Source organism: Leucobacter sp. BZR 635 (genome assembly GCF_048061935.2).
In the GTDB taxonomy this organism is placed as follows: domain Bacteria; phylum Actinomycetota; class Actinomycetes; order Actinomycetales; family Microbacteriaceae; genus Leucobacter.
The window spans coordinates 1-40686 of the sequence record NZ_JBLUNZ020000023.1 but is presented as its reverse complement, the minus strand read 5'-3'; the positions used below and the strand labels follow the sequence as shown (position 1 = coordinate 40686).

General features: G+C 65.8%; 39 protein-coding genes, 1 tRNA gene and 1 pseudogene. 24 read left to right on the top strand and 17 right to left on the bottom strand.

The genetic code is table 11. From position 1 onward, the window contains the following. From ACI1US_RS04175 to ACI1US_RS04150, 6 genes are all read right to left on the bottom strand, one after another. A partial coding sequence (locus tag ACI1US_RS04175) for a MarR family winged helix-turn-helix transcriptional regulator (RefSeq protein WP_461638383.1) occupies window positions 1-505 on the bottom strand: 505 nt, incomplete at its 3' end. An 8-nt stretch (window positions 506-513) separates the two neighbouring features. Next, the gene (locus ACI1US_RS04170) at window positions 514-2241 is read right to left on the bottom strand and encodes a DHA2 family efflux MFS transporter permease subunit (protein ID WP_461638381.1); all 1728 of its coding nucleotides are present in this window, start codon (window positions 2239-2241) and stop codon (window positions 514-516) included. 132 nt (window positions 2242-2373) lie between these two features. Continuing rightward, window positions 2374-3177 carry an ABC transporter permease gene (locus ACI1US_RS04165; protein ID WP_416549945.1) on the bottom strand — a complete coding sequence of 268 codons (804 nt, stop codon included), beginning with the start codon at window positions 3175-3177 and terminating at the stop codon, window positions 2374-2376. A gap of 15 nt (window positions 3178-3192) precedes the next feature. Continuing rightward, window positions 3193-4077, bottom strand: a complete 885-nt coding sequence (locus ACI1US_RS04160) for an ABC transporter permease (RefSeq protein ID WP_416549944.1) — start codon at window positions 4075-4077, stop codon at window positions 3193-3195. 75 nt (window positions 4078-4152) lie between these two features. Further along, a complete protein-coding gene (locus tag ACI1US_RS04155) occupies window positions 4153-5334 on the bottom strand; it encodes an extracellular solute-binding protein (protein WP_416549943.1) in 1182 nt (393 codons plus the stop codon). A 77-nt stretch (window positions 5335-5411) separates the two neighbouring features. Further along, window positions 5412-6488 carry an ABC transporter ATP-binding protein gene (locus tag ACI1US_RS04150; protein WP_416549942.1) on the bottom strand — a complete coding sequence of 359 codons (1077 nt, stop codon included), beginning with the start codon at window positions 6486-6488 and terminating at the stop codon, window positions 5412-5414. Window positions 6489-6643: 155 nt separating this feature from the next. On the opposite strand from ACI1US_RS04150, the gene ACI1US_RS04145 reads away from it, so the two are divergent. The 3 genes from ACI1US_RS04145 (at window position 6644) to ACI1US_RS04135 (ending at window position 8687) form a co-directional block, all read left to right on the top strand. Continuing rightward, window positions 6644-7474 (top strand): FadR/GntR family transcriptional regulator, encoded by an 831-nt coding sequence (locus ACI1US_RS04145; protein ID WP_416549941.1) that lies wholly within the window; start codon window positions 6644-6646, stop codon window positions 7472-7474. Beyond that, window positions 7464-8174 carry a cache domain-containing protein gene (locus ACI1US_RS04140; protein WP_461638377.1) on the top strand — a complete coding sequence of 237 codons (711 nt, stop codon included), beginning with the start codon at window positions 7464-7466 and terminating at the stop codon, window positions 8172-8174. The genes ACI1US_RS04145 and ACI1US_RS04140 overlap by 11 nt, the downstream gene beginning before the upstream one ends. A gap of 120 nt (window positions 8175-8294) precedes the next feature. After that, window positions 8295-8687 (top strand): TIGR02611 family protein, encoded by a 393-nt coding sequence (locus ACI1US_RS04135; RefSeq protein ID WP_461638375.1) that lies wholly within the window; start codon window positions 8295-8297, stop codon window positions 8685-8687. Here the strand turns inward: ACI1US_RS04135 and ACI1US_RS04130 are convergent. Together ACI1US_RS04130 and ACI1US_RS04125 are read right to left on the bottom strand one after the other, a co-directional pair. Next, window positions 8665-9393, bottom strand: coding sequence for a DUF4870 domain-containing protein (locus ACI1US_RS04130; protein WP_461638373.1), 729 nt, complete (start codon window positions 9391-9393; stop codon window positions 8665-8667). The two genes, ACI1US_RS04135 and ACI1US_RS04130, sit on opposite strands and share 23 nt — an antisense overlap. A gap of 106 nt (window positions 9394-9499) precedes the next feature. After that, window positions 9500-10132: a winged helix-turn-helix domain-containing protein gene (locus ACI1US_RS04125; RefSeq protein ID WP_461638371.1), complete on the bottom strand. Its 633-nt coding sequence runs from the start codon at window positions 10130-10132 to the stop codon at window positions 9500-9502. A gap of 392 nt (window positions 10133-10524) precedes the next feature. On the opposite strand from ACI1US_RS04125, the gene ACI1US_RS04120 reads away from it, so the two are divergent. The 3 genes from ACI1US_RS04120 to ACI1US_RS04110 all read left to right on the top strand — a co-directional run bounded on the left by ACI1US_RS04120 (window position 10525) and on the right by ACI1US_RS04110 (window position 13102). After that, window positions 10525-11694, top strand: coding sequence for a MalY/PatB family protein (locus tag ACI1US_RS04120; RefSeq protein ID WP_461638369.1), 1170 nt, complete (start codon window positions 10525-10527; stop codon window positions 11692-11694). A gap of 85 nt (window positions 11695-11779) precedes the next feature. Continuing rightward, the gene (locus tag ACI1US_RS04115) at window positions 11780-12406 is read left to right on the top strand and encodes an excalibur calcium-binding domain-containing protein (protein ID WP_461638367.1); all 627 of its coding nucleotides are present in this window, start codon (window positions 11780-11782) and stop codon (window positions 12404-12406) included. Between the two features lie 27 nt (window positions 12407-12433). After that, complete coding sequence (locus ACI1US_RS04110; protein WP_461638365.1) at window positions 12434-13102, top strand: TrmH family RNA methyltransferase; 669 nt, start codon at window positions 12434-12436, stop codon at window positions 13100-13102. 15 nt (window positions 13103-13117) lie between these two features. Here the strand turns inward: ACI1US_RS04110 and ACI1US_RS04105 are convergent, their stop codons facing one another. The 3 genes from ACI1US_RS04105 to ACI1US_RS04095 form a co-directional block, all read right to left on the bottom strand. Beyond that, on the bottom strand, window positions 13118-13633 hold the full coding sequence (locus ACI1US_RS04105; RefSeq protein WP_461638363.1) for a methylated-DNA--[protein]-cysteine S-methyltransferase: 516 nt from the start codon (window positions 13631-13633) through the stop codon (window positions 13118-13120). Between the two features lie 236 nt (window positions 13634-13869). Next, a tRNA-Gly gene (locus ACI1US_RS04100) sits at window positions 13870-13943 on the bottom strand. Window positions 13944-14030: 87 nt separating this feature from the next. Then, on the bottom strand, window positions 14031-15239 hold the full coding sequence (locus ACI1US_RS04095) for a serine hydrolase domain-containing protein (protein WP_461638361.1): 1209 nt from the start codon (window positions 15237-15239) through the stop codon (window positions 14031-14033). A gap of 155 nt (window positions 15240-15394) precedes the next feature. On the opposite strand from ACI1US_RS04095, the gene ACI1US_RS04090 reads away from it, so the two are divergent. Continuing rightward, window positions 15395-16480, top strand: coding sequence for a biliverdin-producing heme oxygenase (locus ACI1US_RS04090; protein WP_461638385.1), 1086 nt, complete (start codon window positions 15395-15397; stop codon window positions 16478-16480). Between the two features lie 240 nt (window positions 16481-16720). Here the strand turns inward: ACI1US_RS04090 and ACI1US_RS04085 are convergent, their stop codons facing one another. Both ACI1US_RS04085 and ACI1US_RS04080 read right to left on the bottom strand, forming a co-directional pair. Then, window positions 16721-17518 carry a response regulator gene (locus tag ACI1US_RS04085; protein WP_461638359.1) on the bottom strand — a complete coding sequence of 266 codons (798 nt, stop codon included), beginning with the start codon at window positions 17516-17518 and terminating at the stop codon, window positions 16721-16723. Then, window positions 17515-18858, bottom strand: coding sequence for a sensor histidine kinase (locus ACI1US_RS04080; RefSeq protein ID WP_461638357.1), 1344 nt, complete (start codon window positions 18856-18858; stop codon window positions 17515-17517). The genes ACI1US_RS04085 and ACI1US_RS04080 overlap by 4 nt, the downstream gene beginning before the upstream one ends. Window positions 18859-19004: 146 nt before the next feature. Here ACI1US_RS04080 and ACI1US_RS04075 point away from each other — a divergent pair, with 146 nt between their 5' ends. The 6 genes from ACI1US_RS04075 to ACI1US_RS04050 all read left to right on the top strand — a co-directional run bounded on the left by ACI1US_RS04075 (window position 19005) and on the right by ACI1US_RS04050 (window position 23909). Next, complete coding sequence (locus ACI1US_RS04075; protein ID WP_461638355.1) at window positions 19005-19904, top strand: ABC transporter ATP-binding protein; 900 nt, start codon at window positions 19005-19007, stop codon at window positions 19902-19904. After that, on the top strand, window positions 19901-21028 hold the full coding sequence (locus ACI1US_RS04070; RefSeq protein ID WP_461638354.1) for an ABC transporter permease: 1128 nt from the start codon (window positions 19901-19903) through the stop codon (window positions 21026-21028). The genes ACI1US_RS04075 and ACI1US_RS04070 overlap by 4 nt, the downstream gene beginning before the upstream one ends. A gap of 198 nt (window positions 21029-21226) precedes the next feature. Continuing rightward, window positions 21227-21619, top strand: a complete 393-nt coding sequence (locus ACI1US_RS04065; protein WP_461638352.1) for a GntR family transcriptional regulator — start codon at window positions 21227-21229, stop codon at window positions 21617-21619. An 8-nt stretch (window positions 21620-21627) separates the two neighbouring features. After that, window positions 21628-22554, top strand: a complete 927-nt coding sequence (locus ACI1US_RS04060) for an ABC transporter ATP-binding protein (RefSeq protein ID WP_461638350.1) — start codon at window positions 21628-21630, stop codon at window positions 22552-22554. Continuing rightward, complete coding sequence (locus ACI1US_RS04055; RefSeq protein WP_461638348.1) at window positions 22551-23261, top strand: hypothetical protein; 711 nt, start codon at window positions 22551-22553, stop codon at window positions 23259-23261. Before ACI1US_RS04060 ends, ACI1US_RS04055 begins: the two co-directional genes overlap by 4 nt. A gap of 150 nt (window positions 23262-23411) precedes the next feature. Beyond that, window positions 23412-23909 carry a glutathione peroxidase gene (locus ACI1US_RS04050; RefSeq protein WP_416550031.1) on the top strand — a complete coding sequence of 166 codons (498 nt, stop codon included), beginning with the start codon at window positions 23412-23414 and terminating at the stop codon, window positions 23907-23909. A 4-nt stretch (window positions 23910-23913) separates the two neighbouring features. Here the strand turns inward: ACI1US_RS04050 and ACI1US_RS04045 are convergent, their stop codons facing one another. Then, complete coding sequence (locus tag ACI1US_RS04045; protein ID WP_416550032.1) at window positions 23914-25212, bottom strand: ATP-dependent DNA helicase; 1299 nt, start codon at window positions 25210-25212, stop codon at window positions 23914-23916. 95 nt (window positions 25213-25307) lie between these two features. Between ACI1US_RS04045 and ACI1US_RS04040 the strand changes: the two genes are divergently transcribed. Next, window positions 25308-26540 (top strand): MFS transporter, encoded by a 1233-nt coding sequence (locus tag ACI1US_RS04040; protein ID WP_416550033.1) that lies wholly within the window; start codon window positions 25308-25310, stop codon window positions 26538-26540. A gap of 561 nt (window positions 26541-27101) precedes the next feature. Here the strand turns inward: ACI1US_RS04040 and ACI1US_RS04035 are convergent. Further along, window positions 27102-28487, bottom strand: coding sequence for an MFS transporter (locus ACI1US_RS04035; RefSeq protein WP_461638345.1), 1386 nt, complete (start codon window positions 28485-28487; stop codon window positions 27102-27104). A 370-nt stretch (window positions 28488-28857) separates the two neighbouring features. On the opposite strand from ACI1US_RS04035, the gene dnaK reads away from it, so the two are divergent. Genes dnaK through resB form a run of 9 tightly spaced genes read left to right on the top strand, consistent with a single transcriptional unit; the run spans window position 28858 to window position 37643 of the window. Then, window positions 28858-30705, top strand: a complete 1848-nt coding sequence (gene dnaK, locus ACI1US_RS04030; protein ID WP_416550034.1) for a molecular chaperone DnaK — start codon at window positions 28858-28860, stop codon at window positions 30703-30705. 2 nt (window positions 30706-30707) lie between these two features. Beyond that, the gene (locus ACI1US_RS04025) at window positions 30708-31334 is read left to right on the top strand and encodes a nucleotide exchange factor GrpE (RefSeq protein WP_416550035.1); all 627 of its coding nucleotides are present in this window, start codon (window positions 30708-30710) and stop codon (window positions 31332-31334) included. Then, entirely contained in the window at window positions 31327-32280 is a 954-nt protein-coding gene (locus tag ACI1US_RS04020) for a DnaJ C-terminal domain-containing protein (protein ID WP_416550036.1), read from the top strand. The genes ACI1US_RS04025 and ACI1US_RS04020 overlap by 8 nt, the downstream gene beginning before the upstream one ends. Window positions 32281-32309: 29 nt before the next feature. Next, window positions 32310-32729 carry a heat shock protein transcriptional repressor HspR gene (locus ACI1US_RS04015; protein ID WP_461638342.1) on the top strand — a complete coding sequence of 140 codons (420 nt, stop codon included), beginning with the start codon at window positions 32310-32312 and terminating at the stop codon, window positions 32727-32729. Continuing rightward, window positions 32717-33910, top strand: a complete 1194-nt coding sequence (locus tag ACI1US_RS04010) for a class I SAM-dependent methyltransferase (protein WP_461638340.1) — start codon at window positions 32717-32719, stop codon at window positions 33908-33910. The genes ACI1US_RS04015 and ACI1US_RS04010 overlap by 13 nt, the downstream gene beginning before the upstream one ends. 41 nt (window positions 33911-33951) lie before the next feature. After that, window positions 33952-34596, top strand: a complete 645-nt coding sequence (locus ACI1US_RS04005; RefSeq protein WP_416550038.1) for a histidine phosphatase family protein — start codon at window positions 33952-33954, stop codon at window positions 34594-34596. Continuing rightward, window positions 34593-35219 carry a TlpA family protein disulfide reductase gene (locus tag ACI1US_RS04000; RefSeq protein WP_416550039.1) on the top strand — a complete coding sequence of 209 codons (627 nt, stop codon included), beginning with the start codon at window positions 34593-34595 and terminating at the stop codon, window positions 35217-35219. The genes ACI1US_RS04005 and ACI1US_RS04000 overlap by 4 nt, the downstream gene beginning before the upstream one ends. After that, window positions 35219-35992 carry a cytochrome c biogenesis CcdA family protein gene (locus ACI1US_RS03995; protein ID WP_416550040.1) on the top strand — a complete coding sequence of 258 codons (774 nt, stop codon included), beginning with the start codon at window positions 35219-35221 and terminating at the stop codon, window positions 35990-35992. The genes ACI1US_RS04000 and ACI1US_RS03995 overlap by 1 nt, the downstream gene beginning before the upstream one ends. Beyond that, complete coding sequence (resB, locus tag ACI1US_RS03990) at window positions 35976-37643, top strand: cytochrome c biogenesis protein ResB (protein WP_416550041.1); 1668 nt, start codon at window positions 35976-35978, stop codon at window positions 37641-37643. The genes ACI1US_RS03995 and resB overlap by 17 nt, the downstream gene beginning before the upstream one ends. Before the next feature lie 172 nt (window positions 37644-37815). Here resB and ACI1US_RS03985 read toward each other — a convergent pair whose 3' ends face one another. Together ACI1US_RS03985 and ACI1US_RS03980 are read right to left on the bottom strand one after the other, a co-directional pair. Further along, window positions 37816-39579, bottom strand: a complete 1764-nt coding sequence (locus tag ACI1US_RS03985; protein ID WP_461638337.1) for a phospho-sugar mutase — start codon at window positions 39577-39579, stop codon at window positions 37816-37818. Between the two features lie 162 nt (window positions 39580-39741). After that, window positions 39742-40341 (bottom strand): Lrp/AsnC family transcriptional regulator, encoded by a 600-nt coding sequence (locus ACI1US_RS03980; RefSeq protein ID WP_461638335.1) that lies wholly within the window; start codon window positions 40339-40341, stop codon window positions 39742-39744. Window positions 40342-40490: 149 nt separating this feature from the next. Here ACI1US_RS03980 and ACI1US_RS03975 point away from each other — a divergent pair. Continuing rightward, a pseudogene (locus ACI1US_RS03975) lies at window positions 40491-40686 on the top strand (ABC transporter permease); the annotation flags it as partial.

Genomic DNA, 40686 nt, shown 5'->3' with positions numbered 1-40686 from the left:
CCTGCGCGTCCTCGCTCGCGTTGCGCGAGCAGCGCGCCGCGGGGCCATCGGCCGGGGTGTTCTCGGCCGAGGCGTTAAAGCGATGCAGCCCGGCTCGGAGCGATTCAAGCTCCGCGTCGCTCCAGTCGGCGAGGCGCTCCCGGTAGGCGTTCGACCAGCGCTCGCGCACCCCGCTGAGGAGCTCACTTGCGTGGGCGCTCGTGGTGAGCAGCTGCACCCGGCGGTCCTCCGGCGACTCGGTCGCCTCGATGAGTTCGAGTTCCCGCAGCTTCGCGACGTGGCGGCTCACGAGCGACTTGTCCATCTCCAGCCAGTGCCCGATGCCGGTCGCCGTGATGGGGCCGCGGCGGAACACAATCTGCAGCACGATCATGCTCATGCCGCTGAGCTCATGGCTCACCTCGTTGGCGTAGCGGGTCCAGCGGGTCCGCGAGAACGCGAAGGCTTCGGAGAACTCCGAGATGATCCCAGAAATAATGTCATCGTCGGATGGTGAGGAGGCCATCGTTCGTCCTATCGGTTGGTTTCGCGGTCGGTGCCGGGGCGGTGGCTCGGCAGCAGGATCGGCCCCGTGGTGTCGACGAGTACGCGGTCGACGGGCCTGGTGCGCTCCGGGCCAGAGGCTGCCTCGGCAGAAGCGGCCTCTTCTACTGTAGCTAAGCCAGCCTCTGCATCTTGCAGCTCGGCGATCCGCTCGGCGTTACTCTTCGTGTCGAGCGGAATGTTCGGGAGGAAGATGATCGCGATGAGAGCGATGACCGCGACCGGTGACGCGGCGAGGAAGATGTTGCCGATCGCGTGGCCGTAGGCCGACTCAACGACGTCGCGGATCGGTTCGGTGAGGTCCGCGATCTTCGGCAGCGTACCGCCAACGAGTGCTTCGGCCCCCGCGAGATCCTTCGGCGGGAGCTTCGCGAGGCCCTCCTTCATGTACTCGGTGACCTGGTAGGAGAGCAGCGCGCCCATTCCTGAGATACCTGCCGTGCCGCCGACGGTGCGGAAGAACGTGACGGCGGAGCTCGCGGCACCCATCTGGGTGGGCGACGAGGTGTTCTGCACGACGAGCACGAGGTTCTGCATGGTCATGCCGACGCCCGCGCCGAGCATCGCCATCGAGATGCCGACGTACCAGTAGTTGGTGTCGTGGCGGAGCTGCCCCATGAGCAGCAGCCCGGCGAGCAGCGCGACCGCGCCGACGACCATGTAGCGCTTCCACTTGCCCGTGCGGGTGATGATCTGCCCGACGATGGTGGACGAGATGAGCACGCCGGCCATCATCGGGAGCGTGAGCAAGCTTGACTCGATGACCGAGCGGCCGCGCGCGAGCTGCATGTACTGGCCGAGGAAGACGGCCGTGCCCATCATGGCGAGCCCGACCGCGATCGACGCGATTGCCGCCATCGTGAAGGTGCGGTTCTGGAAGAGCGTCATCGGGATGAGGGGTTCTTCGACCTTGAGTTCGACGAACACCGCGATGACGAGTGCGACGATGCCACCGCCGACCATGACGGCCGTCTGCCAGGACCACCAGGGGAAGTTCTGGCCGCCGAGCGTCACCCAGATGAGGATGCTTGAGAACCCGAGCGAGATGAGGGCCGCGCCCCAGTAGTCGATCTGGATCTTGCGCTTGATCGTCGGCAGGTGCAGGGTGCGCTGCAGCATGACGATGGCGACGATCGCGATGGGGGCTGCGACGTAGAAGTTCCAGCGCCAGCCGATCGTGTCGGTGAGGAGCCCGCCGAGCAGCGGACCGCCGACCGTGGCGACCGCCATGATGGCGCCGAGAATGCCCATGTACTTGCCGCGCTCGCGCGGACTGACGATTTCGGCGAGCACGATCTGGCCGAGCGCGCCGAGGCCGCCGACGCCGATGCCCTGGAGCACGCGGAAGGTGATGAGCCAGGTCGGATCCTGAGCAAAGCCCGCCATCGCTGAGGCGACGATGAAGATCACGAGCGAGAGCTGCAGCAGCACCTTCTTGCTCGTCAGGTCGGCGAGTTTGCCCCAGATGGGGGTGGCGATCGCGCTCGCGAGCATCGTGGCGGTGACGACCCAGGTGAAGGAGGCCTGTGTGCCGCCGATGTCGGCGATGATGATCGGCATTGAGGTGCCAACGACGTTCATCGCGAGCATTGATACGAAGTTCGCGAGGAAGATGCCTGCTAAGGCGAGGTTCTTTGCCCGACCGGCGAGTGGCTCTGTCGGGTCTGCTGCTGTGGCGGCGGGGGTGGTGCGGCTCATTGAGTGACGGGGTCCTTACGAAAGTTGATGACGGTCAACTATATAAGGGATGGTTGATTCAAGTCAACTAACGACGGGAGCGGGCGGCGTGAGTCCGAAAACTCCCACCGCCCGCTCCCGCGCCCCGCGATCCTATGTGTCCGCGCGCTGCGCCCGCTGCGAGAAATAGACGGGAATGAGCGAGAGGAGGATCATGAGCGTCGCGACGACGTTCACCTGGTTGACCTCGTTGGGCCTGCCCATCTGGTTCATGATCCAGAGTGGCAGCGTCTCCGTGCCAGGTGGCGCCGTAAAGATCGTCACGACGATCTCATCAAACGACAGCGCGAAGGCGAGTAAGCCACCCGCGATGAACGCGGGGCGGAACTGCGGAAAGGTGACGAGCCGGAACGTCTGCCAGATGCCTGCACCCAGGTCTGCCGAGGCCTCCTCGAGGTTCGGGTTCATGCGGCGCAGGCGTGCGATGACGTTGTTGAACACCATCACGACACAGAACGTCGCGTGCGCGATGATCATGCCCCAGTACCCGACGTGGATCCCCATCGGCTTGAGCACCTGGTGGTAGGTGTTCGAGAGCGCGACACCGGTGACGATGCCGGGGAGGGTGATCGGGAGCACGATGAGCAGGTTCACGGTGTGCTGCCCGAAGAACTTGAAGCGCTGCAGGGCGAAGGCCGCGAGCGTGCCGAGCACGAGGGCGAACGCGGTCGCGATCGAGGCGACAATCACCGAGTTGATGAAGGCGGCGTGCATCGCCGGGTTCGTGAGGGCCTTGCCCCACCACTCGAGCGAGAAGCCGGGGATCGGCCAGCCGGAGACTCGGCCCGAGTTGAAGGAGTTCATGATGATCACGAACATCGGGATGTAGAGGAACCCGAGCACGACGACGGCGACGCCGCCGAGCGCGATCTTGGTTCCGCGATTCAGTCGTAGCATTGGTTGCTCCTGCGCTCAGAGGTTGTTCAGGGCGCCGGTGCGACGGACGGCCCCCAGGTAGACGATGACCAGCACGATCGGCACGAACGAGAACGCGGCTGCGAGCGGCGGGTTGAGGTTGATGTTCTGCGCGATGATGCTGCCGATCATCTGCGTGGATCCACCGACGTACATCGCGGAGAGGTAGTCGCCGAGGCTGAGGGAGAACGTGAAGATGGATCCCGCGATGAGCGAAGGCAGCAGGAGCGGTGCGACAACGGTGCGGATCGTGCGGAAGCCGCGGGCGCCCAGATCGGAAGCCGCGTCGAAGAGGTTCGGCGGAATCTGGGCGACGGCCGTGTAGACCGGGATCGCCATGTACGGGAACCAGAGGTAGACGAGGGTGAGCGTCACGGTGACCACGCCGAGGCCGGGGCCGGAGATGCCGAGTGGCTCAAGCGCCCAGTTGAAGAAGCCGTTCTCTGTCCAGACGAGGCGCATGCCGATGACCTTCACGAGGTACCCGGCCCAGAGGGGGAGCGTGACGAGGACAGCGAGCACCGCGCGGAGCTTCGGGCCAGCGACCTGCGACATGAACACCGCGAGCGGCACCGAGAACAGTGCGCAGATGAGGGTGACCGCGAGCGCGATGCCGAGCGTGCGCAGTGCGGTCATGCCGTAGGCGGGCACGGTCGCGAGCTGCGTGAAGTTCTCGAGCGTGAAGCCGGGCTTCACGCGGGAAGTGAAGGGATCGGTCGTCCAGAACGCCGTCACGAGCATGATCGCGAGCGACAGAATGTAGACGCCGACGAGCCACACCATCGGGAGCGTGAGGAGCGACGCGAGTCGACCCTTCGGGTGTCGGTGGAGCGCGGTCGAGATGGGCCGCGGCTTGCGTTGAAGAGCTGACTGAATGCTCACGGGTGTCCTCGCTGACAGAGTGTGGGGAGAAAGTAGGGGGTGTGGGGTGCCCGAGGGCACCCCACAGTCGGGTGGTTAGCCCTTAACGGTGGCCCAGGCGTTGGTCCAGTCCTGGTAGTTCGTGCACTTCACATCGGTGCGGCCGTCGAGGCACTGGTCGATGGGGGTCGTCCAGAACCACACCTGCTTGTAGTACTCCTCGTCGGTGGCGTTGAAGTAGTCGCAGTGCGCCTTCGCCTCGTCGCCCAGCTCACAGAACGCGCCGTTAGCGGGACCCATGCCGAAGTTCATGGCGATCGCGCCGTTCACATCGGGTGCCGAGGTGTAGTCCATCCACGCGTATGCGCAGTTCGGGCTCTTCGAGTCGGTTGCGAGCATCCACGCGTCAGACCAGCCGGTTGCGCCCTCCTTGGGAAGCACGCTCTTGAACTTCTCGTCCTGCGTCGCCTTGCGCAGCACCTCCCACGAGGTGCCGACGACCGAGTTGCCGCCGGTGAAGGAGGTCACGTTCGTTGCGGGTGACCAGTACTCGGAGACCATCTTGTTCTGCTGCTTGAGGAGCTCGGTTGCGGCCTCGAGCTGCTCCTGGTCGAGCGCGTACGGGTTTGTGATGCCGAGGTCGGGCTCGTGCTCCATGAGGTAGATCGCTGCATCCGCGATGTAGATCGGGCTGTCGTATGCCGCAATCTTGCCGGCGTACGGGCTGTCCTTCTCCCACACGACGTCCCAGCTGTCGGGAGCCTCAGTGACGACCTCGCTGTTGTATTCGAGGACGTTTGCGCCGCGGCCGATCGGGATGCCGTAGACGTTGCCGTTCAGGGTGTCGTAGAGCTGGCCCTTCATGCCCTCAACGATGTCGTCAGAGAAGTTCGGGATGAGCTCGGTGGTGAGCGGCTGCACATTGCCGTCGACGATGAGCCGGAGGCTCGCGTCGCCTGAGGCGGAGACGAGGTCGTACTCGCCGGTGCGCATGAGCTGCACCATCTCGTCGGAGGTCGCTGCCACCTTACGGTTGACGACGCACCCGGTGTCGGCGGTGAACTTGTCGGCCCAGGCGGGCTCGACGAAGCCCGACCAGGCGACGATGTTCAGTTCTTTTTCGTTCTCGCCGAGCTTTTCGATGGCCGGGATCTCGGGGACATCGATCTGCAGTCCGCCGTCACCGGCGGGTGCGCCGCTGTCGGACGAGCAGCCAGTGAGGGCGAGGCCGAGCACCGCCGCCATGGCGATTGGTGCTGCGAGCAGTTTCTTGTTCATCGGTACTCCTTTGTAGGGGGATGAGTGGTGAGGTGAAGCGGTGTTGGACGTGAAGCGGGAGGCAGCGCGGAGCTGAGCTACGCGTGCTGCGGAGCCTTCGCGGCTGCCGTGGGAATCGCGGTTGCGTGGCTCGCCTCGAAGCGCACGCTCACGGCGTCGCCGCGGCGAATGCTCGCCTCGGTGCGCGGGGTGTGCGAGTTCTGCTTCTCCGAGATGATGCGCGTGCCGTCTGCGGTGTCGAGCAGGTAGCGGGTGTGCGCGCCGGCGTAGACGGTCTCTGCGACGGTGGCGGGCAGCGCGATGACGCCGGGCTCGACGGGCGCGGTTGCATCGGCGATGTGGACGCGCTCGGGGCGGAGGCTGTGCGTCGCCGACGTACCGAGGAGGCGAGCGGAGAGCTCTGCGGGCAGCAGGTTGGTGACGCCGAGGAAGCCGGCAACGAACTCGGTCTGGGGGAATTCGTAGACCTCGCGGGGCGAACCGACCTGCTCGATCTTGCCGTTGTTGAACACCGCGACGCGGTCGGAGAGCGTGAGCGCCTCCTCCTGATCGTGGGTGACGAAGATGAAGGTGATCCCGACGTCGCGCTGGATCTGCTTGAGTTCGACCTGCATGTGCTCGCGCAGCTGCTTGTCGAGCGCGCCGAGCGGCTCGTCGAGCAGCAGCACCTTCGGGCGGAGGATCAGGGCGCGGGCGAGCGCGATGCGCTGGCGCTGGCCACCGGAGAGCTGCGAGGGGAGACGGCCGGCAACGTGGCCGAGCTGCACCTGCTCGAGGGCTTCGGTGACGAGCTTCTCGCGCTCAGACTTTGCGAGGCCGCGGACCTTGAGGCCGTAGGCGACGTTCTCGGCGATCGTGTAGTGCGGGAAGAGCGCGTAGTCCTGGAAGACCGTGTTCACCTCGCGGTCGAAGGGGGCCGAGCGGGTGACGTCGCTGCCGTGGAGGAGGATCTCGCCCGCGGTGGGCTCTTCGAAGCCCGCGATCATGCGGAGCACGGTGGTCTTGCCGGAGCCGGAGGGGCCGAGCATGGAGAAGAACTCGCCGGCGCGAATCTCGATGTCGAGATCTTTCACCGCGGTGACTTCGCCGAATGATTTTTCTACGCCGCGCAGGGAAACTGCGCTCGTGTGCTCGGTGCTTGGGGTGTGGGCCATGTCGCCACTGCTCCTCAACGTCGTTGTCGATCAGGTCGGTTAGAACTTTAACATAGGGGATTAGATGTTTTAAGCACAAACCCATCTTCGGCGTCACGTTTTGATTACGCTTAGGGGTGCGGGCCCACTCTCGGCCCCTGAACGGAGGCGCGCCCTTGAACACAGCAGTGCCCGGCGCGACCCCGAGTCGGCTCCGCACGGCGGCCTTCGCGCCCATCGGCGAGGAGGGGCGCGCCGACATGGTTGTGTCGCGACTCGTCCAGGCCATTTCGGTGGGTGCCTTTACCGAGGGCGAGCGGTTGCCGAGCGAGAACGAACTCTCCACCTTGCTCGGCGTCGCCGTCGTCACGGTGCGCGAGGCGCTCAGCGAGCTCCGCCACCGCGAGCTCATCGAGACGCGACGCGGCCGCAACGGTGGCAGCTTCGTGCGCCCCAGCCAGGCCGCCGTCGAAGAGGTGAATGCCCGCGCGCTGCTCGACGAGCCGCGCGTCGCGATCGCCGACCTAGGCGTGCACTACGAGGTTATCTCGGCCGCGTGCGCCGAGTACGCGTGCCTGCGTGCGACCGAGGAGGAGCTGCAGATCGTCGCCGACGTGCTCGCCGAATCGCGCGACGCGCCCGTGTTCCAGTGGCGCAGGCGCGTGACCGAGGTGCAGCTCGAGCTTGCAGCACTCAGCCAGTCGGTGCGGCTCACGAACGAGCACGTCAGGCTCCAAACCGAGTTCACTCCGCTGCTCGCCCTGCAAGACTTCGACGACGAAGCCCGCGAGCTCACCCATGCGGCGGTGGTCGCGCAGGTGGAGGCGACGAAATCCGGAGATGTGCAGTTGGCGCGTGCCGCGGTGCGCGAAAGCGTGCGGGGTTCGGTACGCTGGCTCATCGCCTTCCGCGCGGAACTACTCGCGGGCTCCCAAGACTCCGATCTTCGTGGCACACTTGAGGCGCGACGCAGACGACGCGAACGGGAGACACGAGATGAGCAATGAGGCGACTCAGCTGGCGGAGGGCATCGCCGGCATCGACACTTTTTTCGATGGCGTATTTGCACCGCTCGCGACATGGATCCCGAACCTCGTCGAGGAGCTGCGCGGCGGAAACCTCCCGATGACCGGGACTGCTCTCGCCACGCTGATGCGCGAGGGAGCCTTCGGCGTGCTCGACACCGCCGACCGTCCGCTCTACGGAGCAGGCTTCTGCGGCAGCGCCGCCGTAGTGAGCGAAGGTAACCCGCTTGCGTGGTGGCAGGGAGCCGACCGGCACCTGCTTGCCTCGTCGACCTTCGGGCCCGGCCAGGCCGCGATCGACCTCGAGCGGCTTGAGTGGTTCAGGGTGCCGAAGCAGACGGGAAAGCAGCACGTCGCCGGCCCCTTCGTGGACTACCTGTGCTCCAACGAGATCACCCTCACCTCGTCGATGCCCGTCGTGGTCGACGGCGAGTTCTGGGGTGTGGCCTGCGCAGACGTGCTCATTGCCCGCATTGAAGAGTGTCTTCTGCCGGGCATCAGCGAGGTCGCGGGAGCCGCGCTCGTCAACGCTCACGGCAGGGTCGTGGTTTCGACCGATCCTGACCGCGAGACCGGCGACCGCTTCCCCGGCTTCGACGCAACGCCAGCGCCCGACGGCGCAGACCCGGTACTCGTGGTGCGCTCGGAGCGCTACCCGTTTGCGCTCGTCGCCCCGAAGTAGCACGCGCGACCAGACGGCCCGCGTGGCCCAGGATTTCACCCTGCCTCAACCCTGAGGCAACCCTGGTTGAGCCCTGAAACACAGGGACTTTCGCAGAGACCCCGTTATACGATTTCCCACGTGACGAGACCAGAGGACGACGCCGATAAGGCGAGGCGGTTGGGGCAGCCCATCGCGCGATTTATGGCGCGCTGGCGCGGCTGGATTCGCAAGTACCCCTGGCTCGATCTCATCTACCGCATCATCATCACCGTGCTCGGCGCGCTGATCTCGATCGTCGGGCTGATCCTCGTGCCGCTGCCCGGCCCCGGCTGGCTCGTCGTGTTTATCGGGCTCACCGTGCTGGGCTCCGAGTACCACTGGGCGCGGCGGATTCTGGGGTGGCTGCGACGCACGCTCGCCCGCTTCTGGGAGCGGTGGAATGCGTGGCGCGCCAACCGCGCAGCGAAGAAACGCGCTGCGGCGGCTGGCGCGGAGGGAACTGGGCCCGCTACTTCACCATCGGAGCGTTAAACAGGAACGGATCCGTTCCACCGCGCTGGTAGGTCTCGGTGACCTTTGTCGCGGCGATGATGTGTAACACGAACCCAGCAATGTGGGCGAGGGTCAGCACCAATGAGCCGATGCCAGGAATGATGAAGAGTACCCAGCCGAAGAGCAACAGCGCGGTGCGCAGGAGCGAGAAGTTCAGGTTTGCCGCGTGCAGCGCGCGCACCTGCGGGCTCGCCCGAGGGCTTTCGACGAGGAAGAAGATCAGCGCCGGGATCCAGAAGAAGAACACCGAGAGCCAGTAGTTAGCCGTGAGGTTCTGGAGCGGATTCTGCGGCTGCTGCCCCTGTGGGTACTGCTGTTGGTACTGCTGCTGCCCCTGAAAATATGGGGGCTGCTGGGGCTGCTGGGGCTGTTGCGGCTGGTAGTAGCCGGGCGGCGGAGCCGAGTAGCCTGGTGGCGGCGCGGAGTAACCCGGCTGCGGCGGTGCGGAGTAACCGGGCTGCGGCGGTGCGGAGTAACCGGGCTGCTGCGGGGCCCCGTAACCGGGGGAAGCGGGCGGCGCGGGCGGCGGCGGGATGCTCCCCGCGCTCTCGCCAGCGGCTGGGGACTCGCCGAGTGGTGTCTCGGGCGCGCCAAAGGTCTGGTCCGGGGTGTCCGTCGGGGTCTGTGGAACCTCGTTCGGTGTCCCGTCGGATTGCTCGTTGCCCTCTGGAGGAAGCGTCGTCATCGGAAGTCCGTTCGTTGCTCGTACCTGTGTGCGCTCGACGCGGACAGCCAGTAGGTGGTGGATCCGCGCCGGGTGCTTCGAGACTACCGCCTAGCGGCTATGCCGCCTAGATGAAATCTGGGCTGGGCGAAGAAGCCGGAAGAATCGCGACGTCTGCGTGGCGGTCGAAGCGGTAGCCGGTTCCGCGAACGGTACGCACGATGTCTTGGTAGTGGGCGAGCTTGACCCGCAGCCGGCGGATGTGCACGTCGATCGTGCGTGCGCTCGGGATCTCTTCGTCTTCCGCGCCAGCCCACAGGGTTTCGATGATCTCCTCGCGGCCGACAGTGCGACCCTCACGGAGCACGAGAAACTGCAGCAGCTCAAACTCGCGGAAGGTGAGGTTTGCCGGGACGTTGTCGAGCAGCACGCGCTTGCGTGACAGGTCGAGTACGACGCCGCTGCTTGCGCGATCCTCGTCAGCCTGCGGCTTCCGGTGGGCGTGTGCGGCGGCGGGGTCTCCGAGGGCGAGCCGCACGACATCGACGTCACGGCCGCCCGTGCCCTCTGGGGCGAGGGCGACTGCGGCATAGGTTTCGGCGTTCGGTGCGAGCTGGGCGACCAGGCGCTTGATCTCGTTAACGACGGCGCCGATGCTCGGGTCTGCGGAGTTCAGCTTCTCCTCGGAGAGACCAACGTAAAGGGCGAAGCCGCGAACCTCAGTCTCGGAGGGGCGCTGGGTGGTGGTGATGGTAGCCATGATGAAGTCCTTTTGGTGCTCCCATGCGGAGCCTTGCTGCGAATGTATGCGGCTGTTCCAGGCGGAGGGCAAGAAACGCGATCAGAGGATCGCTGAAGCCCTGCAGAGCCGGAAGCCAGAAACGGTGGAACGTGTGTGGCAGTTAGTTGCACATTCGGCAGCACATACCTTCGCGACCGGACATCATCATGCCGGTAATCCCAAAGTTCACCTCGGAGGCGGACTGGGTGCGAACGAAAGTATGCATAACGATAAGTTACGGCTGCCACGCGTTCGTGTCAAGCGGCAACTGCGGCACACCTGTCTCAATCTGGCGTAATACAAGCGTGCCTTCGCGGCCGAGATCAACGAGAATGGCAAGAACGCAGTATCCCTTGGAAGGACATCCCCGCATGAGTACCGAGTCATTCGCAGCCAGAGTCGATGCGATTACCGCTGAGGATCTTCGAATCGTTGGCGGTACGAAGTGGGATGATCCCGACGTGATGGGCGCATTCATCGCAGAGATGGACTTCGGTGTGGCCCCGGCGATCACCGAGGCGCTCCACGTCGCCGTAGACGAGGGCGCCTTCGGGTACACGCCCCCGCGATATACGTCAGCGCTGAAAGAGGCGACCTCGAGCAGGCTGAACAGCCATCACGGCTGGGCAACAACGCCCGCGGACGTCTTTCCTGTCCCCGACGTGATCACCGCCCTCGAGGTCGCGATCGCCCACTTTTCCCGGCCCGGGTCGAAGGTGATCGTCCCGACGCCCTCGTACATGCCGTTTCTCACCGTTCCCGGCATGATCGGCCGCGAGGTCATCGAAGTGCCGATGCTCGAGGTCGACGGTGTGTGGTCGTTTGATCTCGACGGGCTGCAGGCAGCGTTCGATGCGGGCGGCAACTGTCTCCTGCTCTGTAACCCCTTTAACCCGCTCGGTCGGGTGTTCACGCGCGACGAACTGCTCGCGGTGAGCGAGGTAGTCGAGCGCAACGATGGCCGAGTGTTCTCCGACGAGATCTGGGCACCCCTCGTGTACTCGGGGGCCGAGCTCGTGCCCTACGCGACGATCAACCCGACGACCGCCGGTCACACCATCACCGGCACAGCCGCCTCAAAGGCCTGGAACATTCCCGGCCTGAAGTGCGCCCAGATCGTCGTGTCGAACACTGCCGACCAGGGGCGCATGACCGAGCTTGCCCACTGGGCGGGCCGCGGCACAGCGACCCCCGGGATTATCGCAAGTACCGCCGCCTACACCGAGGGCGACGAGTGGCTCGCGGAGACCGTGGCCTACCTCGAGGGTAACCGTGACGAACTCGTCGAGCTTGTCGCAGAGCACCTCCCCGGCGTGAAGCTCACGGTGCCCGAAGCTACCTACGTCGGCTGGCTCGACTTCCGGGGCGTGGGCCTCGCGAACCCGGCAGCGTTCTTCCGCGAGCACGCGGGCGTCGGGCTCACTGATGGCGGTGCCTGTGGTGAGGCCGGCGTCGGAAGCGGCCGCTTCATCTTTGCGATGCCGCGCCCGCTCATGCGTGAGGCAATCGAACGGATGGGCAGGGCCCTCCGCGCCAACTAGCTATTTGTATCCAATGCCTCTACTGTGAGCTGAAGATTGTCGGGTCCGGGCGCAGCCCGGTCAGCTCACGAAGGGGCGCACCAGCATGGATTTTCAGCCACAGACACAGCAGATGCCGCAGGCACCAGACCCCGTGGAGAAGAAGTCCGCGAAAAAGGCCAAGCTGAAATCCATTGGCATCCCTGTACTCGCAGGGCTCATCGGGTTGTCGCTGGGCAGCGCAACCGCAGCGACAGATACCAAGTCAGAGCTCGAGGAGCTCAGGACCGTTGAGCAGACTCTCTCTGACAGTGTTCAACACCTGCGGGGAGAGAACTCCGCGGCGATTGAGGACCTCGGAGAGGCCGAGGCGGAGCGCGACAGCAGCGTGGCGCTCGTGAAGAAACGTGACGGCGAGATCAGTGAGCTGCAGGCGCAGATTGAGCAGCTGCAGGCACAGGTGAAGGAGGTCGAAGCGCAGGCTGTCGAAGCGCAGGCCGCCACCGAGGCCGCTGCTGCGCTGAACGCCGTGGCACCCGCTCCTGTGGACTCCGGCCCCGCGCCCGAGCCGATCCCGTTTGCGGCGCCTCCCGCGCCTGAACCAGTCCCGGCGGCCTACTACGCGAACTGCACGGCCGCCAGAAACGCGGGCGCTGCCCCGGTGTACGCGGGCGACCCCGGGTATGGGAGGCACCTCGACCGCGATGGCGACGGAGTGGGGTGTGAGTCCTAGAGCTCCGCTGCCTGCGAGAATAGCTGGGTGAGCGAGAACCCGAACCCCGAGACCGACACCCACCCCGAGCGCACGACCGCCGGGGTCGGGCCGTGGCCAGGCGGGCGGGAATCGTGGCCGGCCGAAGCGCACTACGACGCGGAGCTGCTGGAGCACGGCGACAGTCGCAACGTCGTCGACCGCTACCGCTATTGGAGCATGGACGCAATCGTCGCCGACCTCGACGAGCAGCGCCACCCCTTCCACGTCGCCATCGAGAACTGGCAGCACGACATGAACATCGGCTCGATCGTGCGCAGCGCGAACGCCTTCGCCGCCGAAACCGTACAGATTGTTGGCCGCCGCCGCTGGAACAAGCGGGGGGCCATGGTCACCGACCGGTACCAGCACGTCGAACACCGCGAAGACATCGCCTCACTCGTCGCCTGGGCTGCCGCCGAGGGGATCCCCGTCATCGCGATCGACAACGTTCCCGGCTGCGTGCCGATGGAGACCTTCGACTGGCCCGAGCGCTGCGTCATGCTGTTCGGGCAGGAGGGCCCGGGCCTCTCGGAGGAGGCGCTCGCCGCAGCCGAAGCGGTCGTCGAGATTAGCCAGTACGGATCCACCCGCTCGATCAACGCGTCCGCCGCCGCGGCCGTCACGATGTACTCCTGGGTGACCCAGCACTCGCCCCTCGCGCCGCGTCGCGGCTAGCTGCGCGAGGCCCGGTTAGAAGAGCCTGCCTGCGGATTCGGGGGCGGGCTCCTCGAGTGTAAGCAGTACCCGCTTGCGGTCGAGCCCGCCCGCGTAGCCGGTGAGCGAGCCGTCGGCTCCGAGCACCCGGTGGCAGGGGATCAACACGCACAGCGGGTTGTGGCCGACGGCCTGCCCCACGCGCTGCGCGAGCGCGCGATTACCGAGCGCTACGGCGAGTTCGCCGTAGGTGGTGGTCGTGCCGAAGGGGAGGTTACCGAGCAGCGCCCAGACCTGCTGCGAGAACTCGTCGCCGCGGGGCGCGAGGGCGAGGGCAAACTCGGTGCGCTCCCCGCTGAGGTACTCCCGAAGCTGCCTCGCGGCCTCTCCGAGGGGGGCGTCGTCGGGCTCCGAGCCAAGATCCTCCCCGATCTCCTCGGGGTGTGGCGGGTAGCGATGATCGGCAAAATAGAGGCCGACGATTGCGGGGCCCTCTGCCACGAGCAGCAGCTCGCCGAGGGAGGTCGCGAACAATCCGTGCCTGGTGCCCATGGCGACAAGTGTAATGCGGTTCCTCGCATGTGAAGGTGTGCGCCCAGTGCCCCGCGGGGATCCGCCCCGGCATCCTCCCTGCCCCGATTAATTCAGACCGACCCTTGCGAGGGCTGAAAACGGGTCGGAATGAATTAAACGGGGCTTGCGGGATTCATGCGGGGCTTCAGGAAACGAGCGCGGCGGCATGCCTGATGGCCGCACCGAGAAGCGGAGCGCCGTGTGTTGGGCGTATGTGGAGGGGCCGACGGGAATCGAACCCGCGTTCTTAGCTTGGGAAGCTAATGTCTTACCATTAGACGACGGCCCCGAGGGGCGACCGGGATGAACTCCCGACCGTTAGAGCGTAGCAGAATCGGGCGTGCCGCTCGGAACACGAACGGCACGCCCCAACAATTTATCCCTCGGTCTGGCAGACGGCGCGCTCAGTGAGCAGCGCGCCCTGATCCTCCGCCGACCACGGCAGCTCAGCGCCGGTGAGCGCCGCGAGCTGGAACGCGAGCGCCTGCGCGAAGCTGGGGCCAGCCGACGAGTTGTTCAGCGCAACAACAACCGAGAGCCCGGTTGTGGGGTCAGAGTACGCCGCGGTGATCGAGCCGGTCATGACGCCTGCGCGCCCCATGAGCGGACCGATCTTCTCGACGGCGAAACCAATCTGCCGCCCCTCGGTGTCGGGCTCGGAGGTCGGCTCGCCGTTCTCGTCACGCTCCGGGTTCTCTGCCGGCAGAAACTCCGTCACTTCCTTCGAAGCCTTCTCGCCACCGAAGCCGCCCGAGAGGTACTTCGAGTAGAAATCCTTGATGTCGGTCACCGTAGTGAGGCTTGCGCCCGCGCCGCGAACCATCGATGGTGACAGCTCGGTGATCTCGGTGACGCCCGCCTCGCAGAGTGGGGTGCCGCCCGCTACGGGGTAGGCGGTGGGGGTCATGCTGCCCGAAGGGATCTCGGTCTCCGCAAAGTTCTCGGGGTACGACGTGGCACCCATTCCGGCGGGATCGAAGACGCGGCGGGTCAGGAGCTCCGCGGTGTCTTGACGCGAGTTCAGGCGGATCGCCCGGTCAAGCAGCAGCGCATTCGTGTCCGACAGGTTGACGTTCTTACCTGGCCACGCGAGCGGTGAGCGCGCGAGTCCGTTCGCGATGAGCTCCTGCTCAGGCCACGAGCGCGCCGGAACGTTGGTGAACCGATCCGTGAGGCCGCGGTTGTAGTCGGCGAGCCCCGAGGTCTGGTCGCACAGCTGCCCGTAGGTCACGCCGGCGATCCCTGGCTGGCGCGGAAGATCCTTGGCGACCTCGCGATCCAACTCCAACTGGCCTGAGCCGACGAGATCGAGCAGCAGCGCGCAGACGACGGGCTGGGTGGTCTGTGCGCCACGGAACGTGGTCTTGGCCGAGACTCCCTCACCGTATCCGCGAACGTAGGCGGCGTCGTCGTTCTGCCACACGCCAATAACCGCCTCAGTGGATCCGCTGAGCGCGAGCGCGTTCTCGACGGCACCGTCGACCGCGGCAGCGAGCTCAGGGCTGACTGAGTTTTGGTCTGAGTTCCCTGAACCCGCGGAACTGCTCGTGCACGCAGTGAGGGTGAGGCCCACGACAGCGAGCATGCTGAGAGCCGCAATAGGGCCAACTCGTTTGACTCTGGAAAACACGAAACCGCCAATCTCGACCCGCAGGCGCGCGGGAGCACGAATCCCTCGATGATACTCTGTGCGACTCTCAGTGTCGCTGAGCGCAACGGGTGCGTAGAATGAAAGATGTGATGAATTTTGATGCCGCAGTGATCTCTGCCGTTACGGGCCACATGAATGATGACCATCTCGATGACAGTCTGCTCATCGCGAAGGCATTTGGCTACCCGGAGGCGACTGCGAGTGCGATGGTCGGCCTCGACGCCAACGCTGGGGTCTGGAAGGTCACCGACGCCGCTGGCGAGCACGAGCTTCGTGTCGACTGGCCGATGGCACCGATCTCCGATCGACCGCAGATTCGCCGCCAGGTCGTCGAGCTCTACAAGGCAGCCTGCGCGAAGCTGGGCGTGCCCGCGCGCGACGAGCATCAGAGCCCTGAGGCCGCAGGCCACGGGGAGCACGCACACGGCGGCCACGGCCACGGGAATCCTCACGGTGGGGCACACCCGCACGGATCCAACCCGCACGGCGGCAACCCGCACGCCGCTGACGACGCAGCAGACGGCCCGAAGCCGTTCTCGCGCGTGGTTCGCGAGAGCTCGTGGTCTGATCACTCGAGCAGTGAGGGCGCGAACTTCATGGAAGACATCATGCGCGGTGTCGCCTCGAAGCAGGACTACATCGACCTCGTTGCGCAGCACTTCTTCATGTACGAAGCGCTCGAGGAGGCTGCCCAGCAGCTCTCCGCAGACCCCGCCTACGCGGCGCTGCACCCTGAGGCGCTCGTGCGCATGGCCACGCTCGAGATCGACCTCGAGCACCTGCTCGGGGCGAACTGGCGTGAAGAGATCAGCCCGGTTGCGGCGACCGCGGCGTACGCGGCACGCATGCGCGAGGTCGCAGCGGAGGGCTGGATCGCTGGCATCATCGCGCACCACTACACGCGCTACCTCGGCGACCTCTCGGGCGGTCAGATCATCGCCAAGCGCGTTGCTCGCCAGCACGGCTTTGACGGCGCGGGCATCGCGTTCTACGACTTCGAGTCGCTCGGCGACCTCAAGGCGTTCAAGGAGACCTACCGCGACGGCCTCGACGCGCTCGGCGAAACGCTCAGCGAGGAAGAGCAGCAGCGCATGGTCGAAGAGGTGCGCGCGGCGTACGCCTTCAACACCGCGATCTTCGTTGACCTCACCGCGCTGAAGCAGGCCGCGGCCTAACTGCTCTTTCTCCGCCGCCGTGGTGCGGCGAGCCGTCTCGGGCATCCTCACTGCCGCCATTCATTTGGACCGACTCTTGTGCGGGCCAAACACGGGGCGGAATAGATAACTCGGGGCCGTGTAGCTCTCGATCAAGGTCGTGCTGGCTGCCCGATCCGCGCGGGAGAGCGGCGGGACGCTTTCGCGCCTCAATCGTGCGCGCGGCCGAGGGAGCCCCTCGACGTGCCAAGAGCGGAGGTGCTACTCGCGGGTGTGCGCCCAGACGACGGCCTGCAGCCGGTCGCGCACCCCGAGTTTCTGCAGCACGTTTGAGAGGTGCGTCTTCACGGTCGCCTCGCCGAGGAATAGCTTGCTCGCGATCTCCGCGTTCGTCTGGCCCTCTGCGAGGAGCAGCAGCACTGAGCGTTCGCGGGCGGTGAGGCCCGCCGCATCCATCGCGCTCACGAGTGCCGAATCGGCAGCGGCGTCGGGCGAGGCACCGGGAGAGGCGTCGGGCGAGGCACCGGGAGAGACGTCGGGCGAGGCGACACTGGCGGCGCCAGCTCCAGCGCCCGCGGACGCCCCCGGTCCAGTCGGGGCGAGGGCCGCTTCCGCTGCCTCGGCCCCGCGCACCCGCGCGAGCACTGCACCGGTGACCTCGGGGCCGAGGAGCGACCCACCGCCCGCGATCACGCGGACCGCATCGATGAGCTGCTCGGCGCGCGACGTCTTCAGCAGGAAGCCGCTCACCCCTGCCGCGAGCGCGTCGAAGAGGTACGCGTCGTGGCCGAAGGTGGTGAGCACGAGCACGGCGGGGGTGTCAGCGGGGGATCCAGAAGCCGCTCCAAGGATTCGCCGTGAGGCCTCGATGCCGTTCATCTCAGGCATTTCGACGTCCATGCAGATGACGTCGGGGCTGAGCTGCGCGGCAAGCTCGACGGCCTGCGCCCCGTTCTCGGCCTCCCCAACCACCTCGATGTCGGGCTCGGACTCGAGGATGATGCGAAACCCTGAGCGCACGAGCGCCTGGTCGTCTGCGAGGAGCACGCGAATTGTCACGGCTGAGTCCGTCCTGTTTGTGGGGGTGTTGGGGTTTCCGCGCGCTCGGCGAGTGGCACCCGCGCGCGCACCATGAATCCTTCGCGTTCGCGCCGTCCGGCTGACACGCTGCCGCCGACCGCGCCGATCCTCTCGCGCATGCCGCGCAGCCCCAGCCCGGCTCTGCCAGACGGGACGCCCGACGTGAGTTCACCGGCGCCGGTGAGTCGGCGGGCGATGCCGTCGTCGCTCACCTCAATCTCGATGGCGTCACTCGCGAACCGCAGCCGCACCACGGCCTCCGCTCCGCGCCCCGCGTGCTTGCGCACGTTCGTGAGGGCCTCCTGGACGATGCGGTAGAGCGCGACGTCGACGAGCAGCGGCACGGGCCGTGCCTCGCCCGCGACGATGAAGGTCGTCGGGGTGCCCGCTCGCTGTGACTCCGCGACGAGCAGCGGGATCTGCGCGATGCCGATGGTGCTCGAGCTCCCCTCATTCTCGGGGGTGCGGAGGGTGTGTACGAGCCCGCGCAGCTCCGCGACGGTTGTGTGTGCGCTCTCCTCGACAATCTCCAGGGCAGCGGCCGCTGTGGCGGGATCGCGTTCGAGGGTGCGCCGAGCTGCGGCCGCCTGGATCCCCATCACCGAGACGTGATGCGCGACGACGTCGTGGAGTTCGCGGGCGACGGCGATGCGGTCGAGCGCGACAGCCTGCGCCGCGCTCGTTTGGCGCTCAAGCTCGAGCTCCTTGCCCTGTGCCTCGAGCTTCGCCTGCGTGCGCGCGGCGAGCCAGGCGCGCTGACCGAAGGCGATCGCGCCGCCGAAGTACAAGAGGTTGGTGATGATCTGGATCACGGCGAATGTCGCGTACGCCGAGAAGATTCCCGAGCGTGCCCCGGGGAAGATTTCACCGACGTCATCTGCGGACGACGCGAGGATGAGTGAGATGACGAGCCAGACGAGCATCGCGCAGGTGACGCCGAGCACCATCCAGGTGGCGAGCGCGCGGCGCGGCTCCCACGCGGTCACCGTGTAGATCGCGATGAACAGGCAAATGTTCACGATGAGCACCTCGGGTACGCCGAACTGCCCGCACACGAAGAACCCGACTGCGACAACCAGCATGGCGGGGATCGGTGCTACCCGGCGCAGCGCGAGCGGCAGCGTGGCGAGTGCGAGGCCGAGGATCCACACCCACAATTCCGGCGTGCTGCCGTAGATGCCCGTGCGGGCGTACAGCAGTGAGGTGGTCGTCGCGCCGACCGCGAGCACGACCGCGAGGAGGACATCGAACCGGAGGCCGTCCGCACCGGGCCGGGGTCTCGCCCATGCGGGGGCCGCAGTCAGTGATGGCTCTCTCATATCTGTAAGCGTAGGCGCTCGCCCGGCCGTGGCGCTTCCACCGCGGGGCGGAGCGAAACGGGCCGAGTGGCGGAGGCGGTTCCGCCGTGCGGGGGAGGTGCGCGGCACGACGCGACTCCTAACCTGGGAGTAACGAAAGGAGCAACATGATCGACATTGCAGGAGTTTCCCGCAGCTTCGGCGACCGCCAGGTGCTCGACGACGTGAACTTCCGCGTCGAGAGCGGGCGAATGACGGGCTTCGTGGGCGCGAACGGCGCTGGCAAGACGACGACGATGCGCATTATTCTCGGGGTGCTCGCTGCCGATAGCGGCACGGTGAGCCTGAACGGTCAGCCGCTCACCGCGGGGGATCGATCACGCTTCGGCTACATGCCGGAAGAGCGTGGCCTGTACCCGAAGATGGCGGTGCTCGATCAGCTCATCTACCTGGGCCGCCTCCACGGCATGTCCACGGCGGCCGCTAAAGCTTCAGCAACCGGGCTGCTCGACCGGCTCGGGCTCGGCGAGCGCGCGGGCGATCACCTTGAAAGCCTGTCGCTCGGCAACCAGCAGCGCGCGCAGATCGCCGCGGCGCTCGTGCACGAACCGATTGCCCTCGTGCTCGACGAGCCGTTCTCGGGTCTCGACCCGATGGCGGTTGAGGTCGTCCTCGGCGTGCTCCAGGACTACGCGGCCCAGGGCGCTCCGGTCTTGTTCTCCTCGCACCAGCTCGACATCGTCGAGCGCCTCTGCGACGACGTCGTCGTCATCGGCGGCGGCAAGATCCGCGCGCAGGGCTCCCGCGAGGGGCTCCGTGCAGAGCACGCCGGGCGCGTGTTCGAGCTCGACCTTGCCGGATCCGCAGCCGACGCCGGTTGGGTGCGCGAGCAGCCGGGCGTCTCGGTGACGCACCTCGACGGCGGCTTCGCACGGTTCGAGACCGACAGTGACGAGGCGGCGCAGGCCGTGCTCACGCACGCCGTGCAGCTCAGCGACACCGTCGTTCGGAGTTTCGCCCCCGTTACCCCATCTCTCGCCCAGATCTTTAGGGAGGTCATCCAGTGAGCGCACCACAGACCCACTCGCTTCGCCCGAGCGCGACGCACCGCCAGCTCAGTCCCGCGCAGGGGGCGTGGATCGTCGCCGAGCGCGAGATCATGACGCGGCTGAAGAGCAAGGCGTTCGTGATCTCGAACGCGATCCTCCTCATCGTCGTGCTCGCGGGCGTCGTCATCGGCGGGCTCGTCTCACAGGGCGGCTTCGGCAGCTCCGACACGAAGGTCGCTGTTGTGGCGGGAGCGCAGGCTGAGCTTGGCGACGGCTTTGAGGTGACCGCGGTCGCTGACCGCGCCGCTGCCGAACAGCTCGTCCGCGACGGCGATGTTGACGCCGCAATCGTCGACGGCGGCGACACCCCCGTCGGGCTGACCGTCATCGCAAACGATTCCCCGCCGACCGACGTGCTCCAGGCGCTGTCGGCGGCCCCCGCGATCGAACTGCTCGATCCGAGCGAGACGAGCTTCATGCTCGGCTACCTCATCGCGATGGGCTTCGGCATGGTGTTCTACATGACCGCGCTCACCTTCGGCATGACGATCGCGCAGAGCGTCGTTGAAGAGAAGCAGACGCGCATCGTCGAGATCCTGCTCGCGACGATCTCGGCGCGCACCATGCTCGCCGGCAAGATCCTCGGCAACAGCATCCTCGCGTTGGGTATGGTGGTCGCGACCGTCGCGCTCGCCGCCGTCGGCATGCTCGCGACCGGCCAAGACATCTTGCTCGGCGAACTCGGAACCGCGCTCATCTGGTTCGCCATTCTCTTTGCCTTCGGCTTCGTGCTGCTTGCGGCAATGTACGCGGCGGCCGCGGCGCTCGTCTCGCGGCAGGAGGACATCGGCTCGGTCACGAGCCCGGTGATGCTGCTCGTGATGGCCCCGTTCTTCCTCATTATCTTCTTCTTCGATAACCCGCAGGTGCTCGCGATCATGAGCTACGTGCCGTTCTCGGCACCGACCGCGATGCCCATCCGGCTCTACTACGGGGATGCGGCGTGGTGGGAACCGATCCTCTCGCTCGGGGTGCTCGCCGTCTCGATCGCGATCGTGCTCTGGATCGGCTCACGCATCTACGAAAACTCGATCATGAAGACCGGCGCCCGCGTGAAGTTCTCGGAGGCGTTCAAGGGCTAACGCCCGCTTCGCGATTCGCGCCCAATGCGCCCTGTGCGCACAACGCAGCAGCCCTCGGGATTCCCGGGGGCTGCTGCGTTGTGCTTTGCGTGTTGACAACGGGGACGTAGCCTCGTAGGTTCATTAGTGAAGTAATGAACCAGGGAGGTGGATAGGATGCAGAGAAGAAGTAACAGTCCGCGAAGATCGAGGTAGCGCGTGTTCGAAGACTCCAGGCCGATTTTCCAGCAGATCGCCGAGGGCATCGTCGACGATATTCTGCGCGGCAGGTACGCGGAGGGCGAGCAGGTTCCCTCGACGAATGAGCTCGCCGCATACCTACGGATCAACCCGGCGACCGCGGGCAAAGGCCTCGGGCTGCTCGTTGACCAGGGCATCCTCGTCAAACGGCGCGGGATTGGCATGTTCGTCGCCGAGGGCGCTATTGAGCGCGTTGCCGCAGAGCGGCGACACCGCTTCACCACAGACTTTATCGAGCCCCTCCTCGCGGAGGCTCGAACCATTGGGCTCGACAGGGAGGCGCTGATCCGCCTCATCGCGAATGCCCAGCCCAGCGGCGCTTCCGACAGCGCCCCGCCAACCACAGATTGAGAACTCTCATGACCTACGCGATTGAAACCCGCGGCCTCACGCGAGCGTACGGTGACACCCGCGCGCTCGACGACGTGACGCTCAAGATCCACGCCAACACGATCACGGGCCTGCTCGGGCGCAACGGCGCGGGCAAGACCACGCTCATGGCTCTCGCCACAGCGCAGGTGCTCCCCACCTCGGGAGAGGTGCTCATTGACGGCGAGCAGCCGTTCGAGCACGCGAAGGTGCTCGAGAAGCTCTGCTTCATCCGCGACAACCAGCGCTACCCCGACAACTATCGCCTGAAGCATGCGCTGCGCGCCGCCCGCATCTTCTACCCGAACTGGAGCCAGGAGCTCGCCGACGAACTCGTCGGCCTCTTCCGGATCCCGGCGAAGACCGACATTACGAAGCTCTCGCGCGGCCAGCTCTCCTCGCTCGGCATCGTGCTCGGGCTCGCCTCGCGCTCCCCGATCACGTTCTTTGATGAGCCGTACCTCGGCCTCGACGCGACCGCGCGCTCATACTTCTACGACGTGCTGCTGCGCGACTATCAGGCGGTGCCGCGCACCATCGTGCTGTCGACGCACCTCATCGACGAGATGGATCGGCTGCTCGAGCGCGTCGTGATCCTCGAGCGGGGGCGCGTGGTGCAGGACGCAGACGTCGACGAGCTGCGAAGCGCCGCGCACTCGGTGGCAGGACCCGTTGCGGCGGTTGAGGCATACGTTGCGGGGCGGCGCGTGCTGTCGACGCACAGAGTCGGCGGGCTCGCAACGCTCGTCGTCGAGGGTGCCCCGAGCCGGGCCGACCGCGAGGCCGCCGAGCTCGGTGGCGTCGAGCTCGGCTCCGTTTCGCTGCAGGAACTCGTCTCTGCGTACGGCTTCGACCGCGAGCAGAGCCCCGGCAGCACACCCCCGAACGCGACGCTGGCTCAGGAGGTAGGCGCATGAAATCACTCGTGAAGGTCACCCGGCTGCACCTGAACAAGCCGCAGGCGATGTTCAGCGCGCCAGCGCAGATCGTCGGAACCGTGATGCTGGTCACCGCGCTGGTCTCCCTGATCCTGCAGCGCGCTGAAGTCTTCGGCGGGATGGGCGAGTACCTCGACATCGTGCGGCTGAACAACGCCATGGTGTTCGCACTGCCCGGCTTCTTGATCTACTACGGCGTGCAGGCGATCGCGACGACCTATCCGTTCGCGCTTGCGCTCGGGGCGACCCGCCGCTCGTATGTCTGGGGTACGGCGCTCGCGAACGTCATCCTCTCGGCCTACGTCGCGCTGCTGCTGCTCGTGCTGCTTGGGCTCGAACTCGCCACCGACCACTGGTTCGCGAATGTGTATGCGATTGACGTGTCAGTTCTCGGCAACGGCAACCCGCTCGTGTTGGTCGTCACCGCGTTCCTGCTCACGTTCGTGTCGGTCTCGATCGGCGGCTTCTTCGGCGGGGTGTGGGTGCGCTTCGGGTCGAAGGGGCCGCTGCTGACGGCGCTCGTGCTCGCGGTTGTGCTCGCCGGGCTGCTGTTTGTCTTCGTTCCCTACTCGGAAGAGATCATCGCCGCAGTCACCAGGCCGATCATCGCCGTTGTCGGTATCGGGATCGCGCTCCTCGCGCTGCTCGGCACCTGGCTCGTGATGCGTAGGGCATCGGTGCGCTAGCTCCCCGCGGCGCTCAGCCCGGCGAAGCTCTGGGCTGAGCGCCACCGATCACGCGCCCCTTGATCCGCTTGATTCGCTATCTCGGAGCACGAGCCCGGCTCAGGGGAGTACCGTAGGCAGCAAGCATCGTGCGAGAAACCAGGAGGCATCATGCGGAACATTGAAGTGCAGTTGGCAAACGGAGAGACCGGGAAGTTCGGCGATCTCGCTCCCGGCCCGGCGCTCGTCGTGAATGTCGCCTCGAAGTGCGGCTTCACTCCGCAGTACGCAGGCCTCGAGGCGCTCCACCAAGAGTTTGGCCCGAAGGGGCTGACGGTCCTCGGTATGCCGTGCAATCAGTTCCTCATGCAGGAGCCGGGCAGCAACGAGGAGATCGCAGAGTTCTGCTCGCTGAACTACGGCGTCACCTTCCCGCTGCTCGCGAAGGGCAAGGTGAACGGCCGTGGCGCAGCGCCACTGTTCAAAGAGCTGCGGCGCGGCAAGGACTGGTCGGGGGCTGCGGGCCTCGTGCGTTGGAACTTTGAGAAGTTCGTTGTCGAGGCAGACCCCGCAGACGGGAGCGCTCCACGGATCCGCCGCTTCCGCTCCTCGGTCGAGCCAGACGATCCGATGATTCGCGAGGCGATCGAGGACGCCCTGCGGCCGTAGCGAGTTACGCCGAAGAGCTCGACGGCACTGCAGCCTCCGGCCTGCGCTCCGAGAAGAAGCGCACGACATTGGGGTCGACGATCACGTCACGCGGCTGCAGGGGCCTGGCAAGGTAGAGGCCGTCGAGGGAGCGCACCCGGCTGAGCGCGACGTACGTCTGTCCGGCGCTGAATGCCCTGGGCCCGAGATCGATGTGCGCGGCGTCGTAGGTGTGCCCTTGTGACTTGTGGATCGTGACCGCCCAGGCGAGCCGCAGCGGGAATTGCTCGAACTCCGCGACGACCTCCTTTTCGAGCTTCTTCGTCTCGGCGTCGTAGCGGTAGCGGAACCGCTCCCACGTCGTCGGCTCGACCTCGTATTCCTCGTCGCCGACGTCCACCCAGACGGTGCCCTCGATCTTGGAGACGGTGCCGATGGTGCCGTTCACCCAGCGCCCGTCGGGGTCGTTGCGCAGGAACATGACCTGCGCACCCTGCTTGAGCTCGAGGACTTCGTCGGCGGGGTAGGTGTTTTCGCGGAACTCGCCCGTGATCTCGGCGGCGGCCTTCAGCGCGGATCCCTTGATCCCCGCGAGCCGCTCCGCGTTGATTCGGTTCACGGTCGCGTTCGTCGTGGCGAGCGTGATGACGTCGCGGGGTGCCTGCCTCGCGCCCGCGGAGTTGAGCTCGTTCGCCTGTGACTCGTCGACGACGCCGTAGCGCACGGCCCCCAGGATCTGTTTGAAGCGGTCGTCGCTCTGCCGGTGCACCTCGGTGAGTTCGATGACGTCGAGCGGATTCTCCTGCCACACCTTCGCGTCGAAGAACCAGAGCGAGCGGTAGGTGTCGTCGAAGTAGGCGCGCTCGTGCGGGTCGCGCGGCGGCACCGGCGGCAGCTGGAACGGGTCGCCGAACATGATGATCTGTGCGCCGCCGAACGGGTCGTGCCGCTTGCCGCGCGCGAGCCGAAGGGAGCGGTCGATCGCATCCATGAGATCCGCCGACACCATCGAGATCTCGTCGATGATGAGCGTGTCGATCGAGGCGAGCATCTTCTTGAGCTCGGCGGGCTGGTCGAGGTCGTGATCCGCGATGACGCCGGTGGGGAGGCGCAGCAGCGAGTGGATCGTCTGCCCGCCCACGTTCAGCGCCGCGACACCGGTGGGTGCGCAGACCGCAATGATCTTTGACGTCTTCCACGAGAGGTGGTTGAGGATCGTGGACTTGCCGGTTCCTGCCCGACCGGTCACGAAGATGTGTTCGCGCGTATGCTCGATGCGCTCGTAGACGGCGAGCTGTTGCGGGCTGAGATCTGGGCGAGACACTCGAATAGGCTACCCCGCAATGGGATACTAGTGCGGCGCCATCGCGCGCTGGCCCGATCTGGGCCGTATGAATGCCACGGAAGGCGGCCACCTCAGTGCCCCCACTCACCACGTTTCGGCGCAACCTTGCGCTGTTTGCGCTCGCCCTCGGCGGATTTGCGATCGGCACGACCGAGTTTGCGACGATGGGCGTGCTGCCTGAGATCGCTGCCGACCTGCTCCCCGGCTACGAGGCCGATCCGCAGCGCGTGATTGCGCAGGCGGGCACCCTCATCACGCTGTACGCGCTCGGCGTCGTCGTTGGTGCTCCCGTGTTCGCGGTGCTCGGGGCGCGGATGTCGCAGACCAAGCTTGCGCTCTGGCTGATCGTGCTGCTCGTCGCCGGAACCGTCGGCTCGGCGCTCGTGCCAGGCTTCGGGACTGTAGCCGTATTCCGCTTCATCTCAGGCCTCCCGCACGGAGCCTACTTCGGCGTTGCCTCCCTGCTTGCTGCGCGCCTGATGGGGCCGGGCAATATGGGGAAGGGGATCGCGCTCGCGATGAGCGGCCTCACCGTCGCGAATGTCATCGGGGTGCCGCTGTCGACCGTGCTCGGCCAGCAGCTCGGCTGGCGCTGGGTCTACGGACTTGTAGCGGTGCTCTTCATCGCGACGCTGCTTCTTGTCGCGCTCTATGTGCCGCGGTTCCCCGGCAGCCCCGAGCGAAGCCCGCTGCGCGAGCTCAGCGCCCTCGGCAGTGCGCGCGTGTGGATCATGGTCGCGACGCTCTCAATCGGCTTCGGTGGCTTCTTCGCCGTCTACTCCTATATTGCCGAGGTGACGACCCGCGAAGCCGGGCTCGGGGCCGGGATGGTGCCCTGGGTGATTGCGACGATGGGCATCGGCATGGTGCTCGGAAACATCCTCGGCGGGATCCTCACGGACCGCAGCCCGATCGGCACCGCGGTCTGGGGATTCGTACTGTTCATTGCGTCGTTCGTGCTCTATTCCCTGTTCGCTGCGCATCCGCTCGGACTCTTCATCTTCGCGTTCCTCGTGAGCTTTGCCTCGTCGGTGCTGCTGCCGACCCTGCAGGCGCGACTCATCCGCATGTCGAGTGAGGCGCGCCTGCTGGGAGCCGCCTTGAATCACGCCGCGGGCAATGTCGCGAACAGTCTCGGCGCATGGCTTGGTGGCCTCGTGATCGCTGGCGGCTTCGGCTACCTTGCGCCTGGCTGGCTCGGAGCGGCGCTCGCCGCGGCGGGGCTTGTGCTGCTTCTGGTGAGCCTCGCGGTGCAGCGCCGCGGCGGTGGCAAGAGCCTCGACACCGCGGGCATCCCGATCGCCTAACCGGCCCCTTCGCCTCGGGGCCGGTCCCCAAACCTCGGAGCCAGGCCTCAGGCCCCCGATTAATTCACCCCGACTCTTGTACGGCCCAAACAAGGCTCGGAGTAGATGAATCGGGTCGAGGAGGACTGTGGGGCAGCGCGGCACTGCCGGAACCACTGGAAGGCAACAACAAGTCCTGACAACAGCGTCTTGGGAGCTGCGCAAGCCACACGGACCGGGCGCGCCTGCTCTACATGGCAAGGGCGCGAAGCGCCCGCGGCGGCCGCAAGTACGAACGTCGGCACGAGGGTTCCGCTTCCGTGTTGAAGCGGTGTCGCTCAGGCCTGAGTGCTGCGGGGGCTCCCGCGTCCGGTGCGTAGCTGACGACGCCCGATTGCTCTGAGCGGTTCCCTGCGAGCCAAAGGTTCCCTGCGAAGCACGCCCACCCTAAATCGCGCTCACAAGACATGTCCTCAGCGAAATCATGAGCGATCTGCAGCAAAAAAGCCATGACCTCGCTGAGGTCATGGCTTTTGAGCGCTCATCATCGCTGAGGTCTACGCCGTCAACTGGGCAGAGCCGCTACACCGACGCGAGCTCAGGCTCGGAGGTGTCGGGCTTGCGCACAAACACGAGCGTGAGCAGCAGGCCGACAGCGACCACAATGATGAGCCCGAGGATGCCGTAGTGCGTCGCGCCAAACCAACCGATGAATGCGGCCCACAGCCACGGCGACATGAAGCTCATGACGCGGCCCGTCGTTGCATACAGTCCGAAAACTTCGCCCTGCATGCTCGCCGGAGTCATGTGAGTGAGCAGCGAACGACTCGACGCTTGCGCGGGGCCGACGGCCGCGGAAAGAACAAGGCCGCCGATCCAGAAGATCGCCTTGCCCTGCTCGCGGAAGAAGAAGATGAACAGGCCGCTGACGACGAGCGTGATCAACGAGAAGACGATGATTGCGCGAGGGCCGAACTTATCGTCGAGACGGCCGGCGATGATCGTCGAAACGCCCGCGACGAGGTTGAGCGCGACACCGAAGATCATGACCTCGGTCGCTGAGAAGCCGAACGACACGGCAGCGAGGATGCCGCCGAAGGCGAAGATCCCCGCGAGGCCGTCACGGTACACCGCGCTTGAGATCAAGAACCAGAAGGTTTGACGGTGGTTGCGGAAGAGCGAACCGAGGTCGCGCACGAGCACCGCGTAGCTGCGGAAGAAGCCGACGCGGGGTCGCTCGGTGCGGGCCGGCGGCTCCGGCACCCAGAGGACGAAGGGGATCGAGAAGACGATCGTCCAGACTGCGGCGCCGACGGCGATCAGGCGGTAGGCGAGCCCGTCGGAGACATCCATGCCGAACCAGTTGAGCTCGGTGAGCACAACCACAATGACGAGTGCGACGATCCCGCCGATGTACCCAAGACCCCAGCCGAGACCGCTCACGCGCCCCACAGTCTTCTTCGTTGAGACGTCGAAGAGCATCGCGTTGTAGCTCACGCCTGCGATCTCGCTCGCGACTGAGCCGAGGGCGACCGCGGCGGCACCGAACCAGAAGAACTGCGGGTCGGAGTAGACGAAGAACATCGCGAACTGAATCAGGGCGAGCAGTGCGGTACCGAGCACAACCCAGCGCTTCTTCGCGCCGCGTGCGTCCGCCTGCTGACCGAGTACCGGGGCGAGTAACAGGATGAAGAGGCCTGCCGCGAACGTCACCCAGCCGTAGTTTGCGGACAGCTCGGCGAGGCCTGTGCAGTAGGCGGTGCCTGAGTCTGCGGTCTGCGAACAGACGAGGTTGCCGTCGGCGTTCTGCGCCGCAATCTCGGGTGCGAGGAACGAATCGGAGACAAGGTACAGCGACACCCACACGAATGTGAGGATGACGGAGTTGAAGGGTTGCGTCGCCCAATCCCAGAGCGCCCAGGAGTTTACGGTGCGCTTCGATACGGGTACGTTCGTTGTCTCGCTCACAGCTTCAGGCTACAGGTATTGCGGAAAAACAATAGGGGGGTGTTCGGTTGCTGGCGGGTGAACGCGCTGGCGCTGTGCGGGGCCGCCGCCTGCCTTCCGACCCGTGTGATCTATTCCGACCCTTGTTGGGGCCGAGAAAGGGTCACCGAGGAAAAATCGGGGCAGTGAGGATCGGGCAGTGAGGATCGGGGATCGGGATCGGGAATCCTGAGAGTTGAGTGAACTTGACTCAAGTTTGCTGGATTCGACTTGACTCCCGAAACAGCTCCGGTAAACTTGAGCGCAGAAGGCTCAACTTGCCGAAAGCGCAAAGTGAGCCGCGCGAACTACCGGCGCACCAAGCCGGTCCCGTACAACGCAAGGAGAACATATGTCACGTGCAGTAGGTATTGACCTCGGCACCACCAACTCGGTCGTCGCCGTTCTCGAGGGTGGCGAGCCCACCGTCATCGCGAACGCCGAAGGCTTCCGCACTACCCCCTCGATCGTCGCGTTCACCAAGGACGGCGAGGTGCTCGTCGGCGAGACCGCAAAGCGCCAGGCAGTCACCAACGTTGACCGCACGCTCGCATCCGTTAAGCGCCACATGGGCACTGACTGGAAGAGCGACGAGATCGACGGCAAGAACTACACCGCGCAGGAGATCAGCGCGCGCACGCTCATGAAGCTCAAGCGCGACGCAGAGACCTACCTCGGCGATAAGGTCACCGACGCAGTCATCACCGTCCCCGCATACTTTAACGACGCAGAGCGTCAGGCAACGAAGGAGGCCGGTGAGATCGCGGGCCTCAACGTGCTCCGCATCATCAACGAGCCCACCGCTGCAGCTCTCGCGTACGGCCTCGACCGCGGCAAGGAAGACGAGCTCATCCTCGTATTCGACCTCGGCGGCGGTACGTTCGACGTCTCCCTCCTCGAGGTGGGCAAGGACGACGACTTCTCGACCATCCAGGTGCGTTCGACCTCGGGCGACAACCGCCTCGGCGGCGACGACTGGGACGAGCGCGTCGTGAAGTGGCTCAGCGAGCAGTTCAAGAACTCGACCGGCGTCGACGTCTCGAAGGACAAGATCGCACTCCAGCGCCTCAAGGAGGCAGCTGAGCAGGCAAAGAAGGAGCTCTCGAACTCGACGAGCACCCAGATCCAGCTCCCGTACCTCTCGCTCACCGAGAACGGCCCGGCAAACCTCGACGAGACGCTCACCCGCGCGAAGTTCGAGGAGCTCACGAAGGATCTGCTCGAGCGCACCCGCAAGCCGTTCGAGGATGTCATCAAGGAAGCCGGCGTGAAGGTTGGCGACATCGCCCACGTCGTGCTCGTTGGTGGATCGACCCGTATGCCCGCAGTCACCGAGCTCGTCAAGCAGCTCACCGGCGGCCGCGAGCCGAACAAGGGCGTCAACCCGGATGAGGTCGTCGCAGTCGGCGCAGCTCTCCAGGCAGGCGTGCTGAAGGGCGAGCGCAAGGACGTTCTGCTCATCGACGTGACCCCCCTGTCGCTCGGTATCGAGACCAAGGGCGGCATCATGACCAAGCTCATCGAGCGCAACACCGCGATCCCGACGAAGCGTTCGGAGACCTTCACGACGGCAGAGGACAACCAGCCGTCGGTTGCGATCCAGGTCTTCCAGGGCGAGCGCGAGTTCACCCGTGACAACAAGAACCTTGGAACGTTCGAGCTCACCGGTATCGCACCGGCCCCGCGTGGCGTGCCGCAGGTCGAGGTCACCTTCGACATCGATGCCAACGGCATTGTCCAGGTTTCGGCCAAGGACAAGGGCACCGGCACCGAGCAGACCATCACCATCTCCGGTGGTTCGACGCTCTCGAAGGACGACATCGAGCGCATGGTGCGCGAGGCTGAAGAGCACGCAGCAGACGACAAGAAGCGCCGCGAGGCAGCTGAGCAGCGTAACAACGCCGAGCAGCTCGCATACTCGGTCGAGAAGCTCATCACTGACAACGAGGACAAGCTCCCCGAAGACGTGAAGACCGAGGTCCAGGGCGATCTCGACGCGCTCAAGGCCGCGCTCGCGGGCGATGACGACGACGCGGTGAAGACCGCTGCTGACAAGCTCGGCGAAAGCCAGCAGAAGCTTGGCGAAGCCATCTACGCTCAGGCGCAGGAGGCCCCCGAGGCTGCAGCAGAGGGCACGGAGTCGAACGACGACGACGTGGTTGACGCAGAGGTTGTTGAAGACGACGAGGAGCAGAAGTAACCATGGCGAACGAGGAACATCTGGGCGACGACCAGCCGGCGGGCGATGTTCCGGCGGGCGAATCCTCGCAGGCCAGCGGGGCGGAGGGTCACTCCTCCGCCCCCGGGCCCGAGGGCGCTGATCTCACGGTAGACGACATCTTGGGTGCCGAGCAGACCGAGGCGGCCGCGGGAGCGGACGCCGAGGCTGGCACCGAAGGTGCCGCTGACGAAGAGAATCCGTACCTGGAGGATCTCCGCCGGCTCACCGCGGAGTACGCGAACTATCGCAAGCGCACCGAAGCAAACGTCGAACTCGATAAGCAGCGCGCGAAGGCCTCGGTCGTCATGCAGCTGCTGCCCGTGCTCGACGACCTCGACCGTGCCGAACAGCACGGTGATCTCGAGGAGGGCAGCGCGTTCACCACGATCGCGCAGAAGCTCCGCGCGAGCCTTGAACGGCTCGGCGTCGAGAGCTTCGGCGAAAAGGGCGAACTGTTTGACCCGCAGGTGCATGAAGCGATTGCTCAGGTGCCGGTTCCCGGCACCGAGCAGCACACTGTGCTTGACGTAGTCGAGCGGGGCTATCGCATCGGAGATGTTGAACTGCGCCCCGCCAAGGTAGCGGTGGCGGTGGGAGCAGATGGCTAGTCAGGACTGGTTAGACAAAGACTTCTACCGCACTCTCGGCATCTCCAAGGATGCCGACGAGGGCGAGCTGAAGAAGGTCTATCGCAAGCTCGCCCGCAAGTATCACCCGGATTCAAACCCGGGCGATGCTGCGGCCGAGGCGAAGTTCAAGGAGATCAGCGAGGCATACTCGGTGCTCTCTGACAAAGAACAGCGCGCGGAGTACGACCAGATACGTGCGATGGGTGCCGGCGGTGCCCGTTTCACCTCCGGTGGTCAGGGCGGCCAGGGCTTCGAAGACGTCTTCGGCGGAATGTTCGGCGGCGGCCACGGCGGCAGGAACACGCAGTACGGGTTCCAGCAGGGTGGCGGCTACGACGACATCTTCAACATGTTTGGAGGCGGCGCCCGTGGCCCACAAAAGGGTCGCGATGTGAACGCCACCACGACGATCGACTTCGAGACTGCGGTGAGCGGCGATACCGTCACACTGCAGACCTCGAACGGCAACGTCAAGGTGAAGATTCCCGCTGGGGTGTCCGACGGCCAGAAGATCCGTCTTCGTGGCAAGGGAGAGCCGGGCCAGGGCGGCACGCCCGCCGGTGACCTCATGCTCACGGTGACGGTGCGCAAGCACCCGGTGTTCGAGCGAGACGGGCTGAACATCAAGCTCAAGCTGCCGGTGACCTTCACAGAAGCAACCCTCGGCGCTACCGTTGAAGTACCGACGCTCGGAGGCGAGACCGTTCGCCTGCGGGTGCAGCCCGGGACTCCGAGCGGTCGCGTGCTGCGGGTCAAGGGTCGCGGCGTGAAGACCTCGAAGGGCACGGGAGACCTGCTCGCTGAGGTACAGGTCGCCGTTCCCAGCCACCTGAGCGAGGAAGCGCGCGAGGCGCTCGAGGCGTTCCAGGCAGTTGAACCGCAGGAGAACCCGCGGGACGACCTGTTCGCCAGGGCGCGAGCGTAATACCAACAACACACGGAGAGGGAAGGACGATGGCACCAGTGCAGATGGACAGGTTTACCCCTGTATTTGCGATCGCTGCCGCGTCTGAACTCGCCGAGATGCATCCGCAGACGCTGCGGCAGTACGACCGAATTGGGCTCGTAGTGCCGCAGCGTACGAGCGGAAATACCAGGCGGTACTCGCTCTACGACGTGCATCGGTTGCGTGAGGTTGCGAGGCTCTCGGCCGAGGGCTTGAGCCTCGAGGGGATCCGCCGGGTGCTGACGCTTGAGGATCGGGTACGCGAGCTCGAAGAGCAGGTGCACGAGCTTGAGCGTGCCCTGTCAGACGAGATGCTGAAGCGCCCCGAGCGGCGCGTGTTTGCCGCCGGTGCCGGGGGCGAGGTCGTGACGCTTCGCCGCGGCACGCGCGTGCGCCGCAACGCTGAGGTCGTGGTGTGGAAACCGTAGCCGCGAGGCTCGAGGAGTTCTGTTCCGCGCTCAGCCGTGATCCCGACTTCGATGCGCCCGAGCTCCAAGCGTTTGACACCGCAGACCTGTTGATCCTCACGACTGCGGCTGAGCGGATCCGCGAGGCGCGACCGGGCTCGATCGCCGTCATTGGCGACCGGCACGGTGCGCTCACCCTGGGGGCTGCGGGCCCGCTAGGGGCTGCAGGGGTGCGCTCATACCAGGATCCTCTGCTCGCAGAGCGCGCGCTCGCTCAGAACGCGGCCAGGCTCGACCTCGCGGATCGGTATGTAGCCGCGCAGCTCGGCCCGGAACTGCTTGAGGGCGCAGAGACCGTGCTCGTGCAGCTGCCGCGCGGGCTCGACGCGCTCGACGAGATCGCGTGGAAGATCGCGCGATATGCGCACCCCGACGTGCGCGTCTTCGCCGGCGGCCGTGTGAAACACATGACGCGTGCCCAGAACGACGTGTTTGCTCGCTACTTCGGTGAGATCAGCGCGGGCCTCGGCTGGCGCAAGTCTCGTGTGGTGCAGGCCGCGAAGCCGCTGCCGCTGCCCGCGGGGGCCGAACCGCCGTTCCCCAAGTGGGGATCGGATCGCGAGCTCAGTTTCGGGCTCGCGGCGTTTGGCGCGACCTTCGGCGGCGTCAAGCTCGACCACGGCAGTCGGCTCCTGTTGCAGACCCTCGCCGCGGACGCAGCTGGCGAGCCGCGAATGGGCGCATGGCAGGAGCAGGTGCGCCCCGAGCGGGTCTTCGATTTGGGCTGCGGGAACGGAGTGCTCGCCGTGTCTGCCGCGCTCGCGCTCCCGCGGGCAAGTGTGATCGCCAGCGACCAGTCAGATGCCGCGGTACGGTCGACACGGCTCACCGCGGAAGCGGCGGGGGTCGCCGAGCGCATCGCGATCCACCGCGCAGACGGTGCGGAAGCGGTGCCCGACGCGTGGGCGGATCTCGTGCTTCTCAACCCGCCTTTTCATACCGGCTCAACTGTGCATGCAGGGGTTGCTCACAGGCTCATTCGGGACGTCGCCCGCGTGCTGCCACCGGGCGGTGAGCTCAGGATCGTGTTCAATTCGCACCTCGCCTACCGGCCCCTCCTTACCCAGGCCATTGGGCAAGTGCGCCAGCTTGCACGCGACGCGACATTCACGGTGCTCGCCGTCACGAAGCGCTCACACTAAAGGCACCGAACTCTCAGGCGGGCGAAGCTTAGAATAAGGGTGTGAGCGATAAACTCTTGCACTTGGTGCGCCACGGGGAGGTCCATAACCCCGATCTCGTCTTGTACGGCAGAATCCCCGGGTTCCGTCTGTCTGAGCGCGGCCACGCGATGGCTGAGGCCGCGGCTCTTGAACTGGCTGGCAGCGACCGGAAGGTTGCGGCCCTGTACGCATCACCGCTCGAGCGTGCCCAGCAGTCCGCGAAGCCGATTGCGAGCGCGTTCGCACTCGAGATCCAAACCGAGGATCGCATCATCGAGCCCACCAACTTTTTCGAGGGCAAGAAGAACTCCGGCCCAGACGCCGCGTTCAAGAACCCCCGCTACTGGTACAAGTTCATGAACCCGTTCCGCCCGAGCTGGGGTGAGCCGTATCGGCAGATTGCGGCTCGCATGCGCGCTGCAATGAACGACGCCTGGGACAAGACGCAGGGCGGCGACATCGTGATGGTCGCGCACCAGAATCCGATCTGGATGGCCCACCTCGACGTCGCAGGCAAAGCACTCTTCCACAACCCCGCGACTCGTCGCTGCGACCTGTCGAGCATCACCACCTTCGAACGCCGCGGAAACCGCTGGTTCGAGGTGGACTACCGCAACCCGGCAGAGTCGCTCCTCGGCGACGCAACCGATGTAGGAGCTGTATGAACGCGCGACGATTCGCCGCGGTAACCGCGTTGGGCGCTGCCCTCGCGCTTGGCCTTTCCGGCTGCAGCACGAGCGAAGCCGATAGCCTGTCCTCGCAGTGGCAGGACGGTGGCGACAAGGGCTACGTTGCGGGCGATGGATCCTCCGCCTCGTTCCCCGCTGACGACCGCGGCGCAGCCGTCGAGTTCGGCGGCGAGACTGAGTTCGGCAACCAGCTTGGTTCCGACGACACCCTCGGAAGCATCACCGTCGTGAACTTCTGGTACGCGGGCTGTGCGCCGTGCCGCGCCGAGGCCCCCGACCTCGTCGAGGCATACAACGAGTTCGAGCCGCAGGGCGTGAAGTTCGTGGGAGTCAATACCCGCGACCAGGCAGCGCAAGCGAAGCAGTTCGGCGTTGAGTTCGGTATCGAATACGAATCTATCCTCGACAACCCGGGCGGGCGCTCTGTTCAGCGCGCATTCGCCGGCCAGATTCCGCTGAACGCGGTACCGACGACGCTCATTCTCGACACCGAGGGGCGCATCGCGCACACGGTCGTCGGCCAGCTCGCAGGGGCCTCGCAGTTGCACACGCTCATCACGGAGACGCTCGAAGAGCAGCCCGCCGCGGGCAAAAACTAATGGGAATCCAGGAGATCATTGCCGACGGGCAGCTCCTCGTTGCATCCGCGATCGCGGTCGCTGCGGGCCTCGTTTCGTTCCTGTCACCCTGCGTGTTGCCCCTGATCCCCGGATACCTCGCATACGTATCCGGAGTCGCGGGCACCCCCAGCCCGAACGCGGCGAACCCGAAGGCCGCGGGGCGTCGCGAGCGCAATCGGATGGTGCTCGGCTCGATCCTCTTCGTGCTCGGCTTCGCCATCGTGTTTGTCGTGCTGCTGACGCTCTCCGGAGCCGTCGGCGCGAGTACGTGGTACCTCGATTGGCAAGACGTGATCCTGCGGGTCATGGGCGTCGTGGTGATCATCATGGGGCTCGTGTTCATGGGCGCGTTCTCGCGCTTCCAGCGCACGACCCGGCTAAAGATCAGTCCGAAGGTCGGGCTCGCGGGAGCCCCGTTCCTCGGCATCGTGTTCGCGATCGGCTGGGCACCCTGCCTCGGGCCGACGATCGGCACCGTCAGCCTCCTCGCGATGCAGCAGGGCTCGGTCGGCCGCGCGGCACTCCTCGCGCTGCTGTACTCCCTCGGTCTCGGCATTCCGTTCGTGCTGGCTGCCTTCGGCTTCGGCTGGATGACGCAGACCATGACCTTCTTCAAGCGCCACATCCGCACGGTGAACATCGTCGGCGGCGTGATTCTTATTGTTCTCGGGCTCCTGATGGTCACAGGGCTCTGGGGGCTCATCATGAGCGAACTTCAAGTATGGATTGGTGGCTATGTCACGCCCCTCTGATTATGACGACGGCTCCGGCGCTCCAGCGGCAGTCACTAGCCCCGATCTCGGGTTCACCGGCTGGATGCGGTGGTTCTGGCGACAGCTCACGAGCATGCGCGTCGCCCTCATCCTGCTCTTGCTGCTCGCTGTTGCGGCGATCCCCGGGTCGCTCGTGCCGCAGCGTGGTGCCGACCCCAACGGCGTCATCCAGTATGAGAAGGACAACCCGACGCTCTTCAAGATCCTCGACGCGTTCCCGATTCAGGCGTTCGACGTCTATGGTTCCGTCTGGTTCTCGGCGATCTACCTCCTGCTGTTCATCTCGCTTATTGGCTGCGTGCTGCCGCGCATCAAGCACCACTGGAACGCGTGGCGCGGAACCCCGCCGAAGACCCCGGCGCGCCTGAACCGCATGGCGGGCTTCTCCGAGATCCGCGTTACGAACGAAGACGCGACCGAGGAAGAGCGCCTCGCCTTCGCGCACGCCGCCGTCGAATCGGCGGCGAGCATGCTCCGCCGCCAGCGCTACCGCGCCGAGATCCAGGAAGCCACACACCGCGGCGTCTCCGAGGTCTCAGTGTCGTCCGAGCGCGGCTACCTCCGCGAAACCGGCAACCTGCTCTTCCACGTCGCGCTCGTCGGCGTGCTCGTCTGCGTCGGTCTTGGCAGCGCCTTTACCTTCAACGGTCAGCGCGTGCTCTACGAGGGCGAGAGCTTCGTGAACCAGCTCATCGACTACGACTCGGCGAACGCCGGCCGCGCCTTCCGCTCGGACACGCTCGAGCCCTTCAGCCTCCGCCTCGACGACCTCGAGGTGAACTACATCACGCCAGACGATGCGGACGCGAGCCCGAACTCCATCGGTCAGGTGCGCGAGTTCATCGCGAGCATGACGCTTACCGACCCGCAGGGCAACGAGAGCGCGGAGGAGATCCGCGTGAACCACCCGCTGCGGGTGCATAACTCGCCGATCTATCTCCTCGCAAACGGCTACGCGCCGACGATCGTGGTGCGGAACGCCGCTGATGAGATCGTCTTCGAGGAATCGGTCGTGTTCATCCCGCAGGGGGCCGACCCGAACCTCACCTCGCTCGGCGTCGTGAAGGTGCTCAACGGGCTGACCGACGATTCCGGCGAGGCAACCCAGCTGGGTCTGCGCGGCTTCTTCTACCCGACCCAGACCAAGCTGGAGTCGGGCGCGTACACCTCGAACTACCCTGATCTCGAGAACCCTGTGCTCACGCTCGACGCGTTCGCGGGCGACCTCGGCGTCGACGACGGCGTGCCGCAGTCGGTGTACTCGCTCGAAACAGGCAAGATGGAGCAGCTCACTGGCCGCGCCATCGAAAAGCCGTCGATTGAGCTGCGCCCCGGTGAGTCCGCCGACCTTCCGAATGGGCTCGGCACGGTGAGCTTCGAGGCTGTGCCGCGCTACGCGTCGTTTGACGTGATGCAGAACCCGTTCCAGATTGGCATCCTAATCTTCGCGCTGCTGTCGCTTGGCGGGCTGATCTGGTCGCTGTTCGTGCCGCGCCGCAGGCTCTGGGTGAAGGCGATCCCGACCGCTGATGGCGTGCTGCTGCAGTATGCAGGTCTCGCGCGCGGCGATGACCCCTCGCTCGACCGGGCAGTGGAAGACCTGCGGGAGGCGCACCGCGACGCGCTGTAACCGGAGGTAGCCCGCCGGGCTGCCCCGCTGCTCCGCTGCCGCGGGACGCCGCCCGCCCCGGCCATCCTCCATACCCCGATTAATTCATTCCGCCCCTTGCACGGGATGTGCAAGGGGCGGAATGAATTAATCGGGGGTGAGAGGGTGCGGGGGAGGCACCGAAGCCCGCGGCCTACGCCTGCAGCGCCTCAAGGAAGGAGCGCACGTCGGCTTCGAGATCGGTGAGGGCGCGCTCAGCGGCCGCCCGCCGCTTCGAAGCCTTGCCCTTCTCGCTAAAGGTGTCGAGGTACAGCTTCAGCTTCGGCTCGGTACCACTCGGGCGAATCATCACGCGCGAGCCGTCGGCCAGGTCGTAGCGCAGCACGTTCGCGGGAACCTCAGCGAGTCCAGGCTCGAGCAGGTCGGTTGCCGCGGTTACGGCACGCACGCCAAACGCGGTGGGCGGGGCGGTGCGGATCTTCGCTGCGAGCTCCGCGGCCGCAGCCATCGAATCGAGCCGCAGCGTGATCTGGCTGCTCGCGAAATGCCCGAACCGCTCACTGGCCTCCTCGAGCAGTCCCCAGACGTCGGAGCCGCGGCCCTTCGCCCACCGGGCCATCGCGATGGCGTCGGCCCCTGCGGAGATGCCGTCCTTGTCGCGGACAACGTGCGGCTGCGTGAGATAGCCGAGCGCCTCCTCGAAGCCAAACACCAGGTTTGGCACGCGGGAGACCCACTTGAACCCGGACAGGGTCTCGGCGTAATCGAGCCCGTAATCCTTCGCCACGGCGCGCAGCGCGGGTGACGAGACGATCGTGCACGCGAGCGTACCGCTGAGGGGGATCTTGCGCTCTTCGGCATCCTGCGCGGCTCGTTCTGAGGCACGCCATCCGAGGAGCAGCCCCAGCTCGTTGCCGGTGAGGCGGCGGTAGCCAGACTCCTCGGCGGAGTCGGGCAGCGCGATGGCAAGGCGATCTGCATCTGGATCGTGGGCGATGATGAGCTCGGCACCGACCTCGCGAGCGGTGCGGTAGGCGAGATCGAGCGCGCCAGGCTCCTCGGGGTTCGGGAAATCAACCGTGGGGAAGTTGCCGTCAGGAGTGACCTGTTCGGGCACCGGGATCGGCAGTGGCAGGCCGCTTGCGAGCAGCACCCGCTCTGAGATCTCGGCGCCAACGCCGTGCATCGCGGTGTAGACAACCTTCAGCGGGACCTCTTCGCTGAGGGTGCGGCCGTCATGCGTGACGGGGAATCCGGCGAGCAGTGAGGCGGCCGTGCGTGTCACGTAGGCGTCGGTGATCTCTGGCCCGGCAACGGTGAAGGAGTCGCTTCGCGGGAGATCTGCCACGGGTCCAGCTGCTGCGGCATCGATCCGTGCGGCGATGATCCCGTCGACCGGGGCGACAATCTGCGAGCCGTTGTCAGCGTCGCCGAGGAAGACCTTGTAACCGTTGTCCCGTGGCGGATTATGGCTCGCGGTAATCATGACGCCAGCGGACACCCCGAGGTGGCGCACGGCGAACGCAACGAGCGGCGTCGGGCCGAAACTCGGAAACAGCGTGACCTGGACGCCGGCTCCCGCCATGATCTCAGCGGTATCGCGCGCAAAGACATCGGAGTTCATCCGCGCGTCGTAGCCGATGACGATTGAAGGCGGACTGCTCGTCTCGCCGCGGGCGGCGCGCTCGAGGAGGAATGCGGCGAAACCGGCGCTCGTCTGGGAGACGACGACGCGATTCATGCGCGAGGGGCCGGCTCCGAGCCTGCCGCGGAGTCCCGCTGTGCCGAACGCCAGCCGATCCCCGAAGGATTCGGCAAGCTCGGTGGCCGCGGGCTCGTCGCCTGCGGCCGCCAGGGTGATCAGCCGCTCCGCTTCAGCCTGCGTGGCCGGGTCGATGTCGTGCGCGGCCCATGCGCGTGCGCGCTCGAGTAGCGCTTCGAGCTGGTTCGATGCCATCCTGCCCCCACTTCGGTAATGTTTTTCGGGTTGTGCTGTTCTGTGAGCGCTGTGCGGATACTTGGGTAGCGCTGTAGCCAGATCAAACTACCACCAGGCCCCCGTGAATGCTGGTAGCGGTCTCGGCATGCTGGAAGGAGCCGCAGAACCGCGCAGGACTGCCTATCGTGTGGCCTGCTTCGCAGCGAGCTTCGCAGCCTGCTTCGCCGCCTGAGCTGATGCTTCCGCGGTTGCCTGTGCCTGGGGATGCGTCCGGGTGCGAACCAACCGGGTGACCCCGACCGCCGGGGTCTCAGTCGCGCCGGTGCTCTGCGATGCCGGAATTTCGGGCCAAAACCTGCCTTCGTCCATCAGGAACACGGTCTCTGTTGATTCAACCGAGCGCCACTTCGCGAGCTCGAAGGAAACGAGCGTGTGCACTCCTGCGACATCAGCCGAGCGGACGAGCAGCATGCAGTCGTGCTCACCCGTGGTCACTGCGAAGTACTCGAGTTCTGGAATCTGCCGGACCCCCTCGAGGAATTCATCCCACAGGCGTTGTTTGATCGTGACGAAGACGAGCGCGGCGATTCCGAGGCCGACGGCGGGAGGTGAGACCTGGGCGCTGAAGCCGGTAATGACGCCAGAGTCGATCATCCGTTCAAGGCGTTGATAGGCATTTGATCGAGAGATGCCAAGCCGCTCCGAGAGAGCGTTGATTGAAATCCGTCCTTCCGTTTGGAGGATGCTGATCATTCTGCGATGAATGTCGTCAAGTTCCACTTCGTCTCCTTCGGGTGAGTCTTTGAATTCATCTACGAGACAAATTGTCGCTACTCTACGCCTTTAGTTGAACATAATATTCGAGTGTTTGGCTAGATTTGCACCGACAGTGGGTGAAGGCCATAAGATACGGTCATTCCGTCCGTTACATGCCCGAGGAAGTGCGAATGGCTCGATACGTGGTGAAACGCGTCCTCTTTATGTTCGTCGCGTTGTTGGTGATCGCCACCATTACGTTCTTTATGATGCACGCCATTCCCGGCGGGCCATTTACGTCGGATCGAAATCTGCCACCGGATATCGAGGCTGCGCTCCGCGACAAATACCGCCTCGACGATCCGATCA

Excerpts from the sequence above, each read along its gene's own strand:
- ACI1US_RS04165 (WP_416549945.1), bottom strand. The coding sequence starts at position 3,177 with ATGCTACGACTGAATCGCGGAACCAAGATCGCGCTCGGCGGCGTCGCC.
- ACI1US_RS04130 (WP_461638373.1), bottom strand. The coding sequence starts at position 9,393 with ATGACGACGCTTCCTCCAGAGGGCAACGAGCAATCCGACGGGACACCG.
- ACI1US_RS04120 (WP_461638369.1), top strand. The coding sequence starts at position 10,525 with ATGAGTACCGAGTCATTCGCAGCCAGAGTCGATGCGATTACCGCTGAG.
- ACI1US_RS04105 (WP_461638363.1), bottom strand. The coding sequence starts at position 13,633 with ATGGGCACCAGGCACGGATTGTTCGCGACCTCCCTCGGCGAGCTGCTG.
- ACI1US_RS04115 (WP_461638367.1), top strand. The coding sequence starts at position 11,780 with ATGGATTTTCAGCCACAGACACAGCAGATGCCGCAGGCACCAGACCCC.
- ACI1US_RS04075 (WP_461638355.1), top strand. The coding sequence starts at position 19,005 with ATGATCGACATTGCAGGAGTTTCCCGCAGCTTCGGCGACCGCCAGGTG.
- ACI1US_RS04125 (WP_461638371.1), bottom strand. The coding sequence starts at position 10,132 with ATGGCTACCATCACCACCACCCAGCGCCCCTCCGAGACTGAGGTTCGC.
- ACI1US_RS04150 (WP_416549942.1), bottom strand. The coding sequence starts at position 6,488 with ATGGCCCACACCCCAAGCACCGAGCACACGAGCGCAGTTTCCCTGCGC.
- ACI1US_RS04050 (WP_416550031.1), top strand. The coding sequence starts at position 23,412 with ATGCGGAACATTGAAGTGCAGTTGGCAAACGGAGAGACCGGGAAGTTC.
- ACI1US_RS04170 (WP_461638381.1), bottom strand. The coding sequence starts at position 2,241 with ATGAGCCGCACCACCCCCGCCGCCACAGCAGCAGACCCGACAGAGCCA.
- ACI1US_RS04055 (WP_461638348.1), top strand. The coding sequence starts at position 22,551 with ATGAAATCACTCGTGAAGGTCACCCGGCTGCACCTGAACAAGCCGCAG.
- ACI1US_RS04090 (WP_461638385.1), top strand. The coding sequence starts at position 15,395 with ATGAATTTTGATGCCGCAGTGATCTCTGCCGTTACGGGCCACATGAAT.
- ACI1US_RS04155 (WP_416549943.1), bottom strand. The coding sequence starts at position 5,334 with ATGAACAAGAAACTGCTCGCAGCACCAATCGCCATGGCGGCGGTGCTC.
- ACI1US_RS03995 (WP_416550040.1), top strand. The coding sequence starts at position 35,219 with ATGGGAATCCAGGAGATCATTGCCGACGGGCAGCTCCTCGTTGCATCC.
- ACI1US_RS04000 (WP_416550039.1), top strand. The coding sequence starts at position 34,593 with ATGAACGCGCGACGATTCGCCGCGGTAACCGCGTTGGGCGCTGCCCTC.
- ACI1US_RS03985 (WP_461638337.1), bottom strand. The coding sequence starts at position 39,579 with ATGGCATCGAACCAGCTCGAAGCGCTACTCGAGCGCGCACGCGCATGG.
- ACI1US_RS04080 (WP_461638357.1), bottom strand. The coding sequence starts at position 18,858 with ATGAGAGAGCCATCACTGACTGCGGCCCCCGCATGGGCGAGACCCCGG.
- ACI1US_RS04095 (WP_461638361.1), bottom strand. The coding sequence starts at position 15,239 with ATGCTCGCTGTCGTGGGCCTCACCCTCACTGCGTGCACGAGCAGTTCC.
- ACI1US_RS04025 (WP_416550035.1), top strand. The coding sequence starts at position 30,708 with ATGGCGAACGAGGAACATCTGGGCGACGACCAGCCGGCGGGCGATGTT.
- ACI1US_RS04060 (WP_461638350.1), top strand. The coding sequence starts at position 21,628 with ATGACCTACGCGATTGAAACCCGCGGCCTCACGCGAGCGTACGGTGAC.
- ACI1US_RS04015 (WP_461638342.1), top strand. The coding sequence starts at position 32,310 with ATGGCACCAGTGCAGATGGACAGGTTTACCCCTGTATTTGCGATCGCT.
- resB (WP_416550041.1), top strand. The coding sequence starts at position 35,976 with ATGTCACGCCCCTCTGATTATGACGACGGCTCCGGCGCTCCAGCGGCA.
- dnaK (WP_416550034.1), top strand. The coding sequence starts at position 28,858 with ATGTCACGTGCAGTAGGTATTGACCTCGGCACCACCAACTCGGTCGTC.
- ACI1US_RS04140 (WP_461638377.1), top strand. The coding sequence starts at position 7,464 with ATGAGCAATGAGGCGACTCAGCTGGCGGAGGGCATCGCCGGCATCGAC.
- ACI1US_RS04020 (WP_416550036.1), top strand. The coding sequence starts at position 31,327 with ATGGCTAGTCAGGACTGGTTAGACAAAGACTTCTACCGCACTCTCGGC.